Origin of the sequence: Bradyrhizobium sp. AZCC 1693 (assembly GCF_036924745.1) — a bacterium.
Classification (GTDB): domain Bacteria; phylum Pseudomonadota; class Alphaproteobacteria; order Rhizobiales; family Xanthobacteraceae; genus Bradyrhizobium.
In genome coordinates, this window is sequence record NZ_JAZHSD010000001.1 from 3,466,455 (window position 1) to 3,522,438 (window position 55,984).

Annotated in this window: 55 protein-coding genes, 1 tRNA gene and 2 pseudogenes (1 of these 58 running past the window's edge); 33 read left to right on the forward strand and 25 right to left on the reverse strand. The window is 63.2% G+C overall.

From position 1 onward, the window contains the following. The 4 genes in view from V1293_RS16480 to V1293_RS16495 are tightly spaced (at most 56 nt apart) and all read right to left on the reverse strand, a layout consistent with a single transcriptional unit that may run on beyond the window. Positions 1-7: the 5' end (the start) of an NAD(P)/FAD-dependent oxidoreductase gene (locus V1293_RS16480; protein WP_334510951.1), read on the reverse strand. Its footprint begins 1,286 nt before the window's first position; the window shows 7 of its 1,293 coding nt (coding positions 1-7); its start codon is at positions 5-7; its stop codon lies off the left edge, out of view. Between the two features lie 10 nt (positions 8-17). Continuing rightward, positions 18-749 carry an amino acid ABC transporter ATP-binding protein gene (locus tag V1293_RS16485; RefSeq protein ID WP_334510952.1) on the reverse strand — a complete coding sequence of 244 codons (732 nt, stop codon included), beginning with the start codon at positions 747-749 and terminating at the stop codon, positions 18-20. Continuing rightward, the gene (locus V1293_RS16490; protein WP_334510953.1) at positions 746-1,399 is read right to left on the reverse strand and encodes an amino acid ABC transporter permease; all 654 of its coding nucleotides are present in this window, start codon (positions 1,397-1,399) and stop codon (positions 746-748) included. Before V1293_RS16490 ends, V1293_RS16485 begins: the two co-directional genes overlap by 4 nt. Before the next feature lie 56 nt (positions 1,400-1,455). Next, positions 1,456-2,226 (reverse strand): ABC transporter substrate-binding protein, encoded by a 771-nt coding sequence (locus tag V1293_RS16495; protein WP_334510954.1) that lies wholly within the window; start codon positions 2,224-2,226, stop codon positions 1,456-1,458. A gap of 153 nt (positions 2,227-2,379) precedes the next feature. On the opposite strand from V1293_RS16495, the gene V1293_RS16500 reads away from it, so the two are divergent. The 3 genes from V1293_RS16500 to V1293_RS16510 all read left to right on the forward strand — a co-directional run bounded on the left by V1293_RS16500 (position 2,380) and on the right by V1293_RS16510 (position 5,885). Beyond that, positions 2,380-3,063 carry a cupin domain-containing protein gene (locus V1293_RS16500; RefSeq protein WP_334510955.1) on the forward strand — a complete coding sequence of 228 codons (684 nt, stop codon included), beginning with the start codon at positions 2,380-2,382 and terminating at the stop codon, positions 3,061-3,063. Between the two features lie 20 nt (positions 3,064-3,083). Next, on the forward strand, positions 3,084-5,381 hold the full coding sequence (locus V1293_RS16505) for a molybdopterin guanine dinucleotide-containing S/N-oxide reductase (RefSeq protein ID WP_334510956.1): 2,298 nt from the start codon (positions 3,084-3,086) through the stop codon (positions 5,379-5,381). A gap of 222 nt (positions 5,382-5,603) precedes the next feature. Further along, positions 5,604-5,885 carry a hypothetical protein gene (locus tag V1293_RS16510; RefSeq protein ID WP_334510957.1) on the forward strand — a complete coding sequence of 94 codons (282 nt, stop codon included), beginning with the start codon at positions 5,604-5,606 and terminating at the stop codon, positions 5,883-5,885. Between the two features lie 173 nt (positions 5,886-6,058). On the opposite strand, the gene V1293_RS16515 is transcribed toward V1293_RS16510, so the two are convergent. From V1293_RS16515 to V1293_RS16525, 3 genes are all read right to left on the reverse strand, one after another. Continuing rightward, the gene (locus tag V1293_RS16515; RefSeq protein WP_334516748.1) at positions 6,059-7,177 is read right to left on the reverse strand and encodes a D-alanine--D-alanine ligase family protein; all 1,119 of its coding nucleotides are present in this window, start codon (positions 7,175-7,177) and stop codon (positions 6,059-6,061) included. 61 nt (positions 7,178-7,238) lie between these two features. Beyond that, positions 7,239-8,504 (reverse strand): D-amino acid dehydrogenase, encoded by a 1,266-nt coding sequence (locus V1293_RS16520; protein WP_334510958.1) that lies wholly within the window; start codon positions 8,502-8,504, stop codon positions 7,239-7,241. A gap of 63 nt (positions 8,505-8,567) precedes the next feature. Continuing rightward, entirely contained in the window at positions 8,568-9,896 is a 1,329-nt protein-coding gene (locus tag V1293_RS16525) for an aspartate aminotransferase family protein (RefSeq protein ID WP_334510959.1), read from the reverse strand. Positions 9,897-10,048: 152 nt separating this feature from the next. On the opposite strand from V1293_RS16525, the gene V1293_RS16530 reads away from it, so the two are divergent. Then, complete coding sequence (locus V1293_RS16530; RefSeq protein ID WP_334355980.1) at positions 10,049-10,597, forward strand: cupin domain-containing protein; 549 nt, start codon at positions 10,049-10,051, stop codon at positions 10,595-10,597. Between the two features lie 192 nt (positions 10,598-10,789). On the opposite strand, the gene V1293_RS16535 is transcribed toward V1293_RS16530, so the two are convergent. Next, on the reverse strand, positions 10,790-11,401 hold the full coding sequence (locus V1293_RS16535) for a TetR/AcrR family transcriptional regulator (RefSeq protein WP_334510960.1): 612 nt from the start codon (positions 11,399-11,401) through the stop codon (positions 10,790-10,792). A 104-nt stretch (positions 11,402-11,505) separates the two neighbouring features. Between V1293_RS16535 and V1293_RS16540 the strand changes: the two genes are divergently transcribed. The 3 genes from V1293_RS16540 to V1293_RS16550 are packed head-to-tail and all read left to right on the forward strand — an operon-like array spanning position 11,506 to position 13,614. Beyond that, on the forward strand, positions 11,506-11,994 hold the full coding sequence (locus V1293_RS16540) for a tautomerase family protein (protein ID WP_334510961.1): 489 nt from the start codon (positions 11,506-11,508) through the stop codon (positions 11,992-11,994). A gap of 46 nt (positions 11,995-12,040) precedes the next feature. Beyond that, positions 12,041-12,820: a crotonase/enoyl-CoA hydratase family protein gene (locus tag V1293_RS16545; protein WP_334510962.1), complete on the forward strand. Its 780-nt coding sequence runs from the start codon at positions 12,041-12,043 to the stop codon at positions 12,818-12,820. Positions 12,821-12,828: 8 nt separating this feature from the next. Beyond that, complete coding sequence (locus V1293_RS16550) at positions 12,829-13,614, forward strand: 2-keto-4-pentenoate hydratase (RefSeq protein WP_334510963.1); 786 nt, start codon at positions 12,829-12,831, stop codon at positions 13,612-13,614. 131 nt (positions 13,615-13,745) lie between these two features. On the opposite strand, the gene V1293_RS16555 is transcribed toward V1293_RS16550, so the two are convergent. Then, positions 13,746-14,636: a LysR family transcriptional regulator gene (locus V1293_RS16555; RefSeq protein WP_334510964.1), complete on the reverse strand. Its 891-nt coding sequence runs from the start codon at positions 14,634-14,636 to the stop codon at positions 13,746-13,748. A gap of 119 nt (positions 14,637-14,755) precedes the next feature. Here V1293_RS16555 and V1293_RS16560 point away from each other — a divergent pair, with 119 nt between their 5' ends. The 3 genes from V1293_RS16560 to V1293_RS16570 all read left to right on the forward strand — a co-directional run bounded on the left by V1293_RS16560 (position 14,756) and on the right by V1293_RS16570 (position 16,836). Beyond that, a complete protein-coding gene (locus V1293_RS16560) occupies positions 14,756-15,193 on the forward strand; it encodes a cupin domain-containing protein (protein ID WP_334510965.1) in 438 nt (145 codons plus the stop codon). Positions 15,194-15,346: 153 nt separating this feature from the next. Then, positions 15,347-16,231 carry a PEP-CTERM sorting domain-containing protein gene (locus V1293_RS16565; RefSeq protein WP_334510966.1) on the forward strand — a complete coding sequence of 295 codons (885 nt, stop codon included), beginning with the start codon at positions 15,347-15,349 and terminating at the stop codon, positions 16,229-16,231. Positions 16,232-16,431: 200 nt separating this feature from the next. Then, positions 16,432-16,836 carry a DUF4864 domain-containing protein gene (locus tag V1293_RS16570; protein ID WP_334510967.1) on the forward strand — a complete coding sequence of 135 codons (405 nt, stop codon included), beginning with the start codon at positions 16,432-16,434 and terminating at the stop codon, positions 16,834-16,836. A 3-nt stretch (positions 16,837-16,839) separates the two neighbouring features. On the opposite strand, the gene V1293_RS16575 is transcribed toward V1293_RS16570, so the two are convergent. Then, the gene (locus V1293_RS16575) at positions 16,840-18,039 is read right to left on the reverse strand and encodes an MFS transporter (protein WP_442894355.1); all 1,200 of its coding nucleotides are present in this window, start codon (positions 18,037-18,039) and stop codon (positions 16,840-16,842) included. Between the two features lie 298 nt (positions 18,040-18,337). Here V1293_RS16575 and V1293_RS16580 point away from each other — a divergent pair, with 298 nt between their 5' ends. The 8 genes from V1293_RS16580 (at position 18,338) to V1293_RS16615 (ending at position 24,889) form a co-directional block, all read left to right on the forward strand. Then, positions 18,338-18,760, forward strand: a complete 423-nt coding sequence (locus V1293_RS16580) for a hypothetical protein (protein WP_334510969.1) — start codon at positions 18,338-18,340, stop codon at positions 18,758-18,760. 79 nt (positions 18,761-18,839) lie between these two features. Continuing rightward, complete coding sequence (locus tag V1293_RS16585) at positions 18,840-19,136, forward strand: hypothetical protein (protein ID WP_334510970.1); 297 nt, start codon at positions 18,840-18,842, stop codon at positions 19,134-19,136. Then, a complete protein-coding gene (locus V1293_RS16590) occupies positions 19,133-20,572 on the forward strand; it encodes a TolC family protein (protein WP_334510971.1) in 1,440 nt (479 codons plus the stop codon). The genes V1293_RS16585 and V1293_RS16590 overlap by 4 nt, the downstream gene beginning before the upstream one ends. 205 nt (positions 20,573-20,777) lie before the next feature. Further along, positions 20,778-22,151: a multicopper oxidase family protein gene (locus V1293_RS16595; protein ID WP_334510972.1), complete on the forward strand. Its 1,374-nt coding sequence runs from the start codon at positions 20,778-20,780 to the stop codon at positions 22,149-22,151. A 53-nt stretch (positions 22,152-22,204) separates the two neighbouring features. Continuing rightward, complete coding sequence (locus tag V1293_RS16600; RefSeq protein ID WP_334510973.1) at positions 22,205-22,696, forward strand: cupredoxin domain-containing protein; 492 nt, start codon at positions 22,205-22,207, stop codon at positions 22,694-22,696. 35 nt (positions 22,697-22,731) lie between these two features. Further along, positions 22,732-23,037, forward strand: a complete 306-nt coding sequence (locus tag V1293_RS16605) for a copper-binding protein (protein ID WP_334510974.1) — start codon at positions 22,732-22,734, stop codon at positions 23,035-23,037. Positions 23,038-23,302: 265 nt separating this feature from the next. Next, a complete protein-coding gene (locus V1293_RS16610; protein WP_334510975.1) occupies positions 23,303-23,635 on the forward strand; it encodes a hypothetical protein in 333 nt (110 codons plus the stop codon). Positions 23,636-23,812: 177 nt separating this feature from the next. Further along, positions 23,813-24,889 carry an AI-2E family transporter gene (locus V1293_RS16615; protein ID WP_334510976.1) on the forward strand — a complete coding sequence of 359 codons (1,077 nt, stop codon included), beginning with the start codon at positions 23,813-23,815 and terminating at the stop codon, positions 24,887-24,889. A gap of 6 nt (positions 24,890-24,895) precedes the next feature. Here the strand turns inward: V1293_RS16615 and V1293_RS16620 are convergent, their stop codons facing one another. After that, entirely contained in the window at positions 24,896-25,738 is an 843-nt protein-coding gene (locus tag V1293_RS16620; protein ID WP_334510977.1) for a GNAT family N-acetyltransferase, read from the reverse strand. A 254-nt stretch (positions 25,739-25,992) separates the two neighbouring features. On the opposite strand from V1293_RS16620, the gene V1293_RS16625 reads away from it, so the two are divergent. Continuing rightward, positions 25,993-26,439: a hypothetical protein gene (locus V1293_RS16625; protein WP_334510978.1), complete on the forward strand. Its 447-nt coding sequence runs from the start codon at positions 25,993-25,995 to the stop codon at positions 26,437-26,439. A 167-nt stretch (positions 26,440-26,606) separates the two neighbouring features. On the opposite strand, the gene V1293_RS16630 is transcribed toward V1293_RS16625, so the two are convergent. After that, the gene (locus tag V1293_RS16630; protein ID WP_334510979.1) at positions 26,607-27,068 is read right to left on the reverse strand and encodes a GNAT family N-acetyltransferase; all 462 of its coding nucleotides are present in this window, start codon (positions 27,066-27,068) and stop codon (positions 26,607-26,609) included. An 857-nt stretch (positions 27,069-27,925) separates the two neighbouring features. Here V1293_RS16630 and flhA point away from each other — a divergent pair. From flhA to V1293_RS16655, 5 genes are all read left to right on the forward strand, one after another. After that, on the forward strand, positions 27,926-30,163 hold the full coding sequence (gene flhA / locus V1293_RS16635) for a flagellar biosynthesis protein FlhA (RefSeq protein WP_334510980.1): 2,238 nt from the start codon (positions 27,926-27,928) through the stop codon (positions 30,161-30,163). Positions 30,164-30,277: 114 nt separating this feature from the next. Then, complete coding sequence (gene ubiT / locus V1293_RS16640) at positions 30,278-30,796, forward strand: ubiquinone anaerobic biosynthesis accessory factor UbiT (protein ID WP_334510981.1); 519 nt, start codon at positions 30,278-30,280, stop codon at positions 30,794-30,796. Next, positions 30,793-31,809, forward strand: a complete 1,017-nt coding sequence (gene ubiU, locus V1293_RS16645; RefSeq protein WP_334510982.1) for a ubiquinone anaerobic biosynthesis protein UbiU — start codon at positions 30,793-30,795, stop codon at positions 31,807-31,809. The genes ubiT and ubiU overlap by 4 nt, the downstream gene beginning before the upstream one ends. Positions 31,810-31,811: 2 nt before the next feature. Continuing rightward, positions 31,812-32,741 (forward strand): ubiquinone anaerobic biosynthesis protein UbiV, encoded by a 930-nt coding sequence (gene ubiV / locus V1293_RS16650; protein WP_334510983.1) that lies wholly within the window; start codon positions 31,812-31,814, stop codon positions 32,739-32,741. A gap of 316 nt (positions 32,742-33,057) precedes the next feature. Beyond that, positions 33,058-33,264 (forward strand): hypothetical protein, encoded by a 207-nt coding sequence (locus tag V1293_RS16655; RefSeq protein WP_334510984.1) that lies wholly within the window; start codon positions 33,058-33,060, stop codon positions 33,262-33,264. A 164-nt stretch (positions 33,265-33,428) separates the two neighbouring features. Here V1293_RS16655 and V1293_RS16660 read toward each other — a convergent pair whose 3' ends face one another. From V1293_RS16660 to fliI, 4 genes and pseudogenes are all read right to left on the reverse strand, one after another. After that, positions 33,429-34,328 carry an anti-sigma factor gene (locus V1293_RS16660; RefSeq protein ID WP_334510985.1) on the reverse strand — a complete coding sequence of 300 codons (900 nt, stop codon included), beginning with the start codon at positions 34,326-34,328 and terminating at the stop codon, positions 33,429-33,431. 17 nt (positions 34,329-34,345) lie between these two features. Then, positions 34,346-34,891, reverse strand: a complete 546-nt coding sequence (locus V1293_RS16665) for a sigma-70 family RNA polymerase sigma factor (RefSeq protein ID WP_334510986.1) — start codon at positions 34,889-34,891, stop codon at positions 34,346-34,348. 182 nt (positions 34,892-35,073) lie between these two features. Beyond that, positions 35,074-35,491 (reverse strand): annotated as a pseudogene (gene fliJ, locus V1293_RS16670) (flagellar export protein FliJ). Positions 35,492-35,600: 109 nt separating this feature from the next. Continuing rightward, complete coding sequence (gene fliI, locus V1293_RS16675) at positions 35,601-36,926, reverse strand: flagellar protein export ATPase FliI (protein WP_334510987.1); 1,326 nt, start codon at positions 36,924-36,926, stop codon at positions 35,601-35,603. Positions 36,927-37,292: 366 nt separating this feature from the next. Here fliI and ctrA point away from each other — a divergent pair, with 366 nt between their 5' ends. Further along, positions 37,293-37,994 (forward strand): response regulator transcription factor CtrA, encoded by a 702-nt coding sequence (ctrA, locus tag V1293_RS16680; RefSeq protein WP_016848562.1) that lies wholly within the window; start codon positions 37,293-37,295, stop codon positions 37,992-37,994. A gap of 189 nt (positions 37,995-38,183) precedes the next feature. Here the strand turns inward: ctrA and V1293_RS16685 are convergent, their stop codons facing one another. Next, a complete protein-coding gene (locus V1293_RS16685; protein ID WP_334510988.1) occupies positions 38,184-39,335 on the reverse strand; it encodes a DUF937 domain-containing protein in 1,152 nt (383 codons plus the stop codon). 418 nt (positions 39,336-39,753) lie between these two features. Between V1293_RS16685 and V1293_RS16690 the strand changes: the two are divergent. After that, positions 39,754-40,179 (forward strand): annotated as a pseudogene (locus V1293_RS16690) (DUF4126 domain-containing protein); the annotation flags it as partial. 272 nt (positions 40,180-40,451) lie between these two features. On the opposite strand, the gene V1293_RS16695 reads toward V1293_RS16690, so the two are convergent. Then, positions 40,452-43,019 (reverse strand): toll/interleukin-1 receptor domain-containing protein, encoded by a 2,568-nt coding sequence (locus V1293_RS16695; protein ID WP_334510989.1) that lies wholly within the window; start codon positions 43,017-43,019, stop codon positions 40,452-40,454. A gap of 226 nt (positions 43,020-43,245) precedes the next feature. Here V1293_RS16695 and V1293_RS16700 point away from each other — a divergent pair, with 226 nt between their 5' ends. The 3 genes from V1293_RS16700 to V1293_RS16710 are packed head-to-tail and all read left to right on the forward strand — an operon-like array spanning position 43,246 to position 45,235. After that, positions 43,246-43,650: a DUF350 domain-containing protein gene (locus tag V1293_RS16700; RefSeq protein WP_334510990.1), complete on the forward strand. Its 405-nt coding sequence runs from the start codon at positions 43,246-43,248 to the stop codon at positions 43,648-43,650. Between the two features lie 2 nt (positions 43,651-43,652). Beyond that, positions 43,653-44,072 carry a hypothetical protein gene (locus V1293_RS16705; protein WP_334510991.1) on the forward strand — a complete coding sequence of 140 codons (420 nt, stop codon included), beginning with the start codon at positions 43,653-43,655 and terminating at the stop codon, positions 44,070-44,072. A 5-nt stretch (positions 44,073-44,077) separates the two neighbouring features. Next, the gene (locus V1293_RS16710) at positions 44,078-45,235 is read left to right on the forward strand and encodes a glutathionylspermidine synthase family protein (protein WP_334510992.1); all 1,158 of its coding nucleotides are present in this window, start codon (positions 44,078-44,080) and stop codon (positions 45,233-45,235) included. Between the two features lie 173 nt (positions 45,236-45,408). On the opposite strand, the gene V1293_RS16715 is transcribed toward V1293_RS16710, so the two are convergent. From V1293_RS16715 to chpT, 6 genes are all read right to left on the reverse strand, one after another. Continuing rightward, a complete protein-coding gene (locus tag V1293_RS16715) occupies positions 45,409-46,287 on the reverse strand; it encodes a CheR family methyltransferase (RefSeq protein WP_334510993.1) in 879 nt (292 codons plus the stop codon). Then, positions 46,284-47,453 carry a protein-glutamate methylesterase/protein-glutamine glutaminase gene (locus V1293_RS16720; protein ID WP_334510994.1) on the reverse strand — a complete coding sequence of 390 codons (1,170 nt, stop codon included), beginning with the start codon at positions 47,451-47,453 and terminating at the stop codon, positions 46,284-46,286. The genes V1293_RS16715 and V1293_RS16720 overlap by 4 nt, the downstream gene beginning before the upstream one ends. Positions 47,454-47,535: 82 nt before the next feature. Then, positions 47,536-47,901 (reverse strand): response regulator, encoded by a 366-nt coding sequence (locus V1293_RS16725; RefSeq protein WP_108517399.1) that lies wholly within the window; start codon positions 47,899-47,901, stop codon positions 47,536-47,538. A 58-nt stretch (positions 47,902-47,959) separates the two neighbouring features. Next, on the reverse strand, positions 47,960-48,430 hold the full coding sequence (locus tag V1293_RS16730) for a chemotaxis protein CheW (protein WP_334510995.1): 471 nt from the start codon (positions 48,428-48,430) through the stop codon (positions 47,960-47,962). A 72-nt stretch (positions 48,431-48,502) separates the two neighbouring features. Further along, on the reverse strand, positions 48,503-51,256 hold the full coding sequence (locus V1293_RS16735) for a hybrid sensor histidine kinase/response regulator (RefSeq protein ID WP_334510996.1): 2,754 nt from the start codon (positions 51,254-51,256) through the stop codon (positions 48,503-48,505). Between the two features lie 216 nt (positions 51,257-51,472). Continuing rightward, entirely contained in the window at positions 51,473-52,120 is a 648-nt protein-coding gene (chpT, locus tag V1293_RS16740; protein ID WP_334510997.1) for a histidine phosphotransferase ChpT, read from the reverse strand. Positions 52,121-52,269: 149 nt separating this feature from the next. Here chpT and cysQ point away from each other — a divergent pair, with 149 nt between their 5' ends. After that, positions 52,270-53,088 (forward strand): 3'(2'),5'-bisphosphate nucleotidase CysQ, encoded by an 819-nt coding sequence (gene cysQ / locus V1293_RS16745; RefSeq protein WP_334510998.1) that lies wholly within the window; start codon positions 52,270-52,272, stop codon positions 53,086-53,088. 31 nt (positions 53,089-53,119) lie between these two features. On the opposite strand, the gene V1293_RS16750 is transcribed toward cysQ, so the two are convergent. After that, a complete protein-coding gene (locus tag V1293_RS16750) occupies positions 53,120-53,626 on the reverse strand; it encodes a YHS domain-containing (seleno)protein (RefSeq protein ID WP_334510999.1) in 507 nt (168 codons plus the stop codon). A 110-nt stretch (positions 53,627-53,736) separates the two neighbouring features. Here V1293_RS16750 and V1293_RS16755 point away from each other — a divergent pair, with 110 nt between their 5' ends. The 3 genes from V1293_RS16755 (at position 53,737) to V1293_RS16765 (ending at position 55,965) form a co-directional block, all read left to right on the forward strand. Next, a complete protein-coding gene (locus V1293_RS16755; protein WP_334511000.1) occupies positions 53,737-54,366 on the forward strand; it encodes a DUF1134 domain-containing protein in 630 nt (209 codons plus the stop codon). A 129-nt stretch (positions 54,367-54,495) separates the two neighbouring features. Beyond that, entirely contained in the window at positions 54,496-55,773 is a 1,278-nt protein-coding gene (locus V1293_RS16760; RefSeq protein WP_334511001.1) for a hypothetical protein, read from the forward strand. A gap of 117 nt (positions 55,774-55,890) precedes the next feature. Further along, positions 55,891-55,965 (forward strand) — tRNA-Val (locus tag V1293_RS16765). Positions 55,966-55,984 lie beyond the last annotated feature (19 nt).

The following is a 55,984-nucleotide window of genomic DNA, read 5'->3' on the forward strand; positions in this document are numbered from 1 at the left end:
TGTTCATGCTGATAAACTCAAAGCGGGTGCAGCACGCGCCGCAAAAAGTCCTGCGTGCGCGCATGTTTCGGTTCATTGAGGACCGACTTGGCCGGCCCCTGCTCGACGATCACGCCGCCGTCGATGAACAGCACGCGGTCGGCGACATCCCTGGCAAATCCCATCTCGTGGGTGACGACGACCATGGTCATGCCGTCGTCGGCAAGCTTGCGCATCACGTCCAGCACATCGCCGACCAGTTCGGGATCGAGCGCCGAGGTCGGCTCGTCGAACAATATCGCCTTCGGCTGCATCGCGAGCGCACGGGCAATCGCGACGCGCTGCTGCTGTCCGCCAGAGAGCTGCGGCGGATGGACATCGGCCTTGTCGGCGAGCCCGACCTGGGCCAGCAACGCGCGACCGCGCTCCCGCGCCTCGGCCGGCGGCGCCTTCTTCACATAGAGCGGGCCTTCGATGACGTTCTCGAGCGCGGTCCGATGCGGGAACAGGTTGAAGCGCTGGAACACCATCGACACCTGCGTCCGGATCGCGACGATCGAGCGCGCGTTGCGGTCGACCCGGGCGCCCTCAATGCGGATGTCGCCGCGATCGTAGCTTTCGAGCCCGTTGATGCAGCGGAGAATGGTCGACTTGCCGGAGCCCGAGGGGCCGATGATGCAGACGACCTCGCTCTTCGCAATCGACGCGGAGATTCCCTTGAGCACCTCCACCTTGCCAAAGCTCTTGTGGACGTCCTCGAGTTCGATCATTTCCGGTTCGCCTTCTTCTCGAAATGCCGAACCAGCAGGATGAGCGGAATGCTCATGGTCAGATACATCAGCGCCACCAGGGTGAACACGCTGGTGTTCTTGAAAGTGGAGGAAGCGATCAGCTTGCCCTGCAGCGCGAGCTCGGCAACGGTGATCGTCGAGGCCTGCGAAGAATCCTTCAGCAGCATGATCATGATGTTGCCGTAAGGCGGCAACACGATCTTCACCGCCTGCGGCAGCACCACCCGGCGCATGGTGAGCCACCAGCCCATGCCGATGGTCTGCGCCGCCTCGATCTGTCCCTTGTCGATCGCCTCGATGCCGGCGCGGAAATTTTCCGACTGGTAGGCGGAATAAGCGATACCGAGCCCGAGGATCGAGGCCTGCAGCGCCGTCAGCGCGATGCCGAAATCCGGCATCACGAAATACAGGTAGAACAGCAGCACGATGATCGGGATGCCGCGGATCACATTGATCAGGCCGGCACTCAAGCCGGCGAGCACGCCTATGCCGGATACCCGCATCAGCGCCCAGAAAAGCCCGAGCACGGTCGACAACGCCAGCGAGCCGATCGTGACGACGATCGTCAGCCAGACGCCCTGCAGCAGGATCGGGAAGAACTCGACGGCGTCGCTGAAAAACTTCTGCATCGGCTCAGATCAGGGTTGCGTCCTGCCAAGGGAATGTTGCGGCGCGCTTCAAGACGTCAGGACGCGTCGGCCTTCTGTCCCCATTTCTCGAGAATCCTGGCGATGGTGCCGTTTGACTTGAGCTTGGCGAGCGAGGTGTTGATCTTGGCCAACAACTCGGTGTCGCTCTTGCGGATTCCGATCGCAACGGTGCCAACCGTGACGGGCTTGTAGGCGTCGACCAGGCGCACCTCGGCGAAATTGCCCTGCTTGAGATTGTAGGCGAGGATCGGATAGTCGGCGAAGCCGGCCTTGAGGCGGCCCGCATTCACATCGCGCAAGATGTCGGGAATGGTGTCGTAAACCTTGACCTCGCTGAACAACCCCGTCTTCTTCAGCGCATCGACGAAGGCCGTTCCGACCTGGGCGCCCACGGCCTCGCCCTTGAGGTCTTCCTGCGAAGCGTAATTCCTGGCGTCGGTCTTTGGCACCACGAGCCCCTCGCCATAGGTGTAGACGGCGTCGGAGAAGTCGATCACCTCTTTCCGCGCGGCAGTTGCGAACATCGCGGCCGAGATGATGTCGATCTTGTTCGAGGTCAGCGACGGCACCAGCGTCGAGAATTGCATCGGCTCGATCTGGACCTGGAAGCCGGCATCCTTGCCGATCTCGGTGATGAGATCGACCATGATGCCCTGGATGCTGTTGGTCCTGGTGTCGAGGAAGGTGAAGGGAACGCCGGTTGGCGTCGAGCCCACTTTCAGCACCTGCTGCGCGGATGCCGGCATTGCGCCAGCGGCGACGACAACGGCCGCCATCGCGGCCTGGACGAGACGTTTGAGAGCCATGGCACCACCTCCTGGATCGAACACCGCCGCCCGCGTCAGACCAAAGAGTTGCGGGAAACGCCGTTCTGGCCTATTTTCACCATTATGAAATTGTGGTCACACTTGCCGCGGCATTGCAAGCGATTTTCATGCACATGAAGGAAGCAGGCTGACGTGAGCGGTGGCAGGAGAATCAAGAAGGCGGCACCCAAAGCCAAGGCAAGGGCCGCGGGAAAAGCGGCGCGCAGGCCGAAGGCGAAGGCCGCCGTAAGGCCGGCCGAGCCGGCGATGGACCTTGCGGTCGGCCGGCGCATTCGCGACCTGCGCCGTGAACACAGACTGTCGCTGGAAATGATTGCGGCGAAGACCGATCTGTCGATCGGCTTCCTCAGCCAGATCGAGCGTGGCCTGTCATCGCCCTCGCTGCGCGTGCTCGCCACACTCGCCGACGTGCTCGGCGTCGGCATCGCTGCGCTGTTCGGCTCCCGGCCCAGCGATGATGCCGCTTCCGGCGGCGTGGTGACGCGCCAGTTGCAGCGCGCCGAACTAAAGCTGTGGCGCACCGGCATATCAAAACAATTGCTGAGCCCGGCGGGAGCGGAGAACCGCCTCAACCTGTTTCTCGTGCACCTGGAGCCCGGCGGCAATACCGGCGACGAGCTCTACACCCATGACGGCGAAGAGGCCGGCCTGGTGCTGGAAGGCGAGATGACGCTTACGGTGGACGCCGAGACCTGGTTGCTCAAGCGAGGGGACAGTTTTCGCTTCGCCAGCCGCCGGCCGCACCGCTTTTCAAATCCGGCGGAAGATGCGAAAGCAGTCGTGCTGTGGGTGAATTGCGTGACGGCGGCGTCATGAGCGACGGTCTGGAACAACGAATGGATCAAGCCCGGGAGGATTGGAGCCCGCACAGCGCGCATTGGGGCGCCTTCTCGGCACGATGGAACGGCGCGACGCTGGATATCAAGCCTTACGAGGAGGATCCTGCGCCCTCCTCGATCCTGCAGAACTTCACCATGGCGATGCGCCACAAGGCCCGCATCCTGCGGCCGATGGTGCGCAAGGCATGGCTGGACCAGAGCGCGCGCAGCGAGCGCACCTTCGACCAGAAATTCGTCGCATGCCCCTGGGACGAAGTTCTCGATCTGCTTGCGAATGAATTATCGCGGATCCGAAGCGAATTTGGCGCCGCAGCGGTCTTCGGCGGCTCCTATGGCTGGTCCAGCGCCGGACGTTTCCACCACGCGCAGAGCCAGGTTCATCGCTTCCTGAACACGGCGTTCGGCGGCTATGTGCGCTCGGTGAACAGCTACAGCGCCGGCGCCTCAGCGGTGATCCTGCCGCATGTCCTCGGCAGCTACGAAGACGTCTCACGCCGAAACGTGACCTGGGATCAGGTCGCCGAACATACCGATACGGTGCTGGCCTTCGGCGGCATGGCGCTGAAAAACTCCGATGTCGCCAGCGGCGGCATCAGCCGGCATATCGAGCGCGACGCGATGCAGAAGGCTGCGCGACGCGGCGCGATATTCTACGGCATCACGCCGTTGCGCGACGACATGCCGGGAGAAGCCGGCGCCCGGTGGCTGCCGATCAAGGTCGGCACCGACGTGGCGCTGATGCTGGCGCTCGCGCATACGCTGCGCGTCGAAAACCTGTGGGACAGCGCCTTTGTCGAGCGCTATTGCACCGGCTTCGACATTTTTGAACGCTATCTGCTCGGTCGCGACGACAATACGCCAAAGGACGCGGCGTGGGCTGCCGATATCACCGGCATTGCGGCCGGCACCATCGTCGACCTCGCCCGCCGGCTGCCGCGCGGGCGCACCTTGATCACGGTCTCGCATTCGCTGCAGCGGGCGCAATATGGTGAGCAGCCGGTGTGGATGGGCGCGGTGCTCGCGGCCATGCTTGGCCAGATCGGCCTGCCCGGCGGCGGGTATAATTACGCGCTCGGTGCGCTCGGCCACACCGGCCGCCGGTTCAACGCGGTTCCGATTCCGACGCTGTCGCAAGGCAAGAACGGCACCGCCGATTTTATCCCGGTCGCGCGCGTCGCCGACATGCTGCTGCATCCGGGCGAGAGCTTCGAATACAACGGCCGCTCGATGCGATATCCTGATATCAAGCTGGTCTATTGGGCGGGCGGCAACCCCTTCCATCATCACCAGGATATCAATCGGATGCGGCGCGCCTTCAATGTCCCGCAAACCATCGTCGTGCACGAGAGTGCCTGGACACCGATGGCGAAGTTTGCCGACATCGTGCTGCCGGCGACCATGACGCTGGAGCGCGACGACATCGGCGCCGCCGCCACCGATCAAAGGCTGATCGCGATGCGCAGGGCTGTGGAGCCCGTCGGCGAAGCGCGCGACGATTTCGATATTTTTGCCGCGCTGTCGCGGCGGTTGGGCGTCGAACAGGCCTTCACGGAAGGTCGCGACACCAGACAATGGCTGGCCCATCTTTACGAGCCGACGCGGCGCGCGCTTGCCGATGCCGGTCATGATGCGCCTGACTTCGACGAGTTCTGGCAGCGCGGCGAACTCGCGCTGCCGTCCGCTCCCGATGACGGCGGCTTCCTGCGCGCCTTCCGCAACGATCCCGTCAAGAACAAGCTGCCGACGCCAAGCGGCAAGATCGAGATCTATTCGAAAGCCATCGCAGGCTTCGGTTACGACGATTGCCCGCCGCACCCGGCATGGCTGCCGTCGACCGAGCCGCCGGATTCGCGCCATCCGCTGACGCTGATCGCCAACCAGCCGGCGACCCGGCTGCACAGCCAGCTCGACTTCGGCGCCTACAGCCAGTCCAGGAAAATCGCCGGCCGCGAAGCCGTCCGTCTCAACCCCGTCGATGCCGCGCGCCGCGGCATCGCCGATGGCGACATCGTCCGCCTGTTCAACGATCGCGGCGCGTGCCTGGCCGCCGCTGCGGTCACAGATGACGTCATGCCCGGCGTGGTGCAATTGTCCACCGGCGCCTGGTACGATCCGCAAGCCGGCGCGGCCGAACATCCGCTCTGCGTCCACGGCAATCCGAACGTGCTCACCCGTGACATCGGCACCTCGCGATTAGCGCAAGGTTGCTGCGGTCAGGTGACGGTGGTCGAATGCGAGAAATATCAGGGAGCGCTGCCGTCCATCCGCGCCTTCGATCCTCCGGATCAAGGGTGATGCAGAGGCAACGACGACACTCCGCATACCCGGGAACTTCGTGAAAGAATTTAGACATACCCGAATGAAATCGAAAATCCGAACTTAGGTTTGTCGATTCAGACGCCGTCAATCCCTGCGGCCTAAGCTTCCCGGGCATGAGTACATCAGGAGCTGAGCATGCCGAACCGAGGGAAGCACGGGAAAGCACGAGCCGCTGCCGCCGAAGCCCGAGAAGATATCATGAGCTCGGCTGCCTTAAGCGCCATGAGTGCGGGCGCCGTCAATGCCATGGCGGCGGTAGGCGCCGCCGTCATCAAGCTGCACAAGGAGATGGTGGACAAAGAGCCGGAATGGTTCTGGAACCTGTTCGCGAAGTGCGAGGCCAAGGCCGCACGCATCGCCGGGCAGGCCGCGCACATACCACGCTCCAATGGCGACGCCACATTCATTGAGGTCTACGCCAGGACCCTGCCGGAGCTGGTGAAGAAGGCGCTAAGCGCCCACGAGCAGGCCATGCACTGAGTGAAACTCGGCGCGTCTCGCGTAAGGCATGGGTGCGCGGAGAGTCCTCCCTCACCCCGTCGCTTCGTGCCTCTCTCCCCGCGCGTGGTGAGAGGCTGGGCACGGCCTCACCCGAACCGGTGATCGTACCGGCTCACCACGAGCTCACTAGGGAACGCTCATCGCTCGGCAGCTCAAGCGCCCCTCTCCACCGGATGTTGCCGCCGCGCGTGCCGGGAGAGTGCGTGAGCGATCAGAATATCCATCAAATCGGATTGTGAAACTCCGGACGCCTCCCAGAGCTTTGGATACATGCTGATTGAAGTAAAGCCGGGCAGTGTGTTTACTTCGTTCACGAAGATTTCTTCGCCTTTGAGGAAAAAGTCGACACGAGCCAGACCACCGCAGCCAAGGACCTGAAATGTCTTGATGGCAAGCTGCTGGATGCACTCCGTGCGTTCAGGCGGAACATCTGCGGGAATGATGAGTCTGGCTCCCTTTGAATCGGTATATTTTGCTTCATAAGAATAAAAGCCATGCCTGTCGGCTGGCACGATTTCGCCGAGGGACGAGGCGCGAACATAGCCTTTCTCGTCTTCGAGTACGGAGCACTCAATCTCGCGTGCGTGATCGATGCATCGTTCTGCAAGAATCTTGCAGTCAAACCGAAAAGCGAATGCGCACGACTGAGCGAACTCCTCCGCAGACCGTGCGCGCGATATGCCTACGGACGATCCCAGATTAGCTGGTTTGACAAATACGTCTGAGCTACCGACCGCACGAACGACAGTCGCGTAATCAAGAGGGGTTTGAGCCGTCAACGTAGCGAAAGGCACGACGGGAAGGCCAGCATCCCGTGCCAGTCGCTTTGCGACGTCCTTGTCCATAGCGGCTGCGGATCCCATCACCGAAGATCCGACATAAGGCACGTCGGCGAGCTCAAGCGCGCCTTGGATCGTTCCATCTTCACCGTTTGGCCCGTGCAATACCGGGAAGATGACATCAACATGGGGAGCGGCGCCCTTTTGCTCGCCCTCAGCGAACCGCAACAGTTGTCCTTTCCCGCCGGGCACGAGGGCGAGCGGAACGCCATCCTCCGAGATGGTAATCGCCGCTGCGCCCGTTCCGGCTCCGTTTCCGGCGTTGCACAGCAACCAGCGGCCGTCCCTGGCCAGACCAATCAACACGATATTGTATTTGGCGGGGTCGAGAGCTCGCAACACGTTCGCCGCGGACGCCCTTGAGACCTCGTGCTCCGCTGAACGCCCCCCGAACAATAGTCCCACGGTGATCTTAGGAAGCCGCTCCGACATCGTCATCCACCCTCAGTTGCCCATCTTCATCGACCGTGGCGTCCCGGAATGGTTGATGAAATCACCCGAACCGGTGATCGTAGCGGCTCACCGTGAGTTCGCTCACGTCGATATCCGGCTTCCGGCCCGACATCAAATCCGCAAGCACCCTCCCCGAACCGCAGGCCATGGTCCAGCCGAGCGTGCCGTGGCCGGTGTTGAGATGCAAATTGCTGTAGCGCGTGGCGCCGATGATCGGCGGCCCGTCGGGGGTCATCGGGCGCAGGCCGCACCAGAAGCTGGCTTTGCTCAAGTCCCCGCCGCGCGGAAACATGTCGGTCAGCGAATGATCGAGCGTCGCGCGCCGCGCCGCATCGAGCGTATCGGAATAGCCCGAGATTTCCGCGGTGCCGCCGACGCGGATGCGATTTCCGAGTCGCGTGATCGCGACCTTGTAGCTCTCGTCCATCACGGTCGATACCGGTGCACTGTCGGGATCGGTGACCGGCACCGTGATCGAATAGCCTTTTACGGGATAGACCGGAACCGAAATGCCGATCGGTTTAAGTAGCCGCGTCGACCAGCTCCCGAGTGCCGCGACATAAGCGTCGGCCTGCAACGTCCCGGCGCTGGTGACGACGCCGGTGATCTTGTCGCCGTCCGCGGCCAGCCGCTCGATACCGGTGTTGAACTTGAACTGCACGCCGAGCTTTGCTGCTTCCTTGGCGAGCGCCTGCGTAAACATGTGGCAATCGCCGGTCTCGTCCTGCGGCAGCCGAAGGCCGCCGACGAATCTTTCCTTCACGGCCGCCAGCGCCGGCTCCGCACCGATGCAGCCCTGGCGATCGAGCACCTCGTAAGGCACGCCATACTGCTCGAGCACCGCGATATCGTCGCCGGTGCTGTCGAGCTGCTTCTGCTTGCGGAACAGCTGCAGCGTGCCGCGGCTGCGCTCGTCATATTTGATCCCGATCTCGGCGCGCAGTGCGCGCAAGCAGTCCCGGCTGTATTCGGCGATCGGAATCATCCGGCGCTTGTTGACGGCGTAGCGCTCTGTCGTGCAGTTGCGCAGCATCTTCAGCCCCCAGATCCACATGACGGGATCGAGCTTGGGCCAGATCACCAGCGGGCCATGCCGCATCAACAGCCATTTGATGGCTTTCACCGGCACGCCCGGCCCCGCCCAGGGCGAGGAATAGCCGGGCGAGACCTCGCCGGCATTGGCGAAAGAGGTTTCCTGCGCGGGCTCAGACTGACGGTCGACGACAACAACTTCGTGGCCGGCGCGCGCCAGATAATAGGCTGTCGTGACGCCGATGACGCCACTGCCGAGAGTAATGACTTTCACGATCCCTCACGCATCCACCGCGGCGTCGCACGCCGCGCCGCTTTATTTCCCTGCGAGCAAGGATCAGGCCACACGCTTGATCGCGTCGCCGAGGATCGAGACGATGTCGTCGATGTGGCTCTTCTCGACGATCAAAGGCGGCGACAACGCAAAGGAATCGCCGCTCATGCGCAGGTAGAGCCCGCGATTGAAGCAGTCGACCATGACGTCATAGCCGCGCGCGCCGACGCCGTCGCTACGCGGCGCGACTTCGACCGCGCCCATCAGGCCGACATTGCGGATGTCGACGACGTTGGGCAGGCCTTTCAGCGAATGCAGCGCATCGCGCCAGTATTCGGCCATCGACGCGCCGCGCGTCAACAGCCCCTCGTCCTTGTAGATGTCGAGCGTCGCCAGGCCCGCCGCGCAGGCGACCGGATGCGCGGAATAAGTGTAGCCGTGGAACAGCTCGATGGTGCCCTCGGGGCCGTTCATCAGGCCGTCGTGGATCTTGCGGCTGGCGAACACCGCGCCGCAAGGAACGGTGCCGTTGGTGATGCCCTTGGCGGTCGTCATCAGGTCCGGCGTGACGCCGAAATAATCCGCCGCGAACGGCGCGCCGAGGCGGCCGAAGCCGGTGATGACCTCGTCGAAGATCAGCAGGATGCCGTGCTTCTCGGAGATTTCGCGCAGCCGCTTCAGGTAACCCTTCGGCGGCGGCAGCACCGCGGTCGATCCCGGCACCGGCTCGACGATGACGGCGGCGATGGTGTCCGCGCCATGCAGCGCCACCATCCGCTCGAGATCGTCGGCGAGCTCGGCGCCGTGGTCCGGCTGATCCTTCGCAAACGCATTGCGCGCGAGATCATGGGTGTGACGGATGTGGTCGACGCCGGGCAGATGGGTCGCGAACGCGCGGCGGTTCGCCACCATGCCGCCGACCGACATGCCGCCAAAACCGACGCCGTGATAGCCGCGCTCGCGGCCGATCAGGCGCGTCCGCGTTCCCTGTCCGATGGCGCGCTGATAGGCGAGCGCGATCTTCAGCGCGGTATCGACCGACTCCGAACCCGAATTGGTGAAGAAGATGCGGTCGAGCCCCTTGGGCGCGATCTCGGCGAGCCGCTCGGCGAAATCGAACGCCAGCGGATGGCCCATGTTGAACGAGGGCGCGAAGTCGAGGTTCGTCAACTGCCGTTCGACGGCGGTTGCGATCTGGCGGCGGCCATGGCCGGCATTGACGCACCAGAGGCCGGCCGAGCCGTCGATCACCTTGCGGCCGTCGACGGTGGTGTAGTGCATGCCCTCGGCGGAAGCGAACAGGCGCGGCGCCTTCTTGAACTGCCGGTTGGCCGTGAACGGCATCCAGAACGAATCGGTTTGCAGGGTGTTCGGCTTCTGATGAAGGGTCACGGGTAGCTCCTGTGCTGGCAGCTCAAGGTACCACCGGGCCACGCTCGGGAAGCCACAACAAGTCCTTTTCTTCGCTCCTGCAACCCATTGATTTTACTAGGCCCGTCAGGGCATATTTGTTCGATCCGAAACACTTGCAACAGGGATTTTCGATGAGTGTCGATATCGGCGGGCGACTCCGCTTCGTTCGCGCGCGCCACAAGCTGTCGCAGCGCGAGCTGGCAAAACGCTCCGGGGTGACCAATTCGACGATCTCACTGATCGAATCGAACCAGATGAACCCTAGCGTCGGTGCGCTCAAGCGCATCCTCGACGGGCTGCCGATGGGGCTCGCCGAATTCTTCGCGATCGAGCCGGAGCGGCCGCGCAAGGCGTTCTACCGGTCCGACGAACTGACCGAGATCGGCAAGCAGCCGATTTCGTATCGCCAGGTCGGCGACACCATGTTCGGCCGCAGCCTGCAAATCCTCAAAGAGCGCTACGAGCCCGGCAGCGACACCGGCCGGGTGCCGCTGACCCATGACGGCGAGGAAGGCGGTATCGTGGTCTCGGGCCGGCTCGAGGTGACCGTCGATGATGAGCGCCGTATTCTCGACCCGGGCGACGCCTATTATTTCGAAAGCCGGAGACCGCACCGCTTCCGCTGCGTCGGCGGCAAGGCGTGCGAAGTGATCTCGGCCTGCACGCCGCCGACGTTTTGAAAGCCTGACGGACGCGGCAGCACCCAAGCCGTCATGGCCGGGCTTGTCCGGCTTGTCCCGGCCATCCACGTCTTTCTTGCTTCGATGTAGCAAAGCCCGCGGATGCCCGGGACAAGCCCGGGCATGACGAGTTGGTGCCAAGACGGCCTTCATTGATCGCTCTTGAGCAAGGCGACAGCAAGCGCGGCCGCTCTACTTCACCAGCGCGCCCGAAAGCACCAGCTCCAGCTCCTGCCTGACATCCTCGAGCGGCTGCACGCTGCGTGCGGCCCGGCACATGGCGACCGTGCCTTCCAGCGACGCGATAACGAGTGCGGCAAGCCGCCGGGCGCGCGCGGCGGTAACGCGTTCGCGCCGCATCGCCGCGATCATGATTCCTTGCCAGTCGGCGAACACGCCCTCGGCCAGATCGAGCAGGCGCTGTTGCGCCGCTTCATCCCGTTCGCCGTCCTTCTCCGTCGCGTCGTTGACATACTGCTCGACCGCGGCCGCGAGCACCGGACAGCCGGCCTGGAATTGCGATCGCTCCAGCGTCTGCCGCCACAAGGCGATGAAGGCGCGAAGCCCGCTGATCGCACCATGCTGCTGCGTCAGAGACTTAAGCGGTCCGCTGACCTGCGCCCCGGCAAAGACCAGCGCGTCCTCGATCAGTTGCTGCTTGCCACGCGGAAAATGATGGCCGATCGAGCCGCGCGGGGTGCCGGTATGGCGTACGACGTCGCGCATGCTGGTGGCATTGACGCCACGCCGGCTCATCAGATCGGCGGCGCCTGCCACCATTTTGGCGCGAGTATTGGACGACATCGGAACTCCCCTTGAGTCGCGCCACTGTAGAATATGACGCTTGACATAGCCAGCCCGATCGACTTATGCCACTTGTCATAGTCGGTAGCGGGAGGTAACGATCGATGACGTTTATCCACGTGATGACGCCGCAAGGGCGGTTGACTGCCGATCAGCGCCGTGCGCTGGCGAAAACCCTGACCGACGCCGTGCTGGTTCCGGAGGTCGGCAAGCTCGCGCCCGAGGCGCGCCGCGGCTATCAGGTGCATTTTGCCGAGCGGCCGCTCGACATGATTGCGCACGGCGGCGAACTGCTTTCGGACAAGCCAAGCGACGTCATGGTGGTCGACGTCGTGGTCATGGACTGCTGCTGGACGCGCGAGGACCGCGCCACGGTGATCCGCAACATCCATGCCGCACTCGCCGATGCCTGCGGGGTGAAGACGCCGGCGCCGGGCTGGTGGATCAATTTCCGCATCATCGAGGAAGGCAGCTGGGGCTCGCGTGGCGGCGTGTTGTCGTTCCTCGACCTGCTCGAACACGGCGCATCGCACTTTGCCCCGGAGCGCGCCGCGGCGATCCGCACCGCGCTTGCCGTCAAATACGAGCGATAACCGCGCGACAACATTCGAGACATCCAGGACGGAGGGAGCGAACATCATGAGCGCCGAAGGAACAATCCGCACCGAGACGTATGATCGCATTTTCAAGATCATCATCGACAACCCGGCGAAGAAGAACGCGTTCTCGCCCGCGATGATGGAGCAATTGTCGGACGCGCTGACCGAACTGCACGACAATGACAGCTATTGGGTCGGCGTGATCTGCGCCGAGGGCAAGGATTTCACCGCCGGCCTCGACATGCCGAAATTCTTCGGCCCCAACGCCGAGAAGCGAAACTTCAGGGAAGGCAATGTCGACGTATTCGGCCTGCAGAAGCGCTGCAAAAAGCCGATCGTCACCGCCGTGCAGGGTATCGTCTTCACCATCGGCATCGAACTGATGCTGGCGGGCGACATCGTTGTCGCCGCCGACGACAGCAGGTTCTGCCAGATGGAATCCAGGCGTGGCATTGCCCCGTTCGGCGGCGCGCATTTCCGCTTCCTGTCGCGCACCGGCTGGGGCAACGCGATGTATCATCTGTTCCTGTGCGATGAATTCACCGCATCACGCGCCCGCGAGATCGGTCTGGTTCAGGAGGTGGTGCCTGCGGGCCAGCAGGTCGAGCGCGCGATGGCGCTCGCAGCCATCATTGCCAAAAATGCGCCGCTTGGAATTCAGGTGACCAAGGAGGCTGCCGCGAAATATGTCGAGCATGGCGAGAGGGCCGCCATCGCCTATATTCCGACCGTGCGCGAACGCGTGCTGAACAGCGCCGACGCCCGCGAGGGCATTCAATCCTTCATCGAGCGCCGCGCCGCGGTGTTTCAAGGACGGTAAGAACGAACGTGAAATCAATCTCCGGAAAACAAGAAGAACTGGCGAACCAGCTCGTGCAAGCGCGGCGCAACGTCAGGCAATTCTCCCTGCCCGACGACCTCGTGCCGGATACGGCGCTTGAAGCCTATGCCGTGAACCAGATCGTCGCGGAACGTCTCGGCTGGGAGCCGCTGGGCTGGAAGATCGCCGGCACAACGGACGCGGTGCGCGGCAAGCTGCAACTGGACGGACCGATCTACGGCAGGACGTTCCGCCGCTTTGCCTGCACTTCTCCCGTGCATTTCAAGGCCGCGGAGTTGCTCGACCCGCTGGTCGAATGCGAGTTCTTCGTCACGCTCGCGCGCGACCTGCCGCCGAGGGCCGAGCCCTGGACGTTTCCTGAAACCATCGAGGCGATCGCCGAGGTTCATGCGGGCATCGAAGTGGCGGAATGCCGCTATCCGAGAAAGGCCCTGCCGCCGCTGCCTGCCATTCTCGCCGACGGCAGCGCGTCAGGACGCTATGTGTTTGGCGACAGGATCGAGACTTGGCGCGAGGGACTTGCATCCATGCCGGTCCGGCTTGAAATCGATGGGGTGTCACGGCGCGAGGGCATGGGCGCCGACGTCATGGGCGATCCGCTGCGGCCGTTGTGGTGGCTGGCCGAACAGCGTCGCCAATGGGGCGACGGCCTTCGCGCCGGCGAGACGATCTCTACCGGCTCGATGACGGGCATGCTGCCGGTGCGTGGCGGCCAGCATGTTCGCGCACGGTTCGGCAAGGCGGCGACGATCGAGATCACGATCGATCTGTGACGCGGCTTCTTGCCAGGACGGCACCAGAACCCAAACGTCAGGGCATGCGACTTAAGCGGCGGAGACCGCATTTCATCCCGCTCGAGGGTCAGGCGGATCGATCCGCCAGGCGCGGCGCACTCCTTGAATCCTCATCCGGTCAAGATCGATTTCAGCGCATCGCGCTGCTCGATGATGTAATCGAAGAACGCGGCGATGCGCGGCACGCGGCGGATATCGGGATGTGTCAGCAGCCGCCAGCTTCGCGTCAATTCCGGAACGGGGCCGAGCACGCGGACCAGATCCGGCTCCGCGTCGCCGAGCGCCGTCGGCAGCGGCCCTAACCCTGCGCCGGATTTCACCGCGGAGACCAGACCGAGCACGCTATTGTTGCGCACGGGCATCCTGGCGTCGGGCGCGACGTCCTTCAGCCACTTCGCGGCGCGGTGACCAGCCAGCGTCTCGTCGAAGCCTATGAGAAGATGTTGCGACAAGTCCTCGACGCGGCCGGGCTGGCCGTGGCGCTCGATATAGTCACGGCTGGCATAGACGGCCCAGAGGGAATCCGCGATCTTGCGGCCGATCAGCTCATCGTCGGTATCGCCGGAGCGGAAGGCGATGTCCACCTCCCCCTTCGACAGATCGAGATAGCGGTCGCTGGTGATGAATTCGACGCGAAGCTGCGGATAACGTGCGTGAAACCGCTCGATCAGGCCCGACTGCGTCATGCGGATGACGATCGGCTCCGGACAGGTGACGCGGATCGCGCCCTTCATGTCCTGCTCGACATCGGCTGCCCGCCGCTGAAAATCCCCGACCGCGGCCTCGATGCGTTCGGCGAAAGGCAGCAGCGTGGTGCCGTATTCGGTCAGGCGATAGCCGCTCGCCTGCCGCGTCACCAGCGCCTGCCCGAGCTTTCGTTCGAGCTCTTCGAGCCGGCGGTGCACGGTCGACTGGCTGGTGCCAAGCGCCTTGCCGGCGGCAACCGTGCTGCCGTGGCGCGCCACGGCGAGGAAGTATTTCAGATCGTTCCAGTCGAACATCCTGCCATTATGCACTTTTGGAGCGGGCCCTAGCAATCTTGCGGCTCCCGCGGCGTGGCCGGGCCGCCTACGCTTTTACATCGAAACAGCGCGGTGATTGGCTAACAAAGGAGCGATACATGCGCAGCCATCTCGTCCGGGGCATCGCCCTGCTCGCCGGCCTTGGCGTCGGAGCCGACAGTCCGGCACAGGCGCAACAGCACGGCGCCGCCGTGCCCGGTACCGCCAAGCCCAACATGGTGCTGCAGCAGGTCGTCGAGGGACTGCCCACGGACGACAAGCAGACCGTGCGGGTCATGACGGCAACGTTCAAGCCGGGCGACAAGACCGTCTATCACACCCACCGTTTTCCGGTGACGGTCTATGTGCTGGAAGGCGCGTTCACCCTCGAGCTCGACGGCCGCCCACCAATCACGGTCAAGGCCGGCGAGGCGCTGGTCGAACCGCCGAAGGTGCCGATGACGGGCTACAACCGCAGCGCCACCGAGCTGACCAAGGTCGTCATCTTCTATGTCAGCGCCAACGATACGCCGTTCCTCGACACGAAGTCGCACTAGCGCCGGCGCACAAGGGGTCGAGGGCTTCAGCATCCAGCCATGTGTTGTTTGGTTCTTTCCGCACAAACTGGCTTTGGTCGATCGAGCAGGCTTTGAATGGCGCGCAGTCTTTCACTGCGTAGGTTCAATCTCATTCAAGGGAATGGAATATCCATGACAAGATTTGTTGGGTTCAGTGCATTCGCCGTCGGGACATTGTTATTCGTGTCGCGAGCAGCCGCGACAACGCTCACCCCGGGAGGATTGGTTGAAAACTACAATGCTGGCTTCTTTCAGATATTTGCAAATGATCTGAGTTACACTCCTGCTCAAATTCAACAAAGCACCAGTGGGGAGGTTTCGATCTCAACGTCGGTAAGTAAGCCGGCTGCCACTGCGAGCGGATCGTTAGCCGTTTCTACCACGCCGACGCCGGGCATCAGCATCGCAGCGGATCTTTTTGCGGACACCGGCGGCTTTGCAACAGCCAGGATTTTGGCGTCGACAAGGTACTCGTTCGAAATCTTTGGTCCCGACGGCACCGCCACAGTGATGGTGAATGCCCTGGGCGGCGTTGGCTTCAATTCTCTTTCGCCTCGGGAGTATCTTGGAGCAAGTTTGCGCAGCTATTTTGGCGTGCGGGAGGCAAACAACGGACCGGCCGCAATCGATTTGTTGGCAACAGCCAGTTCGTTCCGCGGCTCCACCCAGGGATTGCCCGGATCGGGCGGATTCACCGTGGCTGATATCTATGCCTTCAAGACCAATACGATCTATAACGTGTACTTGGATGCCAGTATTGACGCCGCCGTTGACGGCAGCACTCCCGGGGTCCCAGGAAATGGTCACGAAAATTTATTCGCCTTTATCGATCCGACTTTCAACTTAGTGGGTCCGAACGCATTTTTGTATGACATTGCCTTCACCGAGGGATTTGGCAACGGTTTGACGAGCGCGGTTCCCGAACCTTCCACTTGGGCAATGCTTGTTCTCGGCTTCGCGGGCATCGGCTTCACGGCGTATCGCCGGAAGTCGAAAGCTGCATTGATCGCCGCCTGATCCGCGGTCATTAAATGAGAGCCGCCTTCGGGCGGCTTTTTCTTTCGCGAGCCTTCCAAAGCGTGCGACGCCGCTGCGCATAAGGCCGGCGGACGCCCGGGCGATATGGCATTTCCGGAGTTCGTAACGGGAATGGCGCGGACAGGAAACCGGTTGCGATGTAAAACGTAGCTCATGGGCATCGCCAACGGAGCAACCCCATGCGCGCCATCGTCCTGCTTCTCGTGTTTCTGTTCGGCCTCGCCGCGCCCGCCTCAGCCGACGACGTTTCCGCCGCGCAGAGCGTGATCCGCGCGCAGGAGCAGGCGTTTGGCCGCGACGACGCCGCGGCGGCCTATTCCCATGCCGCGCCCGAGATCAAACAGCTCTTTCCGCAAGCCGACATGTTCATGCAGATGGTCCGGCAGGGCTACGCGCCGGTCTATCGCCACAAGAGTTTCGAATTCGGCGAGGCGCGCGCGGCAGGCGGCCGGATCGCGCAACGCGTCCATATCGTCGACGACAATGGCGAGGCCTGGGAGGCGATGTACACGCTGGAGCAGCAGCCAGACGGCCGCCTGAAGATCACGGGCTGCTCGCTGCTGAAGGCGGGACAGGCCGTGTGAAAATCAAGCCATCGCCAGCCGCTGCCGGGCGCGCATCAGGAGCAGCAGCATGATGCCGATATTCAGCGCGTTCCACGCCAGCCCGTTGGCGAACGCTGCGGTGTAGGAACCTGTGGCGTCGAAGATCGCGCCCGAGACCCAGCCGCCGAACGACATGCCGAACACGGAGGCGAAGATCACGATGCCGACGCGTGTTGCGGCTTCCGAGGCCGGCATCGCCTCGCGCACGATGATGGCGTAGCTCGGCACGATGCCGCCCTGGAACAGGCCGAACATCGCCGAGATGACGTAGAGCGAGGTCAGACTGTCGAAGAACAGATAGAACAATAGCGCGGTGCCTTGCGCCACCGAGCCGATCAAAAGCGTGCGGATGCCGCCGATCTTGTCGGCGAGAAAGCCCGAGCCGATGCGGCTGATGATGCCGAAACCCAGCATCAGCGACAGCATTTCGGCGCCGCGCGCCACGCCGTAGCCGAGATCGCCGCAATAGGCGACGATATGAACCTGCGGCATCGACATCGCCACGCAGCAGGCAATCGCCGCGAGCGACAGGATCACCGTCAGCGCATTGGTGGAGAGGCGCAGGTCGACGCGCGGCGGCGGCGCGTTCTGATGGTCACGCTGCACGCCTGCCCCCATCAGCATCCGCAGGCCGATCAGCGCCAGCGTCATCGCCACCGCCGTGAAGATGCCGAGCGCGATGTGGGTGGTGCGCCAGCCCATGGTCTCGATGCCGTGGTTGACCAGCGGCGGCCAGATCGCGCCGCCGATGTAATTGCCGCTGGCGGCGACGGCGACCGCGAGCCCGCGATAGCGGTCGAACCAGTGCGAGGCCTCCGCCATCAGCGGGCCGAAGGTGGCCGACGAGGACAGCCCGATCGCAAAATGCACCAGGATGAATTGCCAGATCGAAGATGACATCCCCGCGACGACATAACCCAAGCCCAAAATGCCGATGCCAAGCCCGATCGCGGTGACGATGCCGTAGCGGTCGGTGATCTTGCCGGTCAGCACCGCGCCGGAACCGAATCCGAGCATGATCATCGTGAACGCCAGCGAGGCGGTGCCGCGGCTCGCGGCGAACTCGGTCTGCACCACGGGAAGCGCGACCACCACCGACCACATGCCGACGCTCCCGAGCGAGCCGATCAGCACAGCCACGGCAAGCCGCAGCCATGCCCGGCGCGAGTCGGGAATGAACAGGTCGGAATCTCGGGTGAGTTCAGAAGAAATTGCCACGGCCGACGGAACTTCGACGGCTAATCGCCCAAGGTCAAGCCACATTGCCGCGATATTGGGCATGCAGATGTGGGGTGGGTCGTCATTCCGGGGCACGCGCAGCGTGAACCCGGAATCTCGAGATGACGTGAAGAATCTCTAGATTCCGGGTTCGGTGCTGTCGCATCGCCCCGGAATGACGGGGAGAGAATCTCCGCTCCATCTTGGCAGAATCGGGGGTTGGTACTAGTTTGCCGCCATGTTCGTACGCTTGACGAGGCGAATGCGCGCCAAAGCGGGGTGGTTTGTCGCCCTGCTCTATCTGTTTTGCGTGCTCGCCCCCGGTGTTGCGCTGGCGCTCGGCGACGCCGCGTCCTGCCTGATGACCGAGATGCCGGCGACCGCCGCCGCGCATGTGCATGACGGCGCGCAGCCCATGCATGCAGCCAGCGCCTCGCACCAGCACGGCGAGGGACATCAACACCAAGCCGATACCGGCAGCGCCACGCATGAGCACGCCAAGCATCAGCACGGCGGCAAAGGCTCGCCGGGACCGTGCTGCGCCATGCTGTGCGTTTCGGCGATCGCGGCCGATCCGCCTGCAGTTGCAACGCCAGTGCAGCTGATCTCGCTCTGCGTTGCCGAAAACTTCCAGCGCCTGCCGGGTGAGGCGCCCCCTCTGCTCTACCGTCCCCCCATCGCCTGATCTCTGACGTAACGACGTGGGCAGCGGCGCGACCAGCGCGCGCATGCCCGTGGTCCATCGACAGATCAGGGGTTCCATCATGTCTTCGCAGTTTGGGGCGAAGTCCGCCGCCGCAGGTTCGGCGGGCGGACGCCATGCCATTTTCAAGTCAGCGATAAGCGGCGCGGTCGTCGCGTTAGCCATCGGTGCGAGCGGCTGCACGCCTGCAACCACACGCCTGGCCGCCGCCGATCCCGCGGATCCGGCGGCGAGAACGGCCAGCGTCGGCTACCGCTCGACGATCGCGCCCTACACCGCGCTGCGCCCATCGACGCCGGCGCCGTGGCGCGAGCGCAATGACAGTGTCGCCCCCAAGACCCCTGGGGAACGGCCATGAACATTCGTTTCACCCGGCGCACGCCAGCAATTCCCCTGCTGTTGACGGCCAGCCTTACCCTCGCCGGCTGCGCATCATTTTCGCCGGACAGCGGCATGACCATCGTATCCGACGTCGCGGGCCAGACCATCGGCAAGGACATAGCCTTCGTGCGTTCGGCCGACGATGCCGAGCGGGCCGGCGGCGCCCTGCGCCGTCTGCTCGTCCGCCCGCTCACCGTCGATGCCGCCGTGCAGATCGCGCTGCTCAGCAACAAGGGCCTGCAGGCCGCCTATAACGAGCTGGCGCTGGCGGAAACCGATCTGGTCGCGCAGAGCCTGCCGCCGAACCCGACCTTTTCGATTTCCCGCATCTCCGGCAACGGCGCCAGCGAGGTCGAACGGCAGGTGGTTGGCGACATTCTCGCGCTCGCCACGCTGCCGTTCCGCTCCGAGATCGCGCGCGAGCGTTTTCGTCAGGCGCAGCTGCGCGCCGCGCTCGAAACGCTGCGGCTCGCCGCCGAGGTCAGGCGCGTTTATTTCCGCACCGTCGCGGCCAATGAGATGGTCGGCCTGCTCACGGATGCGAAATCGACCGCCGAGAGCACGGCGCAGCTGGCCAAAAAACTCGGCGAGACCGGCTCGCTGAACAAGCTCGACCAGGCGCGCGAACAGGTATTTTACGCCGAAACCACCGCCGACCTCGGCGGCGCCCGCCAGGAGGCGACCAGCGCCCGCGAACGGCTGACGCGCTTGATGGGCCTGTGGGGCGACGATCTCGGTTTCCGGCTGCCCGACCGCTTGCCCGCGCTGCCACGGCAGCCGCGATCGCTTCCGACCATCGAAGCTGATGCCGTCGGCCATCGCATCGATCTGCAGATCGCGCGGATGGAACTGGCGGCGCTCGAAAAATCGCTCGGCCTGACGCAGGCAACACGCTTCGTCACGCTGCTCGACGTCGCCGGCATCAGCAAGCGCACGCACGATCCGGAAACCCCGCCGTTCCGCGAACGCGGTTTCGACATCCAGTTCCAGATCCCGATCTTCGACGGCGGCGAAGTGCGGGTGCGTCAGGCCGTGGAGAGCTACAACCAGGCCTTCAATCTTCTCACCGAAAAGGCCGTCAACGTGCGCTCGGAAGCGCGCGACGCCTATCGCACCTACCGCTCGACCTACGACATCGCGAGCCACTACCAGCGCGAGATCCTGCCGCTTCGCCAGATCATCACCGAGGAGATGCAGCTTCGCTTCTCCAGCATGCAGATAGATGTGTTCGCGCTTCTGACCGAAGCGCGCCAGCGCCTCGCCTCGCTGCGCGCGGCGATCGACGCCAAACGCGCGTTCTGGCTGGCGCAATCCGACCTGCAGACCGCCGTCAACGGCGGCGGCTCGGGTGGCCCAAGAGAAACTCCAACGACCACGGCCGCGGCGGCGCCCGCGGCCGGCGGTGGGCACTGAGCATGATGGCCTTGCCCGCACCAGTATCCCGTGTCCCGGACGCGGTGCAGCGCACCTGGCGCTGCTCCGCAGAGCCGGGACCCATTACCGCGGCGTGTGGACCCCGGATCAGCAGCGCATCATGCCGCAAGCGCGGCATGCTGCGCAGCATCCGGGGAACGCAGCCCGACACGCGTCACTTCAACGCGCCATAAGGAGACAACCGATGTTTTCACGCAGAGGATTTCTCGGCACCGCCGCCCTGGTCGGCGCCAGCGCCGTCACCGGCCGCGTGCAGGCCGCCGCCATTCCCGAAGCACCTGTCATGGACAAGGCGGTAATGCAGCCGCCGCTGCATCCGACCTCGGGCCCCGACTACCGGCCGGTGGTGACGTTGAACGGCTGGTCGCTGCCATGGCGCATGAACGGCGACTGGAAGGAATTCCACCTTGTAGCGGAGCCAGTAGTGCGCGAATTCGCCGAAGGCATGAAGGCCAATCTGTGGGGCTATAACGGCCAGTCACCCGGGCCGACCATCGAGGCGGTCGAGGGCGACAAGGTCCGCATCTTCGTCACCAACCGCCTGCCCGAGGCCACCACCGTGCACTGGCACGGCATGATCCTCCCCAGCGGCATGGATGGCGTCGGCGGCCTGACCCAGCCGCACATCCCGCCCGGAAAAACCTTCGTGTACGAGTTCCAGCTCAAACACAGCGGAACGTTCATGTACCACCCGCATTCCGACGAGATGGTGCAGATGGCAATGGGCATGATGGGCATGTTCGTCGTGCATCCGCGCGATCAAAAATTTCGCCCGGTCGATCGCGACTTCGTCTTCGTGATGTCGAGTTACCTGATCGACCCCGGCACGTACCTGCCGAAGGTCAACGAGATGACCGACTTCAACATGTGGACCTGGAATTCCCGCGTCTTTCCCGGCATCGATCCGCTGCCGGTGCGCCTTGGCGACAAGGTCCGCGTGCGGATCGGCAACCTCACAATGACCAACCATCCGATCCACCTGCACGGTCACAAGTTCCTGGTGTCGTGCACCGATGGCGGCTGGATTCCGGAGAGCGCGCAATATCCGGAGACGACGACTGACGTTCCGGTCGGCGCCATCCGGGCGTTCGACGTGCTGGCGGACAACCCCGGCGACTGGGCGTTCCACTGCCACAAGTCGCACCACACCATGAACGCGATGGGGCACGACATGCGCAACATGATCGGCGTGTCCCACAAGGACCTCGCCAAGGCCGTCGGCAAGCTCGCGCCCGACGCGATGGTGATGGGCTCGACCGGCATGTCGATGGGCAGTATGGAAATGCCGGCCCCCGACAACACGCTGCCGATGATGACCGGCACCGGCCAGTTCGGCCCGATCGAGATGGGCGGCATGTTCACGGTGATGAAGATCCGCGAGGGGTTGGCGCGCGACGATTACAGAGATCCCGGCCCGTACAGGTTTCCGCAAGGCACCGTCGCGTACGAGATCGATGCTCCCGCTGGGGAAGCACCGCGGCAAGGCAAGCCGAAAGAGCCGGCCAAACCGACCGATATGAAGGGAATGAAAGGCATGAAGGGCATGAAGCACATGTAGGCGGCGCGATGCGGCCGAAACGCACGATCAACGAAGTCAAAAGGAGTGAAAATATGCAGAAACGTTACCAAACCGGCGTCGCACTGCTTGCGGCGGCGCTGCTGTCCGCCTCCGCATGGGCGGGCGCGGGACCCAAGGGTCATAGTCATAGTCACGACGAAGCTTTCTCGGCCGGCGAGCCAGGCGATCCGAAGAAGCCGGCCAGAGTAGTCCAGGTAACGATGGGCGAGGCGGACGGCAAGATGTTGTTCATGCCGGCAAAAGTCGAAGTGAAGAAGGGCGAGCAGGTCAAGTTCGTGCTCCGCAACAACGGCGAGCTCGATCACGAATTCATCCTGGCGACCACCGCCGAAAACCTCAAACACGGCGAGGCGATGAAGAAGAATCCCGACATGGAACATGATGATCCGAACGGCAAGCGGCTTGCCCCGAAGAAGGCTGACGAGATCGTCTGGAAGTTCACAAAGGCCGGCCAGTTCGAATATTCGTGCCTGATTCCTGGTCACCGGGAAGCGGGGATGGTGGGCACTGTCGTCGTCAAGTAGCGGACGACATCAATTGGAAATCGAAAGGAAGAACCATGAAGTTCAATAGAATTGCCGCAGCTGCGCTCTGTCTTGCGCTGACGTTTACGGCTGTTTCCGCCGTGGCGCAGGAAGCGATGGCCAGTGGCGAAGTGAAAAAGATCGATGAGGCGGCCGGAAAAATTACATTGAAGCATGGTCCCATCAAAAAGCTCGACATGGAGGACGAAAGCATGACGATGGTCTTCCGCGTGCAGGACCCGGCGATGCTCAAACAGGTGAAGGTCGGCGACAAGGTCAAGTTCGATGCGGAGCGGGCGACCGCCGGCATTACGATCACGAAGATGCAGAAGGCGAAGTAGCCTCGAGCTGGACGAAGCGCGGAGCGACGTCGCTGGCGTTGCCCCGCGCCGGAGCGCGCGGGCGCCGGGCCTATGTCCTTGACCTCGGCGACGGCCAGTTCGAAGGCCGTTCAGATCGCGACCGCTGGATGACCAAAGCCGGTTTCGAGGTTGAAACTGACCGACTCTCATCCCACATGAAAGACTGTCGGAAACGGCCTCATGGACCACCCACCAGCCATGGATGCGCGACCTTGCAGGTCGTCTCTGAGGGATGGAGGTTGCCATGAGAGCCCCCTCTTTGATTTTGTTCGCGGCTGCGACGGCTGCGCCTGCGGTGCTTTTTGCTCAGGAGACAGTTGACGGATCGGCCGCCGCGATCCGAGCGGTCGTTTCCGGCAAGACCTGTACCGGCGACGATATCCTCATCTTTGGAAAAAGTGTTACTGGGTCGGCTGGCACGTTCGAACGCAAGGGGCGTCCGAACGGGAGCTACAGCGTCGGGTATGGCACGATCTTGATTCGACGCGGCCAGGATCTGCACGGGCACGTGACATCGGTATCCGTGCGCGACCGCGTGCTGCACATGAGCGCCGGCACCTACCGGTGCCTGGAGTAAAATCGAGCGCCGGCGGCGATGAACCGAAATCTCGACATTGCGGCGCGAAGCCGTAGGATGGGTCGAGCGCAAGCGAAACCCATCGGCACCATGCGGCGCGGCGTCGGACAGCCGCGCCGGGATCGTTGTCTGGACGGTGGCGTGGCCGCGAGTTGACGCCAACGAACGAGACGGGCCGTGCCAAGGATCGAACATCAAGGTTTTCTGCTGCTGCTCACCGCTGTCACCCTGGCGTTTGCCTGGGTGCTGTACCCCTTCTATGGCGCCGTGCTCTGGGCGGTCGTCGTGGCGCTGCTTTTCGCACCCGTCCATCGAAGGCTGCTGCAATCGATGCCAGGCAGGCCGAGCCTTTCGGCCGCGGTCACCGTTCTCATCATCATCGCCATGGTCATCCTGCCGCTTACAATGATCGCGGCTTCGCTGGCGCAGGAAGCGTCAAGCCTGTTCGCGAAAATCCAGTCGGGAGAATACAATTTCGGCAGCTACCTGCAGCGGATATTCGACGCCCTGCCGGCCTGGGCCACCGGGTTGCTCGATCGGCTCAACCTCGGCGATTTTTCGGCGCTGCGTGAAAAGCTCACCTCCGGCCTGATGAAGGGCGGGCAGATTCTCGCCCCGCAGGCGCTGAGCATCGGGATGAACACGTTCGATTTCGTGATCCGCCTCGGCATCATGCTTTATCTGCTGTTCTTCCTGTTGCGCGACGGCAAGGCGCTGGCTGCAGCAATCAGGGAGGCCATTCCGCTGCGCGGCGATCAGAAGGCGGCGCTGTTCACCCGCTTCGCCGATGTCGTTCGCGCCACCGTGAAGGGCGGCATCCTCGTCGCGATCGCGCAAGGCACGCTCGGCGGCATCGCGTTCTGGTTCCTCGGTATCCACGCGGCGCTGCTATGGGCTGTGCTGATGGCGTTCCTGTCGCTGATCCCTGCCGTCGGCGCCACGCTGGTCTGGCTTCCGGTTGCGATCTACTTCCTGGCGACCGGCGCCATCTGGCAGGGTATCGGATTGATCCTGTATGGCGTGCTCGTTATTGGCCTCGTGGACAATCTGCTGCGCCCCTTCCTGGTCGGCAAGGGCTCCAAGCTGCCGGACTACGTGGTATTGATCTCGACGCTCGGCGGCATCGAAGTGTTTGGGCTGAACGGCTTTGTCATCGGCCCGCTGATCGCCGCGATGTTCATGGTGAGCTGGGAGATTTTTTCGACGTCGCGGCGGACGTCGGCGGATGACGCCGCTGGTGACGCGAACCCGTAGGACCTCCTACCCCAGCTCGAAGCTGGTGACGCCAAACACCCGCTCCAGCCGCAACGGCGGAATCGCGCCGGTATACATGCGGGCGGTCTCGAACACCGGCGCGAGCCCAAGGTCCTGTGCGAGGGCGACGGCCTCGCGGTTGATGCCGGGCACATCCAGAAAAATCTCGCCGCCGCCGACCCTGGCGAGCAAGGCCGACAGCACCGCTTCGGCGGTGGCGCGGTCGTCGGCCACCAGCGGGCCGATCTTAAAACCCTTCCGGCAGGGACGGATCACGCCCCAGCCGGCAAGCCTGCCATCGCGCACGGCCGCGCAACCGGCATGGCCGGGCGCGCCGATCCAGGCCCGCAGGAACGCGGGCCGCCGCGCCGGAAACACAGTGGTGTCGTCCGCTTCCACTGCCGCTATCGGGACATCGGACAACGCAATGATTTCAGCCCGCGGCGCAGCGGGCGCCGCAACCGTGCCGCCGTAACGGACATTGGCGTAAGCAAGCGCGAACCCGGACTTTCGATAATTGTCCTGCTGCGCCACCACGCCATCGAGCCCGATCACGCGCGGGCCGGCATGCGCGATGGCCGCATTCCATATCCGAAGTCCGTAGCCACGGCCGCGCAAGTCTTCGCGCACGATGTAGAAGCCGAGAAAGGAAAAGCTCGCGCCGTAATTGATGCAGGAGACCGTCGCGGCAGGCAGCCCATCGAGCTCCGCAATCAGAAAGCCTTCGGGATCGACGGAAGCAAAGCAGCCGGCATCGCTAAGGCCCGGGTTCCAGCCTTCTGCCGCGGCCCAGTCCACGGCCAACGCGATTTCGTCCGGCCGCATGGTGCGGATGCTGAAGTCACTCATCGCGGGCAATCCTGCAGATATTCGACCCGTCATTGCGAGGAGCCAACGGCTCGCAATGACGGAAATTACAATCACGACAATTGCTGGACTGTGCACTTGATCGCGCTGCAGTTCCTCAACGCGCAATGCGGATGCGCTGTGCGCAGTCCAGAAATGGCACACTTCTTCGCGCAGAATATCATTGCACCTCGCGAATTGTTTAGCGAAAATTAATCATATGCTGCTGCGGGGCTGCATTGTTGGAGGCGACACACATGTACCGATCATCGCTCACGCTGGCCTTTGCTGTGCTGTATTCGGCGGCTGGCGCGGCCAGCGACCTGTCATCCGTCTACGTGGCGCCCGGCGGAATCTACGCGCCTTCCGCAAATGTCTATGTGCGTCCGGGACCGGCCTATCGGCAACCGCCTTACGCGGAACCCGGTTACGGATATCGGCAGCCCTCGTATTACGGAACGCCAGCCCCTGCATACCGTGCACCGGCAGCGGTCTATGGCGAGTACGGGCCGGCCTACGCCGCGCAGCCGGCCTATGTCGAACGCGCGCCCGCCTATCCGGAGCGTTACTACGCTCGGGAACGTTACTACGCGCAGGAATACGACTACGCGCCGGAATATGCGCCGAGGCCGCCGCTGCCCGTGCCCTATCGCGCGCGGGCGCGATGCGACGACGGCTATGGCGGGTCGGTCTACTGCGATTGAAGCCGCCGGATGGCTGGAGCGACCTGTCCGCGTAGCTCGCTAGAGCGAAGGCGGAAGCGATACCCATCGCCCCGCCGCGCACGCGATTGACGGGTATCGCTTTCGCTCTACCCATCCTGCGCGCTTTCCCCAAAACACACGACCCCACGTTGGTGCGGCCTGTGCACTTATTCCCAGCGGATCGCCATCTCGCTCGTCGGCTGCCACCCCAGCCGTTCGTACAGAGGCCGGCCCTGTCGCGTCGAATGAAGGATCGCATAGCAAACGCCCAGTTCGCGGGCCCTCTCTTCGGCTAACGCCATCAGCCGTTTGGCCATTCCCCTGCAGCGGTGATCAGGCTCCACGAAGACGTTGAGGATGTAGGCGCGGCGATGGTCGGCCGGATGGCTCGGATGGGGTGGCCAATCGATGACCATCATGCCGAGGCCCGCGATCACGACGCCTGCCTCCTCGAGCATCCAGCCAAAATAGCTGCCGTCTGCAAGTCGCGGCGAGAGCCATTGCTCGAAAGCCGAAGTCATCGGGCGCAGAGCTTCGCGCGTACGGCCGGGCTCGGCGAACATCCGCTCGCGGTGCTCGCAAATCAATTTGAGATCATGTTCTGCAGCGGGTCTTGCCGTGACGGCCATCGGACATCGTCCCAAAGAACGCACAGGATGCGGAGCAAACGCGAAATCCGTCAACCCCATGCACGAAGGTGATAGAACGCTACCGGTGGGTATCGCTTTCGCTCCATCTCTCCTGCGTGCTGATTTCCCCAGAGCCGGTTACATCCAATCGCACCCTTGCGGTCGACGGCAAGCGATCCCGTTCCAAAACGGGGGATCGATTTCAGCGCAAGTGGATAGATACCGGCGAAGTGCTCCCGGTGACATCCGGCCCATCACCGGAGATGCGCCAAGCTGCTACTCCGAAGCATGCCGTGAGCATCAAAGCCGCCACGAGCAGAAACATACAAGAAAACTGGCTCACACCTTGGCCCCCCGCAAACCAGGCTGAATTTCGGGTAAGCGAGCACGGTCCGCCGAGTCGGAAAATGCAGTCGGGCTGACCTAAATGGTCTTTACGGTGGACGATGGTTGGGAGCGAGCGGGTCTTGCAATGCGGTGGACGCGGCAGCGCCCGCTGCGCTGATAAGATCGCAGGCGCCGCGGGAATATATGCGGCTGTCATCGCCCGGCTTGCCGCCTCCGCTAAAGCTTCGGCGTGCCAGCACGGCAACGCCTCGGCGAAGCCTTTGGCGAAGCCGGGACCGGGCGACCCAGTATTCCAGAGACGGCAGCGATAGAGCCGACAGGCCGCGGCGCACCCCGCCTGCGCGGGGTATGACAGTTGGGTGTGGGGCGAGATTTCGGGTTCGATGCGTTGCAATGCCCCGGAATGACGATCCAATCAGCCCCCGTTAACCCTTTGCTAACCATGCACCCGGCAAGAATTGCCGGGTGAAGTCGAGTGTCGTCGGCCGCGTTAGATACGGGAGGACCCCGTGGACGCCAGTGCGGTGCCTCACTTTCGGACCGGCGGCCCTTCGGCCGCCGCGCAGACGTTTGGCGCCCGCGGGCGTCAATCGCGGGGGGAAGCGGCTACCATGGTCGATGTCACGGCGGGTCAGGGCGGCGCAGGCGAAAGCAGCAAGCTTCCATCCCTGAGCGAAATCGGAGATATCCTAAAGCGCGGCGATCTGGCGCTGGCGTTCGGCGTCCTCACCATCCTGGTGGTGCTGATCCTGCCGCTGCCCTCGCTGGTGCTCGACCTGTTCCTGGCGATCTCGATCACGGTGTCGATCCTGATCCTGATGACCTCGCTGTTCATCCAGACGCCGCTGGAATTCTCGGCGTTTCCGACCGTGCTGCTGATCTCGACCATGCTGCGGCTGTCGCTGAACATGGCCTCCACCCGGCTGATCCTGTCGCACGGCCATGAGGGGACGGCTGCGGCCGGCCACGTCATCGAGGCCTTCGGCAATTTCGTGATGAGCGGTAATTTCGTCATCGGAATTATCGTGTTCGCGATTCTGGTGATCGTGAACTTCGTCGTCATCACCAAGGGTTCGGGCCGCATCGCCGAAGTCGCCGCGCGCTTCCAGTTGGACTCGATGCCCGGCAAGCAGATGGCGATCGACGCCGATCTGTCCGCCGGCCTGATCGACGAAGCCACCGCCAAGGCACGCCGCAAGGCGCTGGAGGACGAAAGCGGCTTCTTCGGCGCCATGGACGGCGCCTCGAAATTCGTCCGCGGCGACGCCATCGCGGGCCTCCTGATTGTCTTCATCAACGTCATCGGCGGCATCATCATCGGCGTGGCGCAGCAGGGCATGAGTTTTGGCGACGCCGCCCGCACCTACACCGTGCTCACCGTCGGCGACGGCCTGGTGACGCAGGTGCCGGCGCTGATCGTCTCCACCGCAGCGGGCTTGCTGGTGTCGAAGGCCGGTATCACCGGCGCCGCCGACAAGGCGCTGATGAAGCAGCTCTCCGGCTATCCGCAGGCGCTCGGCATGTCGGCCGGCGTGATGCTGGTGCTGGCGCTGTTGCCGGGCATTCCGATGCTCCCGTTCCTGGCGCTCGGCGGCGGCGCCGCGGCGCTGGCCTGGAAGGCGCGCAACCACAAGCGCGTCACCAATGCGGCGGAAGCGGCCGCCGCCGCAGCGCCCGAACTGGCAGCCGCGGCCGCCCAAGCCGCAGCCGAGGAGCCGATCGCCACCGCGCTCAAGATCGACGACCTCAAGATCGAACTCGGCTACGCGCTGCTGCCGCTGGTCAACGGCCCCGACGGCACCGACCGCCTGACCGAGCAGATCAAGGCGCTGCGCCGGTCGCTCGCGATCGAAATGGGCTTTGTGATGCCGGCGGTGCGCATTCTCGACAACGTCCAGCTCGAGGCCAACACCTACGTCATCAAGATCAAGGAAGTGGACGCCGGCTCCGGCAAGATCTGGCCGAACCAGTTCATGGTCATGGACCCCGCCGGCAACCAGGTCGGGGTGCCCGGCATTCACACCGTCGAGCCGACGTTTGGATTGCCCGCAACCTGGGTCGACGCCGCGCTGAAGGAAGAGGCGTCGCTGAAGGGCTACACGGTGGTCGACGCCGCCACCGTGCTGTCGACGCACCTGACCGAGCTGCTCAAGAACAACATGAGCGACCTGCTGTCCTATGGCGAGGTGCAGAAGCTCTTGAAGGACCTGCCGAAGGAACAGGGCGAGCTGGTCAAGGACATCGTGCCGAGTTCGGTCACGGTCTCCGGCATCCAGCGCGTGCTGCAGCTTCTTTTGGCCGAGCGGATCTCGATCCGCGATCTCTCCACCATTCTCGAAGGCATCGCCGACGCTCTCGCCTTCTCGCGCCACCCCGCCACCATGGTCGAGCACGTCCGCGCCCGGCTGGCGCGGCAGATCTGCGCGCAGAACACCACCTACAACGGCTACCTGCCGCTGATCGCGCTCTCGGCCCGCTGGGAGCAGGCGTTTGCCGAATCGATCGTGGGCACCGGCGAGGACCGCAGCCTCGCCATGCAGCCCTCGAAGCTGTCGGAGTTCATGACCTCGATCCGCAACGCCTTCGAGCAGGCCGCCCGCGAAGGCGAGGCGCCGGTGCTGGTCACCTCGGCGGCGATCCGCCCGTTCGTCCGCTCGCTGGTCGAGCGCTTCCGCTCGCAGACCACCGTGCTGTCGCAGGCCGAGATCCACCCGCGCGCGCGGCTGAAGACGGTGGGCAGCGTCTAAGGCTTTCGTATTCGCCGCGCGCGTTCGAAGTGGCGTGTCATGTGCAGTATAATTCCATGCGGCACGTGCCCCACGCACTTGCCGTCGCAACATCGCGGCGCTACTGAGGCGCCCATGTTGGCTTCGCTTCCCGCACCTGGTCTGCCCTGGCCGCTTCCGCTGCTTCGCTTCCTGCCTCTCCCGCTCCTGCAACCCATTCTCACTCTCATCGGCACGCAGGTCGCAAAAGCCCAACCCGACGTATTCCGGCGTCTCGGCGGGCACGCGGAAAAATCCTTCGTCATCGATCCGACCGATCTTCCGTTCGTGCTGGTGCTGCAGCCACGGCCGGAAGCGCCTTCGCTCAGTGCCTGGCGTCGCATCAACGCGCCGCAATCGCATGCGCGCATCGCGGGCTCGTTTCTCAACCTGTTCGACCTGATCGACGGCGCGCTCGACGGCGACGCGCTGTTCTTCTCGCGCAAGCTGCGCGTCACCGGCGACACCGAAGCCGTGGTCGCGCTGCGCAACGCGCTCGACGACGTCGATGGCGGGGTCGTGGAAAGCATCACCAGGGCCTTCGGTCCGCTGTCCGGCGTGGCCGCAGCGACGGTTTCGCATTTGCGGACCCTCGGCGAGAGGAAAGAACCATGAATGATCGTGCCGTACCCCGCCGTCCCGAACTGGTCTGCCCGGCCGGCACGCCGGCGAGCCTCCGCACCGCCGTCGATGCCGGCGCGGACGCGGTCTATTGCGGTCTTCAGAATGCGACCAATGCGCGGAATTTTCCCGGCCTGAATTTCACGCCGGACGAACTGCGAAAATCGGTCGACTACGCCCACGCGCGGGGCGCCAAGGTTCTGCTGGCCGTCAACACCTTTCCCCCGGCAGGCCAGTTCCAGCTCTGGAAGGACGCCATCGGGATTGCCGCCTCGGTCGGGGCCGATGCGATCATCGTCGCCGACATCGGGGTCGCCTGCTACGCCGCCCGCGAATATCCGCAGCTGCGCCTGCATCTGTCGGTGCAGGCCGGCGCATCGTCGCCGGAGGCAATCCGCTTCTACTGCGAGGAGTTCGACGTCAAGCGCGTGGTGCTGCCGCGGATCCTCACCGTCGCCGAGATCGCCGACATCCACCGGCAGATCCCCTGCGAGATCGAGGCGTTCGTTTTCGGCAATATCGGCATGATGGCCGAGGGCCGCTGCAGCCTGACCAATTACGTCACCAGCGTCTCGACCAACATGGACGGAGTATGTTCGCCCGCGGCCGTGGTCCGCTATGACGAGGAGGCCGACGGCACGCTGACGACCCGCCTCGGCTCGTTCGTCATCGATCGATATGGCTGCGGCGAAAACGGCGGCTATCCGACCATCTGCAAGGGACGGTATTCCTGCGCCGCGCAGCCCGAGCCCTATTACGCCTTCGAAGAGCCGCGCTCGCTGAACCTGTCGGCGCTGCTGCCCGACCTGATGCGCGCCGGCGTCACGGCCCTGAAGATCGAAGGCCGCCAGCGCAGCCGCGCCTATGTCAAATCGGTCGTCGCCGCGTTTCGCCGGGCCGTCGACGACATCATGGCGGGGAAAGAGGCCGCATTGACCGATCTGATCGCGCTGACCGAGGGTCACAAGGAGACCCAGGGCGCCTTTCAGAGCAAGAGCTGGAGATGAGCATGGGCGGCGCGCGAACCGAACTGACGCTGGGGCCGAACCTGTTCAACTGGGCGCCCGAAACCTGGCGCGACTTCTATTTCCGGATCGCCGACGAAGCGCCGGTCGCCGTTGTCTATCTCGGCGAGACGATCTGCTCCAAGCGCGCGCCGCTGTTCAGGGATCACTACGCAGCGGTCGTCGAGCGGCTGCGTGCAGCCGGCAAGGCCGTGGTGCATTCGACGCTGGGCGAGACGGCTTCGCGGGTCGACCGCCGTCTGGTGAGCGACGTCTGCGGCATGACCGACGATCTGGTCGAGGCCAATGATTCATCGGCCACATTCCATTTGCGGGGACGGCCGCACTGCATCGGGCCGCTGATGAACGTCTACAATGAGGAGACCCTGCGCTTTCTCGCCGGCAAGGGCGCGCAGAACATCTGCCTCCCGGTCGAACTGCCGTTCACCTCGATCGGCGCGCTCTGCGCGGCCGCGCGGACAGAGAACGTGACCATCGAGGTCCAGGTCTTCGGCCGCCAGTCGCTGGCGCTCTCGGCGCGGTGCTATCACGCCCGCGCGCACGGCCGCACCAAGGATACCTGCCTGTTCGTCTGCGAGAACGATCCCGATGGCCTGGTGCTTTCGACGCTCGAGCAAAAGCCGTTCCTGGTCGCCAACGGCGTGCAGACCCTGTCCTTCGAGTATCTGAACCTCGCGCAGGAAATCCCGGAACTGAAAGCCGCCGGCGTTTCCCGTTACCGGCTCTCGCCGCATAGCTGCGACATGGTGCAGGTTGCGACTACCTTCCGCGGCGTGCTGGACGGCGTCCTGACCGCCGAAGAGGCGCTGGCTCGCCTCAAGCAATTGCCGCTCGATGCGCCGTTCTCGAACGGCTTCCATCATGGCCGGCCCGGCTACGGCTGGACGGCTGCGGCGGGCGCAACGTCACACTGAAAGAGCAAATCAGCCTGAATTTCCGGCCGTGCTTTTTGGCCACAGGCAAATGATTTATCGCGGGTGGGCGGAATGAGCGGATTCTGGCCGGAGGCAATTGAGCCCTCCTATTAAGATATTGTAATAATAGATATTTTTATAGATTTCAGCTTCCTTGGGACACGCTTCGATCGCGGCCGTTCAAGTCTTTTCACCGCCTTGTGATCGCCTATTGGGAACTATTCCCCGGATTCCCACGTTTGGTGACGCGAGAAGTTGAACCGACCTGTGAATGAGATCGACGAATTTGCAAGGCGGAAGGCGGCAGGAGACTTCCATGAACCACTCGATCTACAGCGCAGATCGCATGACCCATCTCAAGATCGTGGTCGTGGCATTGGTTGCGGGTATCGTGGTCGCCGGGTTCAGCATCTCTGCGCGCAACACCTCGGATGAAGGTCTGACCCAGACCGCGAGCACGCGCGTGATGAAGGCCGGTAAGCCGGTCGTGATTACGAGTTCAGACAACTCTGTCGTACGCTAAAGGAGAAATTCACGGAATTCACGCGGCTCTTTACAGCCCCCCAAAGTCGCCACGTGGATAATTAAGACCCCAACTACCCCCAAGTTGACTACGAAAACGCCCGCTCCCCACGGGCGTTTTCTTTTTGGGCCAACCGCTTCGGACGGCCTGAAGCAGCTTGCAGCTCAGCGCGGCGGAGTGCCAGCCGGCACCGTCTCGATCAGCTTGCCGACATAGATCGGCGCCGAGGTCGGCTTGCCGGTCGGCGATCCGCCGGCCGGCTCGACGGTCACCGCGTACGTCGCGGCGTTGATCGTACCGGCATCGTAGTCGGCGAGCACCGGGCGCGCGGTGAAATCGCTGCCGCCGATCACGCCGAGCGAGCGCGGCTGCGGCAGCTGGTCGGAGATCAGCCAGAGCTCAAAACTCTTGCCGGACTCGGCATCGGCGCCGACCTTGCGGACGGTGAAATTCTTGCTCGCGGCGTCGACCGTCAGGATGAAGGCGGGCGAGCCGCCGTCACGCTGCAATAGCGCAACGTACTGCGCCGAGGGCACGGCGGATGGCGCCGGTGTCTTGACCTCGACCGTCTGGATGCGCGGCTTCGGCCGCAGCGCTTCCGGCAGCAGCTCCGGCCGGTAGACCTGCACCGCCAGCATCGCGACCAGGGCCGCGGCAAGCGCGGTGGCGATCGACGCGACGCTGCGCAAGCGCCGGACCCGGCCGGTCAACTGGATGACGTTCGAATTGTCCACGGCGACGGGAGGCGCCGCGGCGACCACAGGCTCATCGGCCGGTGGTGATGCAGGCTCCGCAGGCGGCGCGGCCTCGGGCAGCGTCAAGGGTGCTTGCTGCTCCGTGGAATGTCCGATCGCGGCCTTGATGTTTTCCCACACGATCGGCCGCGGCTCGACCGAGCCGACCATCTGGTTCAGCACGCCGAGCCGGTATTCCCAGGCGTGGACGAGCGCGGAGTATTCGGTGTCGACGGCCATCATGGTCTCGACCTGCGCGCGCTCGTCGGCATCGAGGGTGCCGAGCGCATATTCCGCGGCGAGCGCGATATGGTCTTCGCTATAGGCCATCGTTCAAGATCCGGACATCAAAGCCCGAGACACTCCCTTATTTCCATCATGCTGCGGCGCAGCCATGTCTTCACCGTATTCACCGGCGTCTCGAACTTGGCGGCGAGCTGTTCGCGGCTCCAGCCGTTGTAATAGGCCAAGAGCACCAGCTTCTGCCGATCCGGCTCGAGACGGCCGACGCACTCCAGCAACCGCTTCAACTCTTCCGTCATCTCGCGGCGCGCCAGCGGATCGGGCGAATCGGCCGCCACCTCCATCGCGGTCGGCTCCTCCTCGATCGAGATTTCGCTCTTCTTGCGCACCACGTCGATGGCCCGGTTGCGCGCGATCGACGCCATCCATGTAATCGGCGAAGCGAGCGCCGGATTGAACTGTCCGGCGCTGTTCCAGATCTTGACGTAAGCCTCCTGAATGACCTCCTCCGCGAGGTCCTGACGGCGCAAGATACGGAGCACGACGCCGAAGAGTTTCGCGCGCGTGGCGGCGTAAAGGCGCTCGAAAGCGGCCTCATCCCCCTTCGCAACCGCGGCAATCAGCCAGACCAGCTCCGCTGGCGTCAGCATTCAGCGTCCCCCAAATCGCGTTTCCTCCATCGCGTCTTACGCCGGAGCAATCGAGAAGTTTCGTACCATACCCTGCGTCACAGGGGCCACCAAGTCGGCCGATTCCGGCCGATTGGACAAGAAAAAACCCGGGCGCCTTGCGGCCCGGGCTTTGATCGTGCAACCGATGAGGGCGAGAAGTGTCAGGCGACGCCAAGCCGGGCGCGCATCAGCCCGATGGAGTCCATGTCGGCCTGCTCCCGGGGCGCTCTCCTCGGCGCGCTCACGCGCCTGGTCGCGCTCGTCGAGCAGTTCCACCTTCTTCAGCTCCTCGAACGCTTCGCTCAACAGGCTCTTGGCATCCTCGAGCTGGATGCGCAGTTCGTCGGCGGAACGGGTCAGGTTTTCCCGGCGCTGGATCGCGGCCTTGGCGTAGGTCGGGTAGGCGAAATGGGAGGGATCGTTGATCCCGGCCCGCTCCTGCTCGGTCTGGATTTCGCGCTCGAGATCGACCGACATGCGCTGGAAGTCGGCGATCATGCCTTCGATCTGGGTAACCCTTCGGCGCTTCTCGTCGACCTGAAATTTCTTCAGGCGGATCAGCGTTTCGCGTGACTTCATCGACTCATACTCCCCAGAAGTCCCAATCTGAACGCGGGACGGAGCCGGCTCCCCCGGGGGGCCCCACCGGCGTCATTAATCATGTGCCCGGGATGATGGCCTGACAAAGTTAGCGTTCCGTTTCCAAATTGGTGAGGATTTGCGCCAATCGGCGATAGCCGTCATCCAGGCTCGATTTTTCGTCCTTGGCCTGGCGCAGGAAGGCTTCCAGCGGCTCGTGCAGCCGGATTGCCTCGTCGACCTCGGGGCTCGAACCCGCCCGGTAGGCGCCGAGCCGGATCAGTTCCTCCATGTCGGCGTAGGTCGCCATCACCTGGCGGCCCCGCATGATCACGGGCAGATAGTCCGGATTGGCCGATCTCGGCATGGTGCGGGAGACCGATTTGAGGATGTTGATCGCGGGAAACCGCCCGCGCTCCGCAATCGAGCGTTGCATCACGACGTGGCCGTCCAGGATGCCGCGGACCGCGTCGGCGATCGGCTCGTTATGGTCGTCGCCGTCGACCAGCACCGTGAAAATGCCGGTGATGGTGCCAACGCCGGTGCCCGGCCCTGCCCGCTCCAGAAGTTTCGGCAATTCGGTGAACACGGTCGGCGTATAGCCCTTGGCCGTCGGCGGCTCGCCGGCCGACAACCCGATCTCGCGTTGCGCCATCGCAAAGCGCGTGACCGAGTCCATCAGGCACAGCACGTCCTTGTCCTCGTCGCGGAAATACTCCGCAATCGCCAGCGTCAGATACGCCGCCTGCCGCCGCATCAAGGCGGGTTCATCCGATGTCGCCACCACCACGACCGAGCGCGCAAGGCCCTCGTCGCCGAGATCTTCCTGCAGAAACTCCTGCACCTCGCGGCCACGCTCGCCGATCAGGCCGATGACGGTGATGTCGGCATCGACGTTGCGCGCCAGCATCGACAGCAGCACCGATTTGCCGACGCCGGAACCTGCGAAGATGCCGAGCCGCTGGCCGCGGCAGCAGGTCAGGAACGTGTTGAGCGCACGGACGCCCAGATCGAGCGGGAGGCCTACGCGCTTGCGCGAATGCGCCGGCGGCGGCGAATTGCGGTAGGGCATCGGCGACGGCCCCTGCACCAGCGGCCCCTTGCCGTCGATCGGTTCCCCCATCGCATTGATGACGCGGCCGAGCCAGGCCGGTGACGGCCGCACCTGGCTGGCCGCTGTGGCAATGACCGCGCGGCAACCGCGCCTGACACCGTCGAGCCCACCGAATGGCATCACGACAGCATTGCTCCCGGAAAAGCCGATGACCTCAGCCGGGATGAAGCGGTTCCCGCCGGTGTCGATGACGATCCTCGCGCCGACCGACATCGCATGAATGGGCCCCGCGATCTCGACCATCAGCCCGCGCACACCCACAACACGGCCATATATATTGACGCCGTCGATATCGCCGATCTGCTCCGCGAGCGCCTTCATTTCGAAAACCTTAAGTTTCCGCGTTTTGGCGGGGTCCGCTTAACCTCGTGTTTACCCGCATCATTAATCATTGCGTCACTGTCTTTGGTGACTGAGAGCGCTCGCCCATCAGAAGAAGGACGAATCGCGGGAGTCGGTTAGGCCCGTCTCTTAATTTGGAGCTTGAGCAGGCACGGTAGGGAAAAGCTGCTTCGACGCAATATCTTAGGGCGATTCGATAAAAATTGCACTTAAAGACCTTGCGAACCGGAATCAGGATTTGTTAACCATGTGTCTGTCAGGATCCGAATCAGTTGTTCAAAGGCGTTTTGAGTGCCGCAAGTGCGGCCGACCTGACGCCCGGAGCGGCGACTAAAGGGGACTGGCATGCGCGTTTTGCTGATTGAAGATGACAGCGCTGTCGCGCAGTCGATCGAGCTGATGCTCAAATCCGAGAGTTTCAACGTCTATACGACGGACCTCGGGGAAGAAGGCGTCGACCTCGGTAAGCTCTATGACTACGACATTATCCTTCTCGACCTTAACCTGCCCGACATGTCCGGCTACGACGTGCTCAAGCAACTCCGGGTTTCGAAGATCAAGACCCCCATTCTGATCCTCTCCGGCCTCGCCGGCATCGAGGATAAGGTCAAGGGCCTCGGCGTCGGCGCCGATGACTACATGACCAAGCCTTTCCACAAGGACGAACTGGTCGCCCGCATCCATGCGATCGTGCGCCGTTCCAAGGGTCATGCCCAGTCGGTCATCCAGACCGGCGATCTCGTCGTCAACCTCGACACCAAGACGGTCGAAGTCGGCGGCCAGCGCGTGCACCTGACCGGCAAGGAATACCAGATGCTGGAGCTGCTCTCGCTCCGCAAGGGAACCACGCTGACCAAGGAAATGTTCCTCAACCATCTCTATGGCGGCATGGACGAGCCCGAGCTGAAGATCATCGACGTCTTCATCTGCAAGCTGCGCAAGAAGCTCGCCAACGCCTCCGAAGGCCGCAACTTCATCGAAACCGTGTGGGGCCGCGGCTACGTGCTGCGCGAGCCGCACGAGGCGGACGAGCGCATCCCCGCCTGACGCCCAGGGTTTTTACAGCGAGCCGCAAGGCTCACTCGTCCTGACTGGACCCCGCCCGAAACGGCGGGGTTTTTGTTTGGGCACATGGCTTTGCGAGGCTGTCGGGATGATCGCGCGTCGAAGTCCTAAGCGCCCCGGCGCACGTGCCCAGCCGTCCGGCGCAGGCCGGACGGCACGACGTTCTGAAATTCAGGAGCGCGCGAGGGCGTCGAGCTTGCCTCGAAGCTCATCAATCGCCGGCTTCGCAATATCGCCAGCGCCGGGCGTCGCCAGCACCTTGTCACACATCTGGTTGATCGTGGGGGTCGCAGCCACAATCAGCTTTACGAGGGTGATCTTTCCTTCAGGAGACAGCTGCGTCGCGCGCGAGCCGACTTCATTCAGCTGAGCTGTCGCTTCCTTCAGTTTGGGCAGGGCGGCCTCGGCCGATGCGGCATCGGTGATGCCGGGAAGCACGGTCCTGATCGACCCAACCGACGAGTTGATCTGGTTCGCCAGATTCATCCCTCCGACCGTCAAATCCGTCGGGGCCTTGCCCACGGTTCCGGTCTCGGTCCGCATCGTGGCGGGAGGCGATACCTGAGCGACTGTGTCCTCCCCTGAACGACCAAGGGCGAGCCAGGCGAGACCACCCAATACCACCGCGGCGACCAACCAGTACGGCCATTGCGGTACCGCTGTTCTACTGGCCATCGCCGAGGCCGCCTGACCAGCCCCGGAAATGGTCTGCTCCGAAGCCTCTGCAACTCGGCCGCCAGCCGCGCTGGCTGCCGCCGCACCGCTGCGCAAGCTTTCGGTCGCTCGGTCGATGAGACCGGCGGCACTCAACTGACCGGCGAGACCGGACGGTATTGCCGCGGTGATCTGATCCTTCTGTGAAGTGAGGAGAGACACCAGCCCGCTTGCGTCGAGACCGGTGCTGCGTTGCTGCTGCCCTAACGCACCAAGGACCACGGGGCCAAGCATGCTGAGCATCGACTTGCTGGTGCCCTCACCGATCCCGGCGAACTGGCCTATCGTCTGCGCCATTGTGTCCAGCGTTCCGCCACCGAACAGGCCCGAAAGCATGCTCGATCCGGTTTCCGCCAGCGAGTTCTGACCGGAACCGCCGATGAGATTCTTGAGGCTCTCAAGCGACCCGGATTGTTGTGTCAGCGTGTTGGTGAGCTGGCGCGCCCCATTGGGGGTGGAGGCAACGTCAGCGAAGCTTGCAAGAAGCGCGGGAATCGCACCCGCGATGGCTTTTTGCGCAACATTGCGATCAAGACCCAGAGCAGAAGCGATCTTCGCTATCATGTCCGGCGTAAGGCATTGCATCACTACAGAGACCAAATTCGCCATGGCGATCCTCCCGAGCAGAGTGCAGGTATTTTCTCAGGTAGTTCGTCCAGTCTGGATTGTGTCTCCAAAGTTTAATCACCTTATATTACAACCTCCCCGGATTAATCCGAGTTCCCCAAAAGCTGCTGCGATTTGGGAGCCAGCGAACGACTTGAAACGGCGTTCAGGGCAAGCGATGTCGCATCGGGGAAACATCGCCGCCGTTGAGACAGCCGTTGACCCTTCACGCTGATCCTTCACGTTTCCCTGGGGCCGATGGAGCTTACGGCACATGTCGAATCTGGATCTTGCACTGTCGGTTGCGCTTGGCATTGAGCTCGCCGCAGCAACCGGCTTTCGGCTTTTCCTGCCGCTGCTATTCTGAGCGGCGCAGCCTACACCGGACATGCAAGCCTGAACGAGGGCTTCCACGCCAGCCGCCATCATCATGCTCGGCACGGCAGCCGTAGTGGAGATCGCCGCGTTCTACATTCCCGGCGTGGACAACCTGCTCGATACGGTGGCGAGGCCCGGTGCCGTCGTCGCAGGCACGATCGTGTCCGCCGCTGTCATGACCGACCTGCCGCCGATGGTGAAATGGACGGCGGCCATTATTGCGGGAGGTGGCGTTGCCGGCATCACGCAAGGTTTGACTGCAATGCTGAGAGCAAAATCCACTGTCTTCACCGGCGGCCTTGGCAATTCGGCGGTTGCAACCGCCGAACTCGGGAGCGCCTCGCTGATCTCGATCCTGGCGCTGACAGCGCCGCTCGCCGCGCTCGCACTGGTCATCCTTTTCTTGTGGCTGGCATACCGCCTGCTCCGGGGCCTGGCTCGGGGATCGCATCGGCCAAACGAACAATAGACAGAACCTACCCCACTCCTTTTGCCGTCCGACGGGTCAACGATGCGCATGTCTGTAGCAGCGCCTACGTCGTGCGCGAGCCGCGGACGAGCGCATCCCCACTTGAACCAGAGCCTACCGGCGAGCCGCAAGGCTCTCCCATCCCCACTGGACCCGGCAAAATGGCGTGATTTTTGTTTTTTGGGAGGTAAGCGCGCTTTTCGAGGTCCCCTCCTTTTGTAAGTAAGCTAGCTAACTGGCGCAACAATGGCTTTTGGTGTGGCGCAGTGCGCTTATTTCGTCGAGACACCGTAAGAAGGCGTCACAAGTTGCCCACCCAGAATTTTTTGGAAAGAGTACTTGAAGGGAATCGTGGCAAGCGCGAGAAATTGCAGAAAGGCCCAGGACAGCGGCGGGACCGCCAGCAAGTTTAGGAAATCTCCGACCGCGGCAAGTGCGAACACGCCCCGATCATCCAGACCGGCGCTTTCCAAACCGAGCAACTTTCCCATTTTCTGTGCGAACGAATGGATGTCGAGGTCTTGGTAAACGAATACGTAATCGGCCCACACCGCGCTGATCGTTATAATCGCCGTTAAACACAACATGACAACGTCGGATTGGAATCCGGACCGAATCGTCGCTTGTCGAAACGACGCGGCCAAATAGGCTGAGCTGATACCCAATGCACCTAGTGCGAGGCGCACAATTGCTCCGCCGAGGATAAATGGCAGGAGAGCGTACTGAGCAGTCAAGTAGGCCGCGAGCAAGCCACCGACAAGGATAACAAAATAGAGGAGAGCAAAGAACAGACCATACCAGTTTGCAATACGCCACCCGAGTGCAACGCGGCTCGCCGCCTTCAAATAATCTGCGACAGTTGAATTACGCTCTATATGCTTTCGAAAATCGTCGGCTTTCATCAGGGCTTGCCCTAGACTAAGACGCCTGCCTGAATGACTGATGAAATCAGCTTTTCGCCCATTTGAATCCCAGCTTGAGGCCGCGCTTTCGATGGCGCGCAATGTTTCAAGTCGCGCCCTTTCCGGTTCGAGCCAGCGAAGAAACCGGGGCCAAGCACGGAACAGTGCCTCATGGGTCACCTCGACACTAGGCCCGCTCGTGACGACCAGCCTCCACTTCTCGAATGACCTCAAAATCTCTCTTGCTTCATCGTCAAAGCTTTCTAGGTTGGCCACGCGACGAATGGTCCCGCCACGTTCATTGACCTGCGCGAGCGACGGTACAAAGACACGCTGTCCGGATGTATCTCGCCTTTGTGAGACCTTGCCGCTGAGGGGCCCTTGTTCGGCACCGGGATCAAATCCACGAAGGGCCCGTTCTGCAGCGTCTTCAATCAATCCCAACAGCTTCCCAACGCTTTCATAATTGACTTTGCGAATTCGTTTCTCGACCTCGTATTGTTGCCAGAGACGCTGCAATGTGAACGCCAGTAGTGGAAGGGCGTCTTTCCCACCTGCATCTTCCATTAGCATTTCGACCAGTTGAGGCTCTATTTCGACCCCATAGCGAGAGGCTGGTTGCTCGATAGCCTCAGCAATGCGGTACATCGGCAACGACCTCAGATCAAACAGCCGCGTCCGAAGCCCCTCGAGACGGGGAGACGTCTGCACTTCCTGAAAGCTGTCGGTTCTCACGGTAAGGACGACGGCGTAATAAGCGGGCTCACCTTCCAAGACCTGAAGGAGGGCTGCCCTCACGTAGTCGGCAAACGCATCAGCGCCGTTGCCCACGGCCTGGGCAAGCTCTTCACCCTGATCAATAGCGATTAGAACAGTCGCAGCGGGTCGATCCATTTTGAGCTTGAGTGGAGTAATTTCTGTGTCCAACTGGTCACGCAGTTGGCGCAGCATCACCAGATCGATCTCTTGCGATACAACCCTCAGTTCGTCCGGCGACAATCCTTTGGGCAATTCCTTCCTGGCAGTATCTGCATCGGATTTTGCCGAGCGCCAGCTATTGAGCAATCGATCTCGGATTGCCCCAGGAGCCTGCAGTAAATTTTGACGTTCGATAGGCTTGGCCAGCGCCTCGGCAAAATGGAGCAGCGGTTCCGATCCCGGTCGGAAGCTCCGCAAAGCGACCCATCCGCGTTCTCTCCTTAGTCGCGGCAACACGCCCGCTTTGAGTAGCGACGATTTACCCGAGCCGGACGCTCCCTGTATCACATAGGCGCGTGCAGCATAGCCGTAGGCATGGCGGTCACCGCTGGCGCGAAACTCGCGAAGGTCGTCCAATACCTGGGCTATCTCGGAACTGCGGCCGTAGAAGATTGCGGCATCGCTATCGGTATCTCCAAAGCTCTCCAGGCCCGGAAACGGGGCCTTTAATAGGTTTCCTTCTGCGTCGCGCTCATCCTCGATCGAAAATACCGAAGGATCGAGGCCTACTTTGGCCAAAGCTCCCGCTGCGCGAAGTCCTTCGGTAAGAGGTTCGCTAATGTGCGGATAGGCATCAAGGTTCAACGCTGATGGAGCGCCCGCCCGCGCGATATCGACACCCTGATCTTCGAGGAGAACACGAGACAGTCGCTGCTCTTGCGTGTCATCAAGCATCGCTCCGGCTGTGCAGATCAATGGGATCATGCGACGTCCGGCATACCAGCCGGCCATAAACTCACCGAAACATTCACTTGAGGCTAACCAAGCAGGTGTGACCAGAGATAACACTACTCGGCAAGATCCGCCCGCCCGTCGCAGGGCTGCCGCCCATTTGTCTCCCGAGCGGATAGAATCATGATCGAGAAAGATATCGTCAAAGCCTTTGTGCGTCAGCCAAGCCTCTATCTCGGATGCTAACGCATCATCTTGGCTGGCGTGCGAAAAGAAAATTGCCGCCATAGTGAGACCCCTGTCAAATTGGTCCGCAGACTTTATTTCACATACTCGGGAAGGTTGCAACAACAGCCGACCACCGACGTTATGCTGCGAGCTCCAAGCTCGACTTCGATGACTACAGGCCGCAGCAAAATCCCCTCACGACAGGTTTCGAATGAACCGTATCTTGCAGTGCGTCGACTAACGGAACGTGCAATCCTGTTCTTGACTAGTCTTTGGGCCCGCTGCAATGATCCTTCAATCCCTCGCCGGGTTGCCGGCGTTCCTGGTCTATTTCTGCACGGCGATTGTCGCCGTGGTGGCCTACCTCTTCGTCTATACCCGCGTCACCGCGCATAACGAGTTCGATCTGATCCGCGCCAACGAGCCGGCAGCGGCGATTGCGCTGGGTTTGAGCCTGCTCGGCTTCGTGTTGCCGCTGGTCAGCGCCATCGCGCATTCCGCCAATGTCTGGGACTGCCTGATCTGGGCTGCGATCGCGCTGATCGTGCAGATCATCGTCTATTTCCTCGTCAGGGTTCCGGTGCCGAAATTGTCGGAGCGGATCGCTTCCGGCGAGCTCGCCGCCGCGATCTGGCTCGGGCTGGCCTCGCTCGCCGCCGGCGCCCTCAACGCCGCCTGCATGATCTACTGACCATGGCCGACAAATCAGACAAGGATTTCGGCAAGCGCAAACCGGTCTCGGTGCCGGCTTCGCCGCGTCCCGCTCAACCGCCGGCGAAGCGTTCGGGCCATGTTGCGCTGCTGCTGATGGGTACGTTCGCGGTCGGCAGCGCCGCTTACGCACTGATGCCGAACCGCAATTGCGAGCCATCGCCGAATGCGGCCTCGTCGCTCCAGCAAAGCAATGCCGAATGCTCGTCGCGCGGATCTTCATCCAGCAGCCATGGCGGTTCCGGTGGCGGTTCCGGCGGCGGCTCGTCGCGCAGCAGCTACTACTCAAGCGATTCGTCCTCAAGCCATTCATCCTCTGGCACTTCCGATTCCGGCTCGCACAGCGCGCAGCGCGGCGGCTTCGGCTCGTTCGGGCACGCCGTCGGCTTCTCCGGCGGCTGACGTTCATGCAGCGCATCCCCTGCCCCGAACGCGACGATTGGCGTGCCACCGCCGAAAGCACAGGCTTCACGTTTCACACCATCAACGGCGAGCGCTATTGGGACGAACGGGCCTACTACGCGTTCACGCTGAACGAGATCGAACGGCGGATCGAGGCGCCCACCGGCGAGATCGATGCGATGTGCCTCGAACTGGTCGGCCGCGCCATCACCGACGAAAAATATCTGCGCCGGCTGAAAATACCCGAAGCCTTCTGGCCGCTGCTGTCCGAGAGCTGGCGCCGCCACGACGCCAGCCTCTATGGCCGGCTGGACCTGAGCTACGACGGCTGGAGCCCGGCGAAACTGCTGGAGTACAACGCGGATACGCCGACCTCGATTTTCGAAGCGGCGGTTTTTCAGTGGACCTGGCTCGAACAGGCGATGGAGCGCAACATCATCCCGAAGCGCGCCGACCAGTTCAATTCAATTCATGAGCGCCTGATCGACGCCTGGAAGAAACACGGTGGCGCGAAGCATTTGCATCTCGCCGGAATGACCGACAATGCCGAGGATGCCGGCACGCTGGCCTATCTGCAGGACACCGCGAGCCAAGCCGGATTGAAGACGACGCTGATGGATATCAGGGATGTCGGACTGGGCGGCGATGGCCGCTTCGTCGATCTCGACGATCTCGGAATTGAGCTCGCCTTCAAGCTCTATCCCTGGGAATGGATGTTTCAGGACGCGTTCGGCGCGAAGCTCGCGACCGCGCCGACACGCTGGATCGAGCCGCCCTGGAAGGCGATCCTCTCCAACAAGGGTATTCTACCGCTGCTATGGGAGATGTTTCCGAAGCACCCCAATTTGCTGCCGGCCTATTTCGAGGACGATCCGAAGGCGGCGATGCTCGGCTCCTCGTTCGTGCGCAAGCCGCTCTATTCGCGCGAGGGCGCCAATGTCGCGCTGGTCAGCGCCGGCACCACGCTGATGGAACAGCAAGGCCCGTACGGCGCGGAAGGATTCATCCGGCAGGCTTTCGCGCCGCTGCCGAGCTTCGCCGACCAGTACCCGGTGCTTGGAAGCTGGCTGGTCGATCACACGCCATGCGGCCTGTCGATCCGCGAGGACGAGAACCCGATCACCGGCAACACGTCACGCTTCGTGCCGCACGCGATTTTGTAGAGCGGGATATGCGGGCGTGAGCTCTTCTCCCTCGCCCCGTTCTTACGGGGAGAGGGTCGGGGTGAGGGGCCCATCCGCGAATCCCAATGACGATTGGAGTGCGCCGAGAGCCCCCTCACCCGAAGCCTTCGGCTTCGACCTCTCCCCGCAAAGAGGCGAGGCGAAGAGCGAGATCAGCGCGCGGCGGCGACCGCCCGCAGGGCTTGCGGCACCAGGGTTGACGTCCCCACCCGTATCACCGGCGCGATGTTGGGACGATAAAGTCCGCGGCGCTCCGGATAGGGCTTGAAGGTGTTGGTGATGCCGACCACGGATTCGGCAGCCCCCAGCGCCAGCACGCCGTCGGGCTCCATCATCCGGGAGAGCCGCTCGAAGATATTGGTCTTGGTATTCTGATCGAAATAGATCAGCACGTTGCGGCAGAAGATGATGTCGAACACGCCGAGATGGGAGAAGTCCTGCAGCAGGTTGAGTTGACGATGCTGCACCATGCTGCGGATCTCGGCATTGATCTGCCAGAGCTCGCCGTTCTGGGTGAAATATTTCACCAGCAACCCGATCGGCAATCCGCGCTGCACCTCGAACTGGCTGAAGATTCCGGCCTTCGATTTTTCCAGCACCGCCTGCGACAGATCGGTCGCGACAATCTCGGTGCGCCAGCCCGACAGCAGGGAACCTGCTTCCTTCAGGCACATCGCAATCGAGTACGGCTCCTGCCCGGTGGAGGAAGCCGCGCACCAGATGCGCAGGGAACGGCGGGCCGCGCGCGCCTGCGCCATCGCCGGGATGACCGTCTCCCGCAAATGATCGAACGGAATCTTGTCGCGGAAGAAGAACGTCTCGTTGGTGGTCATCGCTTCGACCACCTCCGCCGTCAGCGCGTTGGCTCCGCCCTTCATCTTCTCGACGAGCTCGGAAATGCCTGGCAGGCTGGCCTTGCGCGCCAGCGGCAACAGCCGGCTTTCGACCAGATATTGCTTGTCGGCCGAAAGATCGAGCCCGGAGCGCTCTTTCAGAAGCTTACGCAGATACTCATAGTCTGAAGGCGTCACGAACGATCTCCCGAAAACAACCGAACCAGTTTGGGCGCGATCTGATTGAGCGGCAGAACCGCCGCGCAAATACCTGCATTGGCGGCCGCGCCTGGCATGCCCCACACCACGCTGGTCGCTTCGTCCTGGGCAATCACGCTGCCGCCGGCAGCGACGATGTCCTTGCCGCCGCGCATGCCGTCGGAGCCCATGCCGGTCAGAATCACCGACATGATGCCGCCCTGCCAGACGTCGATGGCGGAGTTGAACAGCGGGTCCACCGCGGGTTTGCAGAAATTCACCGGCGGCCCGTCGTCGAGCGCGATCGCGGTCTCGGTGCCATGGCGCACCACGCGCATGTGGCGGCCGCCCGGCGCAAGATAGATCCGGCCGGGCTTGACGGTCTCGCCATCGACGGCCTCATGCGCCGGCCGGCGGCTCGCGCGCCCCAGATGCTCGGCGAGAATCGTGGTGAAGGTCGGCGGCATGTGCTGGGTGATCAGCACCGGAAAACGATCGATCACCGGGCCGATGTCGGCAACCAGCGTCATCAGCGCCTGCGGGCCACCGGTCGACGAGCCGATCAGGAGCACCCGCGGCGCCAGCATGCTGAAGGGCTGACGCGCCAGTTGCAGTTGCGCAACCGGCGCGGCGAGCGGCTGGGCCAATACTCCGCGTGCCCGCTCGGGGGCCGGCGCCATCGACGGGCTCGCGGCAGGCTGCGCACGCCGGCGGGCCCTGGCGCCCAGATGACGAATCTTCTGAATCAGATCGTGGTGGAAGGTCTCGGCCGCGGTGGCCTCGCGCGTGCTCTCCGGCTTTGGAATGTAGTCGGAGGCGCCGAGCGAAAGCGCCTTGAAGCTGATCTCAGCATTGCGGCGGGTCAGCGTCGACGCCATGATGATGACGAGGTCGCGTTTTTTCGCCAAGAGTTGCGGCAGCGCCGAAATGCCGTCGAGTTCCGGCATTTCGATATCGAGCACGGCAACATCGGGCTTGATGCGCTCGATCTGGTTGACGGCGTCGAGACCGGTGCGCAGGGAGGCCGAGACCTCCATGTCCGGCTCGGCGCCGATCCAGCGCGAGATCATCCCGCGGATCACGACGGAGTCGTCGACCACCATGACGCGCAGCTTGTCTTGCCGTGTCGAGATTGGTGGTGGAGACCTCGTTAACGCAACACTCATCAATTCACCCGACCCAACTCAAGCGGCACACTTACAAGACAACGCCGAAGGCCGTTGAGCCGCCGGGATCACCTGCTCAAGATCAGAGCAGGCCGACTTCCTGGAACTTCGCGGTGACGATGTCCTTGTCGAACGGCTTCATGATGTACTCGTTGGCGCCGGCATGCAGCGCGCGCGCAATGTGTGCGACGTCGTTTTCGGTGGTGCAGAACACCACCTTGGGCGCGTCGCCGCCGGGCATGCGGCGCAGATTGCCGAGGAATTCGTAGCCGTCCATGACCGGCATGTTCCAGTCGAGCAGAACCGCTTCGGGCATGGCGCGCTTGCAGACTTCAAGCGCCTTTTGGCCGTCCTCGGCTTCGACGATCTGAAAGTCGAGACCTTCGAGGATGCGGCGGGCGACTTTTCGGATGACGCTCGAGTCATCGACGACCAGACATGTTTTCATTTTAGGCCTCCAATTGCACCAGATCCCAACAGGGATGTTTCCGTTCCAGGTTCGGTCTTCATGCCGCCATCAGGTCCGGCATGATTTCGAGAACGCGATCGATGTCGAGGACGACCATGAGCTGGCCGTCGAGACGGTGAACGCCGCCGGCCAGCTTGGCCATGCGGGGATCGAGATTGACGGGGTTTTCCTCGCGGCCGTTGTCGTGAAGTTTCAAGACCTCGCCGATCTGGTCGATCAAAAGGCCGTAGGACTCGCCGCGCAGATCGACGCCGACCGCCATCGGCGGCTTGCCGTCGTCGTTCTTCGGCAGGCCCAGGCGGGCGCGCATGTCGACCACGGTGACGATGCGGCCGCGCAGGTTGAGCACGCCGGCGATCTCGCTGGAGGCCAGCGGCACCCGCGTCAGCCGTTCCGGCATGAACACGTCCTGCACCCGCGAGATCGGCAGGCCGAACAATTGCCCGCCGATCACGGCGGTGACGTATTCGGCCACGGTGCCCTCGATGGTCTCGGTCTTGGTTGTCATGGTCACTTACCTTGTTTGAGCATGATCTTTTCGGAAAACCGGTTCCCACTTTTCCGGATCATGCTCTATTCCTTAGGCCGCGTTCCTGACCTCGGCGGTCTGTTCCTTCAGCGCCGCGATCAGGCCGGGACGGTCGAACTTGGCGACGTAATCGTGGAAGCCGGCCTGCCGCCCGCGCTCGATCGCCGCCGGCGACACCAGCGAGGACAAAGCGATGATCGGCATCGTGCTCAGATTGTTGTCGGCGCGGATGGTTTCGGCAAACTCGAAGCCGTTCATGTCCGGCATTTCGATGTCGGTCAGCACCACATCGTAGGTCTGGTTCGAACGCAGCGCGGCGAGCCCCTCCTGCGCGTTGACCGCGACCCGCACCTTGTAGCCGGCGGCCTTCAGGACCGGCGCCAGCATGTTGCGGAAGAACGCTGAGTCGTCGACCAGCAGCACCGATCGCGCCGTCGAAGACTCCCGCATCTCCTTGCGCGAGAACCAGTCGGCAAACGCCATCGGCAGGAAGTGGCCGACGTCGATCACTTCGGTGGCCTGGCCCTTGATCACGGCCGAACCCAGGATGCCGTCCTGCTGGCCGGCGACCTCGATGTGCAGCCGCTCCTCGACGATGTCGATGATCTCGTCGACCACGAGCCCCATCGAGCGGCCGTCGTCGGCGAACACCAGGATCGGCTGCGAGCCTGTGGTCTGGACGGTGACCCCCTTCATCTGCACCAGCGGCATCAATTGCTCGCGGTACTGCACCATGTAGCGGCCGTTTGAGAGCTCGATCTTGTCGGTGGCGATCTCCTCCAGCCGGGTGACGAGCCCGAGCGGGACCGCCTTGGGCTGGCTGGAACCGGCGCGGAACACCAAGAGCGAGGTGAGCTGCTCGCCGCCGATCGCATGCGCCGCGGAGGCCTCGTCGGCCATCTCATGGGCCGAGGCGCCGGAGGCGCCGAGCGCCTTGGCAATGCCGTTGGGGTCGATGATCATGATGACGGCGCCATCGCCCAGAATGGTGTTGCCGGAGAACATGTCGATGTGCCGCAGCTTGGTCGACATCGGCTTGACCACGATTTCTTCGGTATGGAACACGCCGTCGACCACGATGCCAAAGGTCTGGCTGCCGACCTGGGTGACCACGATGAAGCCGTTCTCGGGATCGCTTGACGAACCGTCGTCGATCTTCAACAGCTTCTTCAGGTGCATCAGCGGCAACAGCTTGTTGCGCAGGCGAAGCACCGCGGTGTCCTTGATGCGCTCGATGCGGTGTTCGGAGTTGGCGCGCGCCCGCACCAGCTCGACCACGGAGAGCTGCGGGATCGCAAAGCGGTCGCCGGCGGCCTCCACGATCAGGGCCGAGACGATGGCCAAGGTCAGCGGGATCTTGATGGTGACGGAAGAGCCCTCGCCGGCCACCGACTTGATGTCGATGGTGCCGCCGATCTGGTCGATATTGGTGCGCACCACGTCCATGCCGACGCCGCGGCCGGAGACCGAGGTGACGGCAGCCGCGGTGGAGAAGCCCGGCGCAAAGATGAACTTGTGGATCTGGGCTTCGGTCATCTTCTCCAGTTCGGCCTCGGTGACGAGACCGTTCTGCAGCGCCTTGGCCTTGATCCGCTCGGTGTTGAGCCCGCGGCCATTATCCGCGATGCAGATGATGATGTGGCCGCCCTCGTGATAGGCGGACAGGCGAATGGTGCCCTGCTCGCCCTTGCCGGAAGCCAGCCGCTCGGCCGGGGTCTCCAGGCCGTGGTCGGCGGAGTTGCGCACCATGTGCGTCAACGGATCCTTGATCAGGTCGAGCACCTGGCGGTCGAGCTCGGTGTCGGCGCCGTGCATTTCCAATTCAATCTGCTTGCCGAGTTCGCCGGAGAGGTCGCGGACGATGCGCGGCAGCTTCTGCCAGGCATTGCCGATCGGCTGCATCCGCGTCTTCATGACGCCTTCCTGCAACTCGGCGGTGACGTTGGAGAGCCGCTGCAGCGGCACCTTGAACTCGGTGTCCTCGTTGCGGCGGGAGATCTCCAGCAGCTGGTTGCGGGTCAAGACCAGCTCGGAGACCATGGTCATCAGATGTTCGAGCGTGTCGACGTTGACGCGGATCGACTGGTTGGCGATCTTGTCGGCTTCCTGGACGTCGGTGTCGGCGACCGCGGCACGCTTGGCAGGCTTTGCCTTGACGGTTTCCTTCGCGGCTTCCTTGGCTTCCGGCGCGGGCGCAGGTGCGGCCTGCTTGGCGACAGCGGCCGGCGCGGGCTTGGGCGCCGGGGCGACTTCGGTCTTGGTCTCGCGGAAGGCGCGTTCGAGGTCGTCGAGCGAGACCTCGCCGGGACGCAGCGGGCGTTCCAGCACCTGGTCCACCAGCGTGCCCGCCGTCATTGCGGGCTGCACCGGCGGTGCGGCCACCACGGGGACAGGCGCGGGTTCGGGGCGCGCTTCGGCCGCCGCATGCTTGGCGCCTTCGGCCATCGCATGCAGCTGCTCGATCAGGTCCTCGTCAGTGCCTTCGGGCTCGGTCTCGGTGGCTTCGAGACCGGCGAGGATTTCCTTGATGCGGTCGATCGAGGACAGGATCAGCGTCACGGCTTCGGCCTTGACCGGCATGCCGTCGCGGAATTTGCCCATCAAGGTCTCGCCGGCATGGGCCAGCGCTTCCAGCCGCGGCAGCCCCAGGAAGCCGCAGGTGCCCTTGATGGTGTGGACCAGGCGGAAGATGTTATCCAGGATCTTCGCGTCGCTCGGGTCCTGCTCGAACCGCACCAACTGATTGTCGACCGTATCCAGGCTCTCGCTGGTCTCGGTCAAAAACTCCCGCAACAAATCATCCATGAAACTGGCCTTCGTACGCACCGGCACGCGACATCGACGCGCCTTACGGAACGAGGCCAGCTTCTATGCAAAGCGTTTAATATTGGTTGCTCAAATGGAAAAGAACGGGATCAACAAAGAGATAAGACGGCAGAAATGAATTCTGCCGCCTGTTTTCAACACTTGGTTAACCATGATCGCGCCTAAACGCGTTCAGGGTTTGCGCGTTGGCGCGCTTCAGGCTGCGGTAACGACCACTTTTTCCCCGTCGGGCGCCAGCGTCACGCTGAGCCCGCAGGCCTGCGCCAACAGCCGCGTATAGTAAGGCTGCACCGCATGCGCATCGACGGAAGCCGTCGAATTCGCGCTCAGGAGATCGGCAATGTTCTGCGGCAGGCGGGCGTTCAGGCCAGCCGAGGTCACGCGAAAACTCATCGTCTCGCCGTCGCCGATCGGATCTATCGTCAGCGTACCGCCGCGCGGGATCGTCTGCTGCGCAATGATCAGCATGTTCAACAGCAGCTTGACGCGGTTCTTCGGCAGCAATAGCCGCGGCAGATTCCAGGTGATGGTGATCTTGCCGTCCTCGATATGGCCGCGCGCCATGGTCTGCGCATCGCCGAGATCGATCTGCGCGCCCGCCGATCCCGCAGCGCCAAACGCCAGGCGGCAGAACTGCAATCGTGCGGAGGCGGTCTTGGCGCTCTTGCGGATCAGATCGAGCGCGAAATCGCGGTCTTCGGGCTTCGGGTTGTCGTCAAGCACCTCAAGCCCATTGACGATCGCGCCCACCGGGCTGATGAGATCGTGACAGACCCGCGAACACAACAGCGCCGCAAGTTCGAGGGCATCGGGAGCCGGACCGGGAGACGAAGTGCCAGACATCATGGGTTCCTGGAAAGCCGCCTGGTCGCAAATGGCTGGCGGGCAGTTACGAATCACGCGTGCTTATCGGTTTGATACACTGCGCAGCCCCCTGCTGCCAGCACGGGGCGGCAATGGTAAGGCAAGGCAACAGCAAATAGGCCTAGCTCATGAATGAGGCACATCCACTCGACCGCGATGCCGCCGCGGCGCTGATCGAACCGCTGACCGACATCGTGATCCGGGCGGGTGCGGCCATCCTCGCGGTCAACCGTTCCGCCATGAAGGTCGACGGCAAGACCGACGGATCGCCGGTAACCGAGGCCGATCTGGCGGCCGACCGGATCATCGCCGAGGGCCTTGCCCAGGTGGCGCCTGACATACCGTCGCTGTCGGAAGAGCGCGCCGAGCCGGCCGCGCTGCCCCACAAGGAAAGCTTCTTCCTGATCGACCCGCTGGACGGCACCAAGGAATTCGTCGCCGGCCGCAACGAATTCACCGTCAATCTGGCGCTGGTGACCCACGGAACGCCGCTGCTCGGCATCATCAGCGCGCCCGCGCTCGGGCTGATCTGGCGCGGCATTGTCGGACGCGGCGCGGAACGGCTGACGCTTGGCAAGGGTAAACCGCTGATCGAGCCGATTCGGACCCGTCCCTGCCCGCCGCGCGGCCAGCCGTGGACGGTCGCGGTCAGCCGCTCGCATGGCGATGCCAGGACCGAAGCCTTCATTGCGGCAAGGCCGGGCGCGGTACGGTGCGAACTCGGCTCGGCGGTCAAACTCGGCCGGGTGGCCGAGGGCTCCGTCGATATCTATCCCCGGCTGTCGCCGGTCTCCGAATGGGACGTGGCTGCGGGCCATGCGGTCGTCGAGGCCGCCGGCGGCAGGATCACGGATTCAAACGGTGCGGCGCTGGTTTTTGGCACCGGGCGAGGAGACTTCATCGTTCCGGAATTCATCGCCTGGGGCGATCCCAAGGCGAAGGTGTGAGTTTTTTCGTCGCCCGGGCTACGGCAGCGCGTTACTGCGCGAGCCCTCGCTCCAAGGCCGGCCAGCGCGCGGCGGCGTCTTTCAGGAAACGTGCCGGCTCGGCGGCGAACGCATCGCGATTTTCCTCGCGGCCGAACAGATAGAGCCGCTGGCCCGCGACCACCCAAAAGCGCGGGTTGCCCGCATACGTTACCCCTCGTCCCAGATCGACCGGGTCATAGCCGCCGAACTGGGGCCCGTAGATTTCCGGATGCGCCACGAAAGAGGCGCGATTGCCCTGGTTGCGGAAACGCCAGATGGCGCCGGCTTCGCGGGCCTCGAAGTCGGGCAACCCTTGGGCCGCCATGGATTCGGTGAAATAGGCGACGGGATCGAAGCCCTCGATGGCGAGTCCGGAATAGCGGTTCACGACCACGCGCTCGGTGGTCGCGGCCCACGCGGCGAAATCAAGGCTGAGCGCAGCAAAAAAGCCTGCCAATAAGGCAAAAAGGGCTATTCCGGGGCGCGAACCGTATCTTTCCTGCCGTTGTGCCGTCATAGTTGGTGCCGATAACATGCGAGTCGAGGGGACACTGGGCGCAACCTAGAGCCATGCTGTTGGCGTCAGGTTAAGGCGGCGGCCAGAATTTCGATGCCAGGGGTTCTTTCATGACGTTTGCTTCACGCCTTGCCGCGGTGACGTTCGCCGCGCTGATGTGCTGGACCGTGCAGGCTTCCGCGCAGCAGCCGCAGCAGGCACCATATCCGCAGCAGCAGCCGGCACCCTATCCGCCGCCGCAACGCCAAGCGGGGCCCGAGGCCTTTGGACCCGACGAACTGGTTTCGGCCGGGCACAAGTTCTTCGGCAATGTCTCGCGCGGGCTGGCCTCGGTCATCGAGCGGGCGGTCAGCCAATGGGGCCTTCCCAACGGCTATGTGCTCGGCGAGGAAGGCTCGGGCGCTTTCGTGGCAGGCCTGCGGTACGGCGAAGGCACGCTCTACACCAAGAACGCCGGCGACTTGCGGGTCTACTGGCAGGGACCGTCGGTCGGCTTCGACTGGGGCGGCGACGGCGCGCGCACCATGACGCTGGTCTACAACCTGCCCGCCACCAACGCGATCTATCAGCGCTTCGTAGGAATCGACGGCTCCGCCTATATCGTCGGCGGCTTCGGCATGACCGCGCTCACCGCCAACAACATCGTGCTGGTGCCGATCCGCTCCGGCATCGGCCTGCGGCTCGGCGCCAATGTCGGCTATCTCAAATATACCCCGCGCGCGACCTGGAACCCGTTCTGAGCCCGTTTTTCGGATATCCACACGCATCTCGTCCCGCCGATTCAGGTTAACGCGGCAATAGGCTGGCGTTGCCCCGGCCCGGCGTGGCATTGTGATTAACGAATCCTTGTCTGTGTGGAGTAACCATCCATGATCGAGCCGATCATGTATCTGGCGATCGGTTTTCTGGTCTCCATGCTGCTCGGTCTGATGATCGTGCCGCTGGTGCATAACCGTGCGGTGCGGCTGACGACGCGGCGGCTCGAGGCGGCAACTCCGCTGTCGATGGCCGAGATCCAGGCCGACAAGGATCAGCTGCGCGCGGAATTCGCGATGTCGGCGCGGCGGCTCGAAATGAGCGTCGAGCAGCTCAAGAACAAGACGACCAGCCAGCTCGCCGAACTCGGCAAGAAGAGCGACGCGATCAACCGCATGAAGATCGAGCTCGGCGAAAAGAACGCCACGATCTTCTCGCTCGAAGCGCGCGAGAAGGCGGTGAAGGAGCAGTTGCGCGCCACCGAAGAGGAATTTGCGGCCAAGACCGAACTGTTGCGTAACGCCGAAGCGGCGCTGACCGACAAGCAGGCCGAGCTCGCCAGGATCAATCAGGAATTGAATGATCGTGCGATGACGGCGGACAGCCGCCAGGTCGAGCTGGTCGCGGTGCGCACACAGATCGAGCAACTGAAGGGCCGCGTCGGCGACGCCGAAAAGGAATTTTCGACGACGCAGGCTCGCCTCACCCAGGAGCGCGCCGACTCCGAGCGCGCGACGCAAGAGCTGAGCGAAGCGCGCAGCCGCGTCGAAAATTTGAGCCAGCGCGTTACCGACCTCGACCGACAATTGATCGTCCAGGTCAAGGAAGCCGAGATGCTCGGCAACCGCGTCAACGACCTCGAAGCGCGGCTGGCCACGCAAGGCAAGATGCTTGCCGAACGCGAATACGAAAACAACCAGCTCCGGCAGGCGAACGAAAACACCGAACGCGCCGCGCGCGAACTGCGCGAGGAGATCGCGGCGATGAACGGCGGCAAGTCCCCGGTCGTCGAAAAACTGCGCAGCGAAAAAGCCGCGGTCGAGGAGCAGCTTCGTGTCGCCCGCGACGAGCGCGCAAAACTGCAGCGTGACATCAACGCGATCCAGCAGCAGGCCGAAAGCTCGTGGCAGACCGAGCGGATGGAAAACGCGCTGCTGCGCGAGCGCATCAACGACATCGCCGCCGAGGTCGCAAAACTCGCGATGCAGCTCGAAGGCCCGAATTCGGCGATCGAGGCCATGCTGGCCGCGGAACCGGCCGTGCCGAAAACCCCGGCCAAGCCTGCCAACGACGTCGCCGGCACCGCCCCCGCGGAAGGCGGCGGGACGCTGGCCGAACGCATCCGCGCGCTACAGTCGCACGCCTCCCGCGCCCGCCAGCAGGGGGCGTAATTCGCCCTACTTCGCGCGAAAACGCGACGTTACGGCCCGACTGATCGCTTGACACTAGGGGCCTGTACTTCGTAAATCGCGGGCTCTGACGGGGCTTGTTGTTCGCCCACATTTCCCGGACGCATAGCTCAGCGGGAGAGCGTTCCCTTCACACGGGAGAGGTCCAAGGTTCGATCCCTTGTGCGTCCACCATTACCCATTTTCATTCAGA

Bases quoted from the DNA above. Each gene is read 5' to 3' on its own strand.
- V1293_RS16485 (WP_334510952.1), bottom strand. From the start codon at position 749: ATGATCGAACTCGAGGACGTCCACAAGAGCTTTGGCAAGGTGGAGGTG.
- V1293_RS16490 (WP_334510953.1), bottom strand. From the start codon at position 1,399: ATGCAGAAGTTTTTCAGCGACGCCGTCGAGTTCTTCCCGATCCTGCTG.
- V1293_RS16495 (WP_334510954.1), bottom strand. From the start codon at position 2,226: ATGGCTCTCAAACGTCTCGTCCAGGCCGCGATGGCGGCCGTTGTCGTC.
- V1293_RS16505 (WP_334510956.1), top strand. From the start codon at position 3,084: ATGGATCAAGCCCGGGAGGATTGGAGCCCGCACAGCGCGCATTGGGGC.
- V1293_RS16510 (WP_334510957.1), top strand. From the start codon at position 5,604: ATGAGCTCGGCTGCCTTAAGCGCCATGAGTGCGGGCGCCGTCAATGCC.
- V1293_RS16515 (WP_334516748.1), bottom strand. From the start codon at position 7,177: ATGTCGGAGCGGCTTCCTAAGATCACCGTGGGACTATTGTTCGGGGGG.
- V1293_RS16530 (WP_334355980.1), top strand. From the start codon at position 10,049: ATGAGTGTCGATATCGGCGGGCGACTCCGCTTCGTTCGCGCGCGCCAC.
- V1293_RS16535 (WP_334510960.1), bottom strand. From the start codon at position 11,401: ATGTCGTCCAATACTCGCGCCAAAATGGTGGCAGGCGCCGCCGATCTG.
- V1293_RS16540 (WP_334510961.1), top strand. From the start codon at position 11,506: ATGACGTTTATCCACGTGATGACGCCGCAAGGGCGGTTGACTGCCGAT.
- V1293_RS16545 (WP_334510962.1), top strand. From the start codon at position 12,041: ATGAGCGCCGAAGGAACAATCCGCACCGAGACGTATGATCGCATTTTC.
- V1293_RS16555 (WP_334510964.1), bottom strand. From the start codon at position 14,636: ATGTTCGACTGGAACGATCTGAAATACTTCCTCGCCGTGGCGCGCCAC.
- V1293_RS16560 (WP_334510965.1), top strand. From the start codon at position 14,756: ATGCGCAGCCATCTCGTCCGGGGCATCGCCCTGCTCGCCGGCCTTGGC.
- V1293_RS16565 (WP_334510966.1), top strand. From the start codon at position 15,347: ATGACAAGATTTGTTGGGTTCAGTGCATTCGCCGTCGGGACATTGTTA.
- V1293_RS16570 (WP_334510967.1), top strand. From the start codon at position 16,432: ATGCGCGCCATCGTCCTGCTTCTCGTGTTTCTGTTCGGCCTCGCCGCG.
- V1293_RS16580 (WP_334510969.1), top strand. From the start codon at position 18,338: ATGCGCGCCAAAGCGGGGTGGTTTGTCGCCCTGCTCTATCTGTTTTGC.
- V1293_RS16585 (WP_334510970.1), top strand. From the start codon at position 18,840: ATGTCTTCGCAGTTTGGGGCGAAGTCCGCCGCCGCAGGTTCGGCGGGC.
- V1293_RS16590 (WP_334510971.1), top strand. From the start codon at position 19,133: ATGAACATTCGTTTCACCCGGCGCACGCCAGCAATTCCCCTGCTGTTG.
- V1293_RS16595 (WP_334510972.1), top strand. From the start codon at position 20,778: ATGTTTTCACGCAGAGGATTTCTCGGCACCGCCGCCCTGGTCGGCGCC.
- V1293_RS16600 (WP_334510973.1), top strand. From the start codon at position 22,205: ATGCAGAAACGTTACCAAACCGGCGTCGCACTGCTTGCGGCGGCGCTG.
- V1293_RS16605 (WP_334510974.1), top strand. From the start codon at position 22,732: ATGAAGTTCAATAGAATTGCCGCAGCTGCGCTCTGTCTTGCGCTGACG.
- V1293_RS16610 (WP_334510975.1), top strand. From the start codon at position 23,303: ATGAGAGCCCCCTCTTTGATTTTGTTCGCGGCTGCGACGGCTGCGCCT.
- V1293_RS16620 (WP_334510977.1), bottom strand. From the start codon at position 25,738: ATGAGTGACTTCAGCATCCGCACCATGCGGCCGGACGAAATCGCGTTG.
- V1293_RS16625 (WP_334510978.1), top strand. From the start codon at position 25,993: ATGTACCGATCATCGCTCACGCTGGCCTTTGCTGTGCTGTATTCGGCG.
- V1293_RS16630 (WP_334510979.1), bottom strand. From the start codon at position 27,068: ATGGCCGTCACGGCAAGACCCGCTGCAGAACATGATCTCAAATTGATT.
- ubiT (WP_334510981.1), top strand. From the start codon at position 30,278: ATGTTGGCTTCGCTTCCCGCACCTGGTCTGCCCTGGCCGCTTCCGCTG.
- ubiU (WP_334510982.1), top strand. From the start codon at position 30,793: ATGAATGATCGTGCCGTACCCCGCCGTCCCGAACTGGTCTGCCCGGCC.
- ubiV (WP_334510983.1), top strand. From the start codon at position 31,812: ATGGGCGGCGCGCGAACCGAACTGACGCTGGGGCCGAACCTGTTCAAC.
- V1293_RS16655 (WP_334510984.1), top strand. From the start codon at position 33,058: ATGAACCACTCGATCTACAGCGCAGATCGCATGACCCATCTCAAGATC.
- V1293_RS16660 (WP_334510985.1), bottom strand. From the start codon at position 34,328: ATGGCCTATAGCGAAGACCATATCGCGCTCGCCGCGGAATATGCGCTC.
- V1293_RS16665 (WP_334510986.1), bottom strand. From the start codon at position 34,891: ATGCTGACGCCAGCGGAGCTGGTCTGGCTGATTGCCGCGGTTGCGAAG.
- fliI (WP_334510987.1), bottom strand. From the start codon at position 36,926: ATGAAGGCGCTCGCGGAGCAGATCGGCGATATCGACGGCGTCAATATA.
- ctrA (WP_016848562.1), top strand. From the start codon at position 37,293: ATGCGCGTTTTGCTGATTGAAGATGACAGCGCTGTCGCGCAGTCGATC.
- V1293_RS16685 (WP_334510988.1), bottom strand. From the start codon at position 39,335: ATGGCGAATTTGGTCTCTGTAGTGATGCAATGCCTTACGCCGGACATG.
- V1293_RS16695 (WP_334510989.1), bottom strand. From the start codon at position 43,019: ATGGCGGCAATTTTCTTTTCGCACGCCAGCCAAGATGATGCGTTAGCA.
- V1293_RS16700 (WP_334510990.1), top strand. From the start codon at position 43,246: ATGATCCTTCAATCCCTCGCCGGGTTGCCGGCGTTCCTGGTCTATTTC.
- V1293_RS16705 (WP_334510991.1), top strand. From the start codon at position 43,653: ATGGCCGACAAATCAGACAAGGATTTCGGCAAGCGCAAACCGGTCTCG.
- V1293_RS16710 (WP_334510992.1), top strand. From the start codon at position 44,078: ATGCAGCGCATCCCCTGCCCCGAACGCGACGATTGGCGTGCCACCGCC.
- V1293_RS16720 (WP_334510994.1), bottom strand. From the start codon at position 47,453: ATGAGTGTTGCGTTAACGAGGTCTCCACCACCAATCTCGACACGGCAA.
- V1293_RS16725 (WP_108517399.1), bottom strand. From the start codon at position 47,901: ATGAAAACATGTCTGGTCGTCGATGACTCGAGCGTCATCCGAAAAGTC.
- V1293_RS16730 (WP_334510995.1), bottom strand. From the start codon at position 48,430: ATGACAACCAAGACCGAGACCATCGAGGGCACCGTGGCCGAATACGTC.
- V1293_RS16735 (WP_334510996.1), bottom strand. From the start codon at position 51,256: ATGGATGATTTGTTGCGGGAGTTTTTGACCGAGACCAGCGAGAGCCTG.
- chpT (WP_334510997.1), bottom strand. From the start codon at position 52,120: ATGTCTGGCACTTCGTCTCCCGGTCCGGCTCCCGATGCCCTCGAACTT.
- cysQ (WP_334510998.1), top strand. From the start codon at position 52,270: ATGAATGAGGCACATCCACTCGACCGCGATGCCGCCGCGGCGCTGATC.
- V1293_RS16750 (WP_334510999.1), bottom strand. From the start codon at position 53,626: ATGACGGCACAACGGCAGGAAAGATACGGTTCGCGCCCCGGAATAGCC.
- V1293_RS16755 (WP_334511000.1), top strand. From the start codon at position 53,737: ATGACGTTTGCTTCACGCCTTGCCGCGGTGACGTTCGCCGCGCTGATG.
- V1293_RS16760 (WP_334511001.1), top strand. From the start codon at position 54,496: ATGATCGAGCCGATCATGTATCTGGCGATCGGTTTTCTGGTCTCCATG.